The sequence below is a fragment of the Micromonospora sp. NPDC048868 genome, from assembly GCF_043198195.1.
GTDB classification, from domain to species: Bacteria; Actinomycetota; Actinomycetes; order Mycobacteriales; family Micromonosporaceae; genus Micromonospora; species Micromonospora reichwaldensis.
Window position 1 is genome coordinate 177116 of the sequence record NZ_JBICUN010000005.1, and the last position, 56150, is coordinate 233265.

The following is a 56150-nucleotide window of genomic DNA, read 5'->3' on the forward strand; positions in this document are numbered from 1 at the left end:
GTCGGCGTGCTGACCGTGGCCGCGGAGACCACCCAGGTCACCCAGCAGTTGCAGAGCCTCAGCGACTTCGCCGCGGCGCTCGCCGGCACCCTCACCCTGGACGACGTGGCCCGGGTCGCGCTGCGCTACACGATCACGGCGTTCGACGCCGACCGGGTCTCGTTCGCCGTCGACGAGGGCGGCGGCGGCTGGCGGATGGTCCGGCGCATCCGCGGCGAGCTGATGGACGAGGCCGACGAGCGCCTCCCCCCGCTGTGGCGGCGCGTCCCGCCGGACGGGCTGGGGCCGGGGGTGACCGTCGCCCGCAGCGGCGTGCCGTACTTCGCCGACGACGGCCAGCCGCTGCGGGACATCGCGGTGGACCGGCACGACCAGAAGGTCCGCTCGCTCGCGGCGGTGCCGCTGCGGGCCTCGGTGGTGCGCGGCGGGCTGACGGTCGGCTACCAGGTCCCGCACGTCTGGTCGGCCGCCCGGCGCGCGCTGCTGGCCGCCTCGGCCGAGCTGGTCGGCCAGGCCGCCGAGCGGGCCCGCCGGTTCGAGACCCAGCACGGCACGGCCCAGCTGCTGCAACGCAGCATGCTGCCGGAGCACCTGCCCGACCTGCCCCGGATGCGGATCGCCGCCCGCTACGACCCGGGCGTCGACGGCAACGCCGCCGGCGGGGACTTCTACGACGCCTTCCTGCTGCCCGACGGCGGCCTGGGGATCGTGCTCGGCGACGTCGCCGGCCACGACGTGCAGGCCGCGGCCCGGATGGGTCAGGTCCGCGCGGCGCTGCGGGCGCTGGCGCTGACCGACCCCCGCCCCGACGCCGTGCTGGCCGGGCTCGACCGGTTGGTGACCAGCCTGGGCGCCGAGGGCGACACGCACGAGCTGTTCGTGACGGTGGTCTTCGGGGTCGTCGACGCCGACCGGCAGCGGCTCACCCTGGCCAGCGCCGGTCACCCCGCCCCGCTGATCCGCCGGTGCGCCCCGGACGGCGACCCGGTCGCCGAATACCTCGACGTGCCCGCGGGCGCCCCGCTGGGCCTGGGCTGCCGGCCGCGCACCGTCACGGTGCCCTTCGCCCCCGGCGACACGTTGCTGCTGTTCAGCGACGGTGTGGTGGAGCGGCGCTGGCAGGACCTGACGACCGGCCTGGACGCCCTGGCCATCGCCGTGGCCGGCGCGGGCAGCGGCGACCCCCGCGCGTTGTGCGCGGTGGCCACCGCGGCGGTGCCCGGCGCCACCGAGGACGACGTCGCGGTGCTGGCGGTGGAGCACGCGCTGCGGCCGTCCCGGTCGACGAGCATGGAGGTGCCAGCCGAGCCGACCGCGCCGAGCCGGGTACGGCACTGGATGACCGCGCAGCTCACGGAGTGGCAGGTGCCCGAGTCGATCATCGGCGCGGCGGTGCTCTGCACCAGCGAGCTGACCACCAACGCCCTGCTGCACGCGGGCACGGCCGCCCGGGTGGAGATCGACCTCAGCCCGGAGCGGCTGCTGGTGTCGGTCGCCGACTCGGGCACCCGGGGCACGGTGACCCGCGCGCAGACCGACACGCTCAGCAGCCGGGGCCGGGGACTGGGGCTGATCGAGGAGCTGAGCGACGCGTGGGGGACGGACCCGACCGTACGCGGCTCGACGGTCTGGTTCGAGATCCTCATCCCGCCCGCGTGAACGGTGGCGTCAGCCCGGCCCGACGGGGTAGGAGGACCGTATGCCCGCCGACAAGCCCACCGGTGTCCTCTTCGACGTGGACGGCACCCTGGTCGACACCACCTACCTGCACACCGTGAGCTGGTGGGAGGCGCTGCGCCAGACCGACCGGCCCGTACCCATGGCGACGATCCACCGCGCCATCGGGATGGGCTCGGACAAACTGCTCGACCACCTGCTCGGTCCGGAGCGCGACCGGAGCGCGGACCAGAAGCTGCGCGCCGCCCACGACACCCTCTTCGCCGAGTACTGGGAGCGGCTGGTCCCGCTGCCCCGCGCCGCCGACCTGCTGCGCGCCTGCGCGGAGCGGGGACTGCGGGTGGTGCTGGCGACCTCCGCCGCCGAGCACGAGGTGACCGCGCTGCGCCGGGCGCTGGCCGCCGACGACGTGATCCACACGATCACCAGCTCGGCGGACGCGCGGGAGAGCAAGCCGGCGCCGGACATCCTGGTCGCCGCGCTGGAGCAGTCCGGGCTCGCCGCCGAACGCGTGGTCTTCGTCGGTGACTCGGTGTGGGACGTCGCCGCCGCAGGCGAGCTGGACATCCCCTGCGTCGGTCTGACCTGCGGCGGCACCGGCCGGGGCGAGCTGGCCGGGGCCGGTGCGGTGGCCGTCTACGAGGACCCCGCCGCGCTGCTCGCCGCCCTCGACGACTCGCCGGTCGCCCGGGCGGGGTGACGCCGCCGACTCCGTCGCTCCGAAGAGGAATACGAGAAGTCCTCCGGGGGCAAGGACTTGCACCACCTGCCCGCACGCCGTGGGCGAGGCGGAGAGGTGGGGTCGTGGAGCCGGTAGACGTGGCGTTCGCGGTGGTCGGTCTGGGCGCGCTGCTGGCGGGGATCCTGCCCCGGGTGCTCGAGCACCGGCCGCTGTCCATGCCGATCGCGTTCCTGGGGCTGGGCATGCTGGTCTTCGCCCTCCCCGTCGGGCTGCCGAACCCCGACCCGCTCGCGTACCCGGACGTCGCCACCCACCTCACCGAGATCGGCGTCATCGTGGCGCTGATGGGCGCCGGGCTGAAGATCGACCGGCCGTTCAGTTGGCGCCGCTGGTCGTCGACGTGGCGGCTGCTGGCCATCGCCATGCCGCTGTGCATCGTGGCGGTGGCGGTGCTCGGCTGGTGGTGGGCCGGGCTGGTGCCGGCCGCCGCGCTGCTGCTGGGGGCGGCCCTCGCCCCGACCGATCCGGTGCTCGCCGCCGACGTGCAGGTCGGCGAGCCCACCGATGCCGAGGACTCCGAGGACGAGGTCCGCTTCGCCCTGACCTCCGAGGCCGGGCTGAACGACGGGCTGGCCTTCCCCTTCGTGTACGCGGCCATCGCCATCGCCACCACCAGCCTCGCGCCCGGCGACTGGCTGGGCCACTGGCTCGGCGTGGACGTGCTCTGGAAGGTGGCGGCCGGGGTGGCGGGCGGGTGGCTGGTCGGGTGGCTGCTCGGCAAGCTCTTCTTCCGGGCCCCGAGCAAGCTGCGGCTGGCCCGGCACTCGGAGGGCTTCCTCGCGCTGGCCGCGACCTTCCTGGCATACGGGCTGGTGGAGGTCGTCAGCGGGTACGGCTTCCTGGCGGTCTTCGTGGCCGCGCGGGCGATCCGGGCCGCGGAGCGCACCCACGAGTTCCACTCCGTGCTGCACGACTTCGCCGAGCAGGTGGAGCGGCTGCTCACCGTGCTGTTGCTGCTGCTCTTCGGCGGCGCCGTGGTGGGTGGCCTGCTGGGCCCGCTGACCTGGCCGGCCGCCGCGGTCGGACTGGCGCTGGTCTTCGTGGTCCGTCCGCTGCTCGGCTGGTTGTCGCTGCGGGGGGCGCCCGGCCGACCGGCCGAGCACTGGGTGATCGCCCTGTTCGGCATCCGGGGCGTCGGCTCGTTCTTCTACATCGCGTACGCGACCGCGAAGACCGACTTCCCCCAGGCGGACCTGATCTGGGCGACCGTCGGCCTCGTGGTGATCGTCTCGGTGGTGGTGCACGGCATCGCGGCGACCCCGGTGATGCAGTTGCTGGACCGGGCGGGGGAACGCACGTCGGACCCGTCCGAGCGCCGCCACGCCGGCGAGCCCGTCACCACCGGGGGTTGACCGCCCGCCCCGCCGGTGTGCGCAGGGGCTGCTTCCTCACGCTGCGCCCAGGCGGGTGACGAGGGCGCGGCCGAGGTCGCGACCGGAGAGCCAGGCGCTCTGCACCCGGGGTGCGCCGAAGGCGTCACCGGCCAGCCCGACGCCGTCGGCGTCGAGGTGGTACGTCCCGCCGGGGCCTTCGGTGGGCTTCGCGTACGTCCAGCGGTGCACGTGCACGTGCTCCGCCGCTTCGGGCAGCCCCAGCAGGTCCCGGACGGCCTCCTCGATCGCCGGACCGGCCCCGGAGGGCTGGGCGAGGTGGCCGGCGGCGAACTCGGGCGTGGTGTGGGCGACCAGCACCGGCGCGTCGTCGCCGCGGCGGTCGCCGTCGTCGCAGACGAGGTTCAGCAGCGGGTGGTCGTTGACGAAGGCGCCCCGGAAGGTGGCCCACCGGCGGGCCGGGAAACGCAGCACTGCGGCCAGGGACGGCGACCAGCGTTGGACCTGTGTGGCCCGGGTGGCGGCGGCGAGGGCCGGGTCGAGCAGCAGGGCCGCCTGCGGCCCCGGCATGGCGAGCGCGACCGCCTCGCAGGGCCGCCCGTCGACCACCGGTCCGGGCGCGACGCCGAGCACGAGCCGGTCCACGGTCACCGGCAGTTCCCGGGCCAGGTGCTCCACAAGCGTCCGCAGCCCTCGGGTCGCCGCCCAGCGCATCGGGCCGGGCGCCGCACGCCGGCCGTCGGCGCCGTACGCGACGAAGGTGTCGGTCCACTCGCGGGCCAGGCCGGCCGAGCGCCATCCCTCCACCACCTCGGCGAAGTCCGGATCGCTGACCGTGAAGTAGGCGGCGCCGGTGTCGGCCGGCCGGCCGTCGAAGCGGCGGCTGGCCATCCGGCCGCCGGCCACCCGGGCGCGCTCGCGGATCTCCACCGGGATGCCGGCGCGGGCCAGTTCCGTCGCGCACGCCACTCCGGCGATGCCCGCGCCGACCACCACCACACCCGCCCGCTGCGCCGCCGTCATCCGGTGATCGTATGCGCGCCCGCGTCGCCCGGACGGCCGGAGACACGCCCGGCGCGTCCGGGCGTACGACGCGCCGGAGATGCGGCATGGATCGCCGCCGCACGGGGTATTGGCACGTCTGTTCGAAGGAAGGTGGAGACCATGACGGACCGCAGCAGCAGCCAGGCCAACCCGCAGGGCGCCATCAAGGACCCGGACGAGTGGGTCACCGGCGAGGAGCCGCCGACCGCCGCCCAGGAGTCCTACCTGGCGACCCTGGCCCGGGAGGCCGGCGAGGAGCCGCCGGAGGGCTTGACGAAGGCCGAGGCCTCGAAGCGGATCGACCAGCTCCAGGAGGAGACCGGCCGCGGTCAGTGACCGGGCGGGCGGCGCGGTGGCAGGCGGTGCAGTTCGACCTCGTCGAGCCGTCCCGCCGCCACCCGCGCCGTCAGGTACGTGGCGTACGGCTGGGCCCGCCGGTCGGTGGGCGAGCCGGGGTTGAGCAGCCGCAGGCCACCCGGGGCGACCGTGTCCCAGGGGATGTGCGAGTGGCCGAAGACAAGCACGTCGGTGTCGGGGAAGCGGGCCGCGCAGCGGCTCTCCCGCCCGGCCTTCGGGCCGGTCTCGTGCACGACGGCGACCCGCAGCCCGTCGAGTTCCACCCGGGCGACCTCCGGTAGCCGGGCGCGCAGCGCCGGCCCGTCGTTGTTGCCGTACACCCCGACGAGGCGGCGGGCCCGGGCGGCGAGGGCGTCCAGCAGCGCCTCGTCGACCCAGTCCCCCGCGTGCAGCACCACGTCGGCGGCGTCGACCGCCGCCCAGAGCGGCTCCGGCAGGTCCCGGGCCCGCTTCGGCACGTGGGTGTCGGCGGTGATCACCAGGCGCATTCCGTCATTCTCCCCGCGGGACCGCGCGCCGCGGCCGGCGCGCCGGCCCGACGCCCCGGAATGTCGCGGCCTCTTCACATCGCGGCAATCAGCACGTAGTTTGACGTCGATGCATGGGAGCGCTTCCAGCGGTGCTCCTCGATGGAATGGGAGATCCCGTGAGAAGCAGACCCGCACTCGCCGCGCTGAGCGCCGCGGCGGCGCTCACCGTCGCCGCCACCGTCACCGTCGGCATCGTCCGCGCACCCGCCGCGGTCGCCGCCGACTCGGCGTTCTACGTCGACCCGGCGACGGCCGCGGCGGCCTGGGTCGCCGCCAACCCCGGCGACCCCCGGGCCGCCGTGATCTCCGGCCGGATCGCGAACGTTCCCCAGGGCCGGTGGTTCACCCGGACCAACACCTCGACCGTACGGTCCGAGATCGACGCCCTGGTCGGCGCGGCGGCGGCCGCCGGCAAGGTGCCGATCCTGGTCGTCTACAACATCCCGAACCGGGACTGCAGCGGCGCGAGCGGCGGCGGCGCGCCCGACCACGCCACGTACCGGCAGTGGGTCGACCAGGTCGCGGCCGGCCTGGCCGGGCGGCCGGCGACAATCGTCCTGGAACCCGACGTGCTGCCGCTGATGACCAGCTGCCAGAACGCGGCCCAGCAGGCCGAGACGAGGGCCTCCATGGCGTACGCCGGCAAGAAGCTCAAGGCGGGCTCGGCCGCCGCGAAGGTCTACTTCGACATCGGACATTCCGCGTGGCTCGCCCCCGGCGAGGCCGCCTCCCGGCTGCTCGGCGCGGACGTCGCCAACAGCGCGGACGGCATCTCGCTCAACGTCTCCAACTACCGGCGCACCGCCGACGAGGTCGCCTACGCCAAGGCCGTGATCGCGGCGACCGGGGTGTCCCGGCTCAAGGCGGTCGTCGACACCAGCCGCAACGGCAACGGGCCGGCCGGCTCCGAGTGGTGCGACCCGGCCGGGCGGGCCATCGGCACCCCGAGCACCACCGCCACCGGCGACTCCGCCATCGACGCGTACCTGTGGGTGAAGCTGCCCGGCGAGGCCGACGGCTGCATCGCGCCGGCCGGCCAGTTCGTGCCGCAGCGGGCGTACGACCTGGCCCTGGCCGCCGGACCGGCCCCCACCACCGCCCCGCCGACCACCGCCCCGCCCACGACGGCGCCCCCGACCACCGCCCCGCCCACGACGCCCCCGCCGAGCACTCCCCCGCCGACCGGCGGCTGCACGGTGTCGTACACCCCGAACTCGTGGTCCGGTGGCTTCACCGCCGAGCTGCGGGTGACCAACCACGGCGCCGCGCTCACCGGCTGGACCCTCACCTTCGCCCCCGGCGCCGGAGTCCGGCTGACCAACGGCTGGAACGGCGACTGGACCCAGTCGGGCGACCGGATCACCGTGCGCAACGCCGCCTGGAACGCCGGCCTGCCCACGGGCGGCACGGCCTCGCTCGGGTTCCAGGGCACCTGGCCGGGCGGCGCCCTGCCCACCCCGACCGGGTTCACCCTCAACGGCACCGCCTGCTCCTGACCGCCGTGCCCCGCCCGTCCCGCCCGTCCCGCACGGGGCGGGCGGGGCCCGGGGCCGTGCCGTGCGGCGCGGCCTAGAATCGGCGCGTGGGCGTGGCCGTGGCGGTGGAGGAGCGGCGGGCGCCGGTCGGGGCGCTGCTGCGGCAGTGGCGCAGGCGCCGCGGGCTCAGCCAGCTCGCCCTCGCGGTCGGGGCGGAGATCTCCACCCGGCACCTCAGCTTCGTGGAGACCGGGCGCTCCGCGCCCAGCCGGGAGATGGTCCTGCGGTTGGCCGAGCACCTCGACGTGCCGCTGCGCGACCGCAACCGGCTGCTGCTGGCCGCCGGGTACGCCCCCGTCTACTCCCAAGCCCCGCTGGACTCCCCCGAGCTGCGACGGGTCCTCGACGCGGTACGCCGGGTCCTGCGGGCGCACGAGCCGTACCCGGCCGTCGCGGTGGACCGGCGCTGGAACCTGGTCGCCGGCAACGCCACCCTGCCGCTGCTCACGGAGGGTGCCGCCGCGCACCTGCTCCGGCCAACGGCCAACGCGCTGCGGCTGACGCTGCACCCCGAGGGCATGGCGCCCCGGATCGCCAACCTCGGCGAGTGGCGTGCCCACCTGCTCGGGCGGCTGCGCCGGCACCTGGCGCTGACCGACGATCCCGAACTGGGCGCGCTGCACGACGAGCTGTGCGGCTACCCGGGCGGGCCGGCCGCCCCGGACGCGGGCCTGCCCCGCGCCGGGGACGTGGTCGTGCCCCTGCGACTGCGTCACCCGGGCGGCGAGCTGGCCTTCCTCAGCACCGTCTCGACCTTCGGCACCCCGCTGGACGTGACGGTCGAGGAGCTCTCCATCGAGTCCTTCTTCCCCGCCGACGAGGCCACCGCCGCGTACCTGCGTGCCGCCGCCCGCTGAGCGTTACCTCGCGACGGCGGCGGGAACGCGGGGGTCGACGAAGGAGGAACTCATGACCACACCGTCGAGTCCCACCTCGGCATGGCGGCCCGGGATGCCGGGCGGCGACACCCTCCCGTCCGGTCCGGCCGGCCGCCCGAGCGGCCCCGGCCACGACGGGCACGGCCCACAGACCGGTCCGCCCACCGTGACGATCGGGTCGTACCCGGACTATCCGTCCGCCCAGCGGGTCGTCGACTACCTGGCGGACAACCGGTTCCCGGTCGAACACAGCGCCATCGTCGGCACGAACCTCACACTGGTCGAGACCGTGCTGGGCCGGATGACGACGGGGCGGGCGGCCCTGGCGGGCGCCGGCACGGGCGCCTGGTTCGGGCTCTTCATCGGGCTGCTCTTCGGCATCTTCACCGCCGGCAACTGGGTCGCGGCGATCCTGGTCGGGCTCGTCGTCGGCGCGATCTGGGGAGCGGTGTTCGGCGCGGTCGCGCACGCGATGACCGGCGGGCGGCGCGACTTCACCTCGGCCAGCTCGCTGCGCGCCGGCCAGTACGCCGTGCTCGTCGACGCGCAGTTCGCCGAGCAGGCGCGTCAGCTGCTCGGCCGGATGCACATGGCGGCCTCACCGCCCGCCCGCTGAGGCCCTCGCCGGGGCGCCCGCCGGCCGCGACCGCCCCGGGCCCCTCGTCCGGCAGCCGGCGGCCCGCCCCGCGGACGCCGGCTGCCGGCTGGTCCGGGCCGCCGGCGCTTCCGGCCCGGTCCCGGAACACCCTTCAAAGCTGAACGGCACCTCCGCATCACGGGTGACCGCGCTCACGGGGAACTAGTTAAATTTTGAAAGAGTGCTACTGTCATGGGCGTGACCGAGAGCCTGGACAGTGCCCGACTCGCCGCCTGGCGCGCCTACATCGAGGCCAGCCAGCGGCTCTACACGCGGCTGGAGGACGACCTGCGCGCCGACAGCGCGCTCAGCTTCGCCGACTACCACGTGCTCGTCCTGCTCTCCGAGGCACCGGGCCAGCGGCTGCGGATGGGCGAGCTGGCGAGCCGACTGGTCTTCTCGCCCAGCCGGCTGACGTACCAGATCACCACCATGCAGCGGCGCGGCCTGGTCGCCCGGGAGTCCTGTCCCGACGACCGCCGCGGCAGCGAGGCCGTGCTCACCGCCGCCGGGCTGCTGGCCCTGCGCGAGGCCGCCCCGCACCACCTGCGGTCGGTGCGCGCCCACCTGATGGACGACCTCGACGACGCCGAGGTCGCCTGCCTCACCCGGATCTTCGAGCGACTCGGCCGGCGCCTGCGCGCGGACCGCGACGCGTCGACCGCCCACCCGCACAGCTGAGGAGCCCCCGATGCCCGCCATCACCGTCGACAACGTGCTCGTCCTGCCCCGCCTGCCCAGGCTCGACGAGTCCACCGCGTTCCGCCCGGTCCGCCGGCTGACCACCGCGCCCAGCGGCTACGAGGGCGAGGGCTTCCCAGTCCGCCGGGCGTTCGCCGGCGTGCCGGTGAGCGAGCTGGACCCGTTCATCCACCTGGACCAGATGGGCGAGGTGGACTACGCCCCGGGCGAGCCGAAGGGCACGGCCTGGCATCCGCACCGCGGCTTCGAGACGGTGACCTACATGATCGACGGGATCATGGACCACCAGGACTCGCAGGGCGGCGGCGGCACGATCACCAACGGCGACACCCAGTGGATGACGGCCGCGAGCGGCCTGCTGCACATCGAGGCGCCGCCGGAGCACCTCGTCATGAGTGGCGGCCTGTTCCACGGCACCCAGCTCTGGGTCAACCTGCCCCGGGCCGCGAAGATGAACCCGCCCCGCTACCAGGACATCCGGGGTCGGGAGGCGGCCCTGCTGACCACGCCGGACGGCGGCGCGCTGATCCGGGTGATCGCCGGCGAGATCGCCGGGCACCGGGGGCCGGGCTCCACCCACACCCCGATCACCATCACGCACGTGACCGTGCAGCCGGGCGCCCGCGTCGACCTGCCGTGGCGGCCGGACTTCAACGCCCTGGTCTACGTGCTGGGCGGGCGGGGCACGGTGGGCACCGACGGGCGGCCGGTGCACACGGGGCAGCTCGCCGTGCACGGCCCCGGCGACGCGCTGACCTTCGCCGCGGACGCCGGCCAGGACGGCCACACCCCGACGCTGGACCTCTACATCATGGGCGGCGAGCCGATCCGGGAGCCCGTGGCGCACTACGGCCCGTTCGTCATGAACACCCGCGACGAGCTGCTCCAGGCGTTCGAGGACTTCAAGGCCGGCCGGCTCGGTGTCGTCCCCGCCGAGCGGCTGCCGCACACCGACGGCCAGGCCCCGAGGCCCTGATCCCACGCGCGGGCGGTGGGCGCCCCCCGGCACAGCCGGGTGGCGCCCACCGGCGCGTCGGGACGTCGGCGCCCACCGGCGCGGGACGTGGCGTCAGGAGACGGCGAAGATGCCCGCGACTCCCAGGATCACCATGAGCAACACCGTCACCAGCGCGCCCCGCTCGCTTTCGACCGCCTGCTCGCGGTACTCGGTCACGGGGTTCGTCGTCTCGCCGGGCATGGTGTTGCCTCCTCGGTGTTCGCGTCGTGATCGGGCGGGCTGTCGGGGGCCGTCCGACCGGTCACCGGAGTGCCGGCCGGGATGCGGACCCGCGACACGGGTCCTACCGTGAGGACGTTGTCGACCTCGGGGGGCTGGAACGGTGGCACCGCGCAACTGGTTCCTGAGCGCAGCCGAACGCGCCAACCCGGTCTCAGAGTTACCCGTCTGGAGCAGCGGAAACCTTGCCGAGCCGTTAATTCACGGTGCCGAGTACTTCGACCGGCTGGTCGACGAGGTGCAGGCGCTGGAGGCCGGCGACCACCTCTTCTTCACCGACTGGCGGGGCGACCCGGACCAACGGCTGCGCCCGGACGGGCCGACCGTGGCGCAGCTCTTCGCGCGTGCCGCGCAGCGGGGCGTGGTGGTCAAGGGCCTGATCTGGCGCTCCCACCTCGACCTCCTGGCCTACAGCGAGGCGGAGAACCGCAACCTGAGCGAGACGGTCTCCGCCGCCGGCGGCGAGGTGCTGCTCGACCAGCGGGTCCGCCGGGGCGGCTCGCACCACCAGAAGCTTGTGGTACTGCGGCACCTGCGCGCGCCGGAACGGGACGTCGCCTTCGCCGGCGGGATCGACCTGTGCCACAGCCGCCGCGACGACGCCGCGCACCGGGGCGACCCGCAGGCGGTGCAGATGTCCGCCCGCTACGGCGACCACCCGCCCTGGCACGACGTGCAGCTCGCGGTGCGGGGGCCGGTGGTGGGCGCGCTGGACACCACCTTCCGGGAGCGCTGGACCGACCCGATGCCGCTGGACTCGGAGAACCCCCTCGCCTACCTGCGCGACCGGCTGCGCGGCGCGGACCTGCGGCCCGACCCGCTGCCGCCGCAGCCGGCCGACCCGCCGCCCTGCGGCCCGCACGACGTCCAGGTGCTGCGCACCTACCCGGCGGTCCGGCCCCGCTACTCCTTCGCCCCCGACGGCGAGCGCACGGTGGCCCGCGGCTACACCAAGGCGGTCCGGCGGGCCCGGCGGCTGATCTACCTGGAGGACCAGTACCTGTGGTCCAGCGAGGTGGCCGACCTGTTCGCCCGGGCGCTGCGGGAGAATCCCGACCTGCACCTGGTCGCCGTGGTCCCCCGCTTCCCGGACGTGGACGGCCGGCTGGCGCTGCCGCCCAACACGGTGGGCCGCGAGCAGGCGCTGTCGCTCTGCGAGCGGGCGGCCCCCGACCGGGTGCACGTGCTCGACGTGGAGAACCACGCCGGCACCCCGGTCTACGTGCACGCCAAGGTGTGCGTGGTCGACGACGTGTGGGCCAGCGTGGGCAGCGACAACTTCAACCGCCGGTCCTGGACGCACGACAGCGAGCTGTCCTGCGCGGTGCTGGACGGCACCCTGGACGACCGGGCGCCGACCGACCCGGCCGGCCTCGGCGACGGCGCCCGGGTCTTCGCCCGGGACCTGCGGCTGCGGCTGTGGCGCGAGCACCTGGACCGCGACCCCGACGGCGGCGAGGACGCCGACCTGATCGACCCGGCCGACGCCGTGGCGGCGATCAGCGCCGCCGCCGACGCGCTGCAACGGTGGTACGACGACGGGCAGGTTGGTCCCCGGCCGCCGGGCCGGCTGCTGCCGCACCGGGCGGAACGGCTGCCCTGGTACACCCGGGCTTGGGCGCTGCCGGCGTACCGGCTGGTCTACGACCCGGACGGCCGGCCGCTGCGGGCCCGTCGGGCGGGCACGTGGTGAGCGCTCGGGCCTGACCGTCAGGCGGGTACGAACAGGGCGTCGGCCCGGCTGCGGGCGGGCTCGGCCTCGACGGGGCCGGCGTCGGCGGTGTGCACCGTCAGCCCGCCGGGATAGGCGAACGAGGCGCGCGGGGAGTAGAAGCCGAAGCCGATCGTCAGCGGGTTCTCCGGGCGGAGCGCGTAGATCGGGTGGGCCGGCTCCAGGAACTCCACCGACTCGATCACGAACGGGTCGACCGGTTCGGCGACGTACGGGTAGACGGCGCTGAGCAGCTGCCCGTCGCGCGCCGTGAAGTAGCGGTGGTGACCGCTGCTGATCGCCCGGCCCGTCTCGCCCACCTGGCAGCGGGCCCGGATCACCGGTACGCCGTCGATCTCCGTCTCGGCGACGATCTCCCCGTCGTGGTGCTCGATGCGGGTCCGGCCCACGACGGCGGGCGCCCCCCGCGCGGCGGCGTAGGCGCGGACCCGTGCGCTACAGGTCACGTAGTCCGTCCACCAGCCGCCGGGGTTCGTCCCGCCCGGCGCGTCCACCCCGGCCAGCGCCACCCCGAGGTAGGTCAGCGAGTACGCGCCGAAGCCGGAGGTCTGGCTCTCGTCGTCGACCACGTACTGGTTCATGAAGACCAGGCGGTCGGCCGACGGGCGCAGCCCGGCCGGGACCAGCGCCGCGACCGCGTCCGGGTCCGCCGGCAGCCAGCCGAAGAAGAGCGTGCGGCTGTTGACGACGAGATGGGGGGCGGCGGGGTCGAGCACGGCACCTCCGGAGCGGGGCGGGTACCCGCACGCTACGGCCCGTCCCGCGGACGGGACAACGACGGAAAGCCGACATTCGGCGCTGGTCATCCGGGGGACCGTGGCCGCTCGGCCTGCCGGTCCGGGCCGCCCGGATGCAGCGACGTCGATGTCCGGCGGGACCGGCTGGCCGTACGCCCGAGGTAAGCCGACTCACAATCCGAGGCCGCTTTGCCCGATTAGCGCTGTCCGTGCCGGAAAATTACTTAAGTACATCGTACTTTCGGCTAGATTTCGTCATACCGATCGGGCTAAGGTGACTCCCGAACGGACATCTGAAGTTAAACCTAAGCGTCACGTCTTTCATCCGCGGACGAGGTGCAGGGAGGACCACCCATGACCGCGCCAACGATCAGCGAGCCGGCGACCACGACAGCGCCGAGCACCGCCCAGAAGCTCGACCCGCGTGCGCTCACCGACAGCGCCGCGGACCTGCTCAACGCGATGGCCGCGCTGCCGGCCGGCCACCCGTCCCGCGCCGCCCTGCGCGACAGGGCGATCGAGGCCTGGCTGCCGCTCGCCAACCACCTCGCCCACCGCTACAGCGGCCGGGGCGAGCCCACCGACGACCTGGCCCAGACCGCCGCGGTCGGCCTGATCAAGGCGATCGACAAGTTCGACCCGTCCCGCGGCGTCGACTTCGCCGGCTACGCGATCCCCACCATCATCGGTGAGCTCAAGCGGCACTTCCGCGACCGCACCTGGGACATCCGGGTCCCCCGCCGGCTCCAGGAGCTGCGGCTGGCCATCTCCGACGCCAACAGCTCGCTGTTGCAGACCCTGGGCCGTTCGCCCACGGTCGCCGACATCGCCGCCCACCTCAAGCTCACCGAGGAAGAGGTCCTGGAGGGCCTGGAGGGCGCCCGCGCCTACAACGCGGTCTCGCTCTCCACCCCGACCGGCGACGGCGACCGCGCGACCGAGCTGGGCGACATGCTCGGCGGCGTGGACGGCGAGTTCGAGCTGGCCGAGCTGCGGGTCGCCCTCGGCCCGGCGCTGGCCACGCTCGACGAGCGGGAGCAGAAGATCCTCACGCTGCGGTTCTACGGCAACCTGACGCAGTCGCAGATCGCCGAGCAGATCGGCGTCTCGCAGATGCACGTGTCCCGGCTGCTGGCCCGCGCGCTGACCAAGCTGCGGGGGCAGCTCGACGGCACGTACTAGGGGTGGTGGGCGATGGCCGGGCCGGCGGGCCCGGCCATCGTCGTGTCCGGGGCGGGCTCCCGCCACATCGGCCAGAACGGCGTGCCGTCGGGCAGGTGGAAGGGCTCGGCGACCTGGTAGCCGTGCCGCGCGTACAGGTCGCGACCGGTCTCGCTGGCCGCCTCCAGGTAACCGGGCACCCCCTCGGCGTCGAGGACGGCGTGGTGGTGCCGCAGCAGCGCGCTGCCCAGCCCCTGCCCCTGCCGGTCCGGTGCGACGGCGAGGAACGCCAGGTGGTGGTGGTCGGGGTGCGGGTGGTGGGCCTCGAAGAGCTTGTCCAGGTGGGCGAACCGGTCGGTCCACTCCCCGCAGGCCGCGGCCAGCCGGGCGTCGTAGTCCGCCGGCGGCGGGGGCGGGTCGCCCACCGAGGGGAACCAGACCGCGACCCCCGCCCGGTCCGCGGTCGCGTGGACGAGGCCGTACCGCATCGCGTGGTCCACCAGGATCGCGAAGTTGCCGGCCAGCACGGACTGCCGTCGCCCGGCGTCGGGCACCAGCCACCGGGGCGCGTCGAGGGCCATGAACGCCTCGGCGATCCGACCGGCCACCAGCGACGTCTCCCGCGGCCCGAGCCGCTCGATGCGCACCTCGCTCACCGCCGCGCCGCCGTCCCGCTCGGGACGGGCCCGTCGAGGTGCCCGGCCGGCGGCGCCGTCACCGCCACGCTCTCCGCGCCCAGACCGATCCGGGCGTACGTGTCGGGGCGGTTGCCGCGCAGCACCAGCGCCCACAGCAGGCCGAGCAGTGCGGCGACCGGGTAGACCGCCGGGACCGCCCAGCGCAGGGGCGAGTCCGGGGCCACCCCGAGCAGGTCGGCGAAGTTGACCACCGCGAGCAGGACGATCACGGCCAGGGCCACGGCGGCGAGTCCGGGGGCGACCGCGCGCCGCCACAGCGTCTCGTCGACTCCGTCGCGGGCGAAGAAGGCGATCACCGCGACCGAGGTGGTGGCGATCAGCAGCAGCACCCCGAAGCCCCCGGCGGTGCCGACCCAGTAGAACAGCTGCACCACCGGGTCCCAGCCGTTGAGCGCGTAGAGCAGGATCACCACGAGGCCGAGCGCGCTCTGCGCGAGGGAGGCGGCCCGGGGCGAGCCGGTGCGCGGCGAGGTCTGCCCGAACACGGCCGGCAGCACCCGCTCCCGGCCGAGCGCGAACGTGTACCGGGCGGTGGTGTTGTGGAAGGAGATCATCGCGGCGAGCACCGAGGTCAGGAAGAGCGCCTGGCCGATGGTGACGGCGGTGCCCCCGAGGTGCGCCTCGGCCAGGTTGAAGATGAGTCCGATGCTCTGCTCGCCCGCCTCGGCGGCGATCCGGTCCGGCCCGACGGCGACGGTCATGCTCCACGACGACAGCGCGTAGATCCCCGCGATGATGGCGATGGAGAGATAGGTGGCCAACCGCACCGTCCGCCGCGGGTCCCTGCTCTCCTCGCTGAACACCACGGCGGACTCGAAGCCCACGAAGCCCAGGATGGCCAGCACCAGCACCGCGCCGGCGCCGGGCACGACGAGGTTCTCCGGTGACAGCGCGGCGAAGCTGACGTCCCCGCCGGCCGGGTGGGTCAGCTGCCCGAGGTCGAAGACCACGATCACCACCATCTCGGCGACCAGCAGCGCCGCCAGCACCAGGCCGTTGAGGTCGATGCGGAGCAGCCCGAGCACGCCGACCGTCGCCCAGGCGACCAGCGCCACCACCCACCACGCCGGGGCCACCCCGAACAGGCGGCCCAGCACCGGTTCCGCGGCGGCGCCGATGGTGCCGTAGAGCCCCACCTGGAGGGCGTTGTACGCGATCAGCGCCACCCAGGCGGCGCCGACGCCGGCAGGGCGGCCCAGCCCACGGGCGACGTAGGCGTAGAACGCGCCGGCGTTGGCCATCCGCCGGGCCATCGCCACGTACCCGATGGAGAAGAGGGCGAGCACCGCGGCCACCGTCAGGAAGGCCAGCGGGATGCCGAGCACCCCGACGACCCCGTAGCCGGTGGTGACGACGCCGGCCACGACGGTCAGCGGGGCGGCGGCGGAGAGGACGAAGAAGATCACCGACGGCACCCCGAGCCGGCCACGGGCCAATGCCTCGGAGACGTTGCTCGGTCGGTCGAGCGTTGGTGTCGACATACGCGGACTCCGGTTCGAGGGGAGGGAGGGTGGAGGGCGTCAGCCGACGCCGCGCAGCACGGCGGCGCCGACGGCGGCCTCGGTGTGCGCCACGAGTTCCCGCAGCGGCGGGGGCAGCGCCGGGATGAGCACGCCCAGCCGGTGGTGCGCCCGGGGGCCGGCGCTCCACAGCACCTCGCGGCTCAGGCCGGCGGCGACGACCAGACCCAGCAGCGTCCCGTCGGGCACGCTCGGCGGTTCCGGCCGGTCGAGCAGGGCGCGCAGCCGGGTGGCCGGCCAGGCCACCGCGTTGAGGTCGATCGGCAGGTAGCTGACGGTGGTGCGCAGCAGCCGCCGGGTCTCCTGCCGGCGCAGCACCCCCGCTCTGACCAGCCGCTCACCCACCGAGGTGGTGGCGGTCTGCGCCAGGAAGCTCAGCCAGGTACGCACCGGGTGCTGCTGCGTCTCACCGACCAGCTGGTCCAGCACGGTGTGCGCCAGCGCGTCCGCCGGCGGGCGACGGTCGAGCACCGTGACGAGCCCGGCGGAGACGGTGGCGTGTCCACGCAGGACCAGTTCGCCGAGCAGCCCTGCGGCGAGGCCGAGGCCCGTCGCCGTCGGGTTCAGCTTCGCCTTGCCCCGGCTGTCGTTGTGGGTGATCAGGAAGAACTCGTCGGCGATGTGCAACCGGTCCTCCCGCACGGGTTGTCCACAGTGTTCGCAACCGGGCAAGGATGCACCGGCCGTGACTGCAACGCAACTCCCGTTTATGGAAGTTGCACTCCGTGCTGGCCCCACCTGCGGATCTTGCCGTGACAGACTCGGAGGGTGACCGCGAGCCCCACCGTCCGCCGCCGCCGCATCGCCCGGGAACTCCGTCAGCTGCGCGAGCGCGCGGGCATGACCCTGGACGTCGCCGCCCGGCAACTCGACATGTCCAAGAGCAACCTGTCCCGCATCGAGAACGCCCAGATCGGCATCAAGCCGCGCGACGTCCGGGCCGCGCTGGCGCTGTACGAGGTGACCGGGGCCGACGCCGAGGCGCTCATCGAGATCGCCCGCGGGGCGCAGCAGCGCGGCTGGTGGCAGAAGTACAGCGACGTCCTGCCGGAGTGGTTCGAGTTCTACGTCGGGCTGGAGGCGGAGGCGGCGAGCCTGCGCACGTACGAGGTCGAGGCGGTGCCCGGGCTGTTGCAGACCGAGGCGTACGCGCGGGAGGTCTTCCGGCGTACCGCGGGCGAGGACGGGATCGAGCGCAAGGTCGCCGCGCGGCTGCATCGGCAGAACGTGCTGCACCGCGACAATCCGGTCGAGCTGTCCGTGGTGCTCAACGAGGCGGTGCTCTGCCGCCCGGTCGGCGGCAACGCCGTGATGGCCGACCAGATGGCCCACCTCGCGAAGGTCTCTCAACTACCGAACGTGACCCTCCAGGTACTTCCGTTCTCCGCCGGCGGACACCCGGCGATGAACGCGCCGTACGTCGTGCTGACGTTCGCCGACACCGCCGACGCGGCCGTGGTTTACCTGGAAAACCTCACGATGGGGCTGGCTCTGGAGGAGGCCGGGCAGGTGCGCGGGTATAGCCTTGTGCACGAGGAGATGTGCCGGATGGCACTCGGCCCGGAGGCGTCCCTGACCCGCCTGACGGAAGCTTCTCGTCACTTTGCGTGACCGTTGACGCGGCGCGCCGGCACAGACGGGGGTACCGCGATGAGCGCGCTCGACCTGACCCGCGCCCAGTGGCGCACCAGCAGCCGCAGCGTGGGCAACGGCAACTGCGTGGAGGTCGCCGCCGCCGGGGACCGGATCGCCGTCCGGGACAGCAAGGACCGGCCCGGCCCCGTGCTCGCCTTCCCGGCGTCGGCCTGGCGCGCCTTCGTCACCGGCGTCGACGGGGTACGCCCCGGCTGAGCCGTTTCCCGGGCGGTGCGAGACTGGGCCGTGCTCTCGGACGTGCCCCTCGACCTGCCCGTACGCCCCGTGCTGCCGGAGCTGGTCGCGGCGCTGCGCGGCGCCGGCGCCGGCGCCGGGGTGCTGGTCGCCCCGCCCGGCACCGGCAAGACGACCCTCGCCCCGCTAGCCGTGGCCGACGAGGTCCCCGGTCGCGTGCTGGTCGCCCAGCCGCGCCGGGTGGCGGCCCGCGCGGCGGCGCGCCGGATGGCCGCGCTGCTCGGTGAGCCGCTCGGCGAGCGGATCGGGTACGCGGTGCGCGGCGAGCGCCGCAGCGGACCGCGGACCCGCGTCGAGGTGGTCACCACCGGGCTGCTGGTGCGGCGGCTGCACCGCGATCCCGAGCTGGCCGGCACCGGCGCCGTGCTGCTCGACGAGTGCCACGAGCGGCAGCTCGACGCCGACCTGGCGCTCGCGTTCGCGGTGGAGGCCCGGGCCGCGCTGCGCCCCGACCTCTGGCTGCTGGCGATGTCGGCCACCCCCGAGGCAGACCGCTTCGCCGCGCTGCTCGGCGGCGACGGCGCTCCCGCGCCGATCGTCCGGGCGTCCTCGGCCCTGCACCCGGTGACCCGGATCTGGGCGCCGCCACCCCGGCCGGTGGCCGCGCCGGGGGCCGGCCCGGTCGACCGGGGCCTGCTCGACCACGTCGCGGCGACGGTGCGCCGGGCGCTGCGCGAGTGCGACGGTGACGTGCTGGTCTTCCTGCCCGGAGCCGGCGAGATCGGTGCCGTCGCGGGCCGGCTGGCCGACCTGCGCGACGCGGTCGCCGTCCTGCCGCTGCACGGCCGGCAGCGCGGCGCCGACCAGGACGCGGCGCTGCGCCCGGCCGACCGGCGGCGGGTGGTGCTGGCGACGGCGGTGGCGGAGAGCAGCCTGACCGTGCCGGGCGTCCGGGTGGTGGTGGACGCCGGGCTGTCCCGAGTCGCCCGGATGGACCTGGCCCGGGGTCTGGGCGCCCTGGTCACCGTCGGCGTGTCCCGGGCGGCGGCCACCCAGCGGGCCGGCCGCGCGGGCCGGGAGGCGCCCGGGCACGTCTACCGCTGCTGGTCGGCGGCGACCCACGAGCGGCTGGCCGCGCAGCCGGAGCCGGAGATCGCGACCGCCGACCTGACCGGCTTCGCCCTGGAGCTGGCCGCCTGGGGTGCACCGGACGGCGCCGGGCTGGCCCTGCCCGACCCGCCCCCGGCGGCGTCGATGACGGTGGCCCGCGACACCCTCGCCACCCTCGGCGCGCTCGACGCCGACGGGCGGATCACCGACCGGGGCCGGGCGATCGCCGCGGTCGGGGCACACCCCCGGCTGGCCCGGGCGCTGCTCGACGGGGCCGCCCGGGTGGGGGCGGACCGGGCGGCGGAGGTCGTGGCGCTGCTCGCCGAGGACACCGCCGCCGGGCCGGGCGACGACCTGACCGCCGCGTGGCGCCGGTTGCGCGCGGGCGCGGACCCGGGCGCCACCGCCCGCTGGCGTTCGGAGGTACGCCGACTGCGCGCCGCCCTGCCCGACGTGCGGTCGGGACGGCCTGACCGGGGCCGCCCGCCCCGTGCTTCCGACGCACCGGCGGGAGGCACCGGCCGGGCGAGGTCGGCCGGCGACCCCGCGCGGGCCGGCGACGCGGGCCGGTTGACCGACGACCTGGCCGCCGGGCTGCTGGTCGGGCTGGCCCACCCGGAGCGGCTGGCCCGGGTGCGGCGGCCGGGCGGCTCGGCGTACCTGATGAGCGGCGGGACCGCGGCGGAGCTGGCGCCCGGGTCGGGGCTGGCCGGCGCCGACTGGCTGGCGGTCGCGGTGGCGGACCGCTCCCCCGGCGCGCCGACCGCCCGGGTGCGGCTGGCCACCCCGCTCGACGAGGCGACCGCCCGGGAGGCGGGCGGGCCGCTGCTGCGCACCGAGCGGGAGGTCGGCTGGGCCGGCGAGGACGTGGTGGCCCGGGAGGTGCTGCGGCTGGGCGCGATCGAGCTGGTCGAGCGACCGATCACCCGGCCCGACCCGGCGGAGGTGGCGCAGGCCCTGCTGACCGGCCTGCGTCGTACCGGCCTCGGCCTGCTGACCTGGACCCCGGCGGCGCGCGCGCTGCGCGAGCGGCTGGCGTTCTGCCGGCAGTCGCTCGGCGGCGACTGGCCCGACGTGGGCGACGAGGCGCTGCTCGCCGACGCGCCCGCCTGGTTGGGCCCGGAGCTGGCCCGCGCCCGCCGCCGCGCCGACCTGGCCCGCCTCGACGTGGCCGGGGCGCTGCGCCGGCTGCTGCCGTGGGCGCTGGCGGCGCGGCTGGACGAGGTGGCGCCCGAGCGGATCGCGGTGCCGAGCGGATCGCGGATCCGGCTCGACTACGCCGACCCGGCGGCGCCGGTGCTCGCGGTGAAGCTCCAGGAGACCTTCGGCTGGCGGGACGCGCCGCGCATCGCCGACGGCCGGGTGCCGGTGCTGCTGCACCTGCTCTCGCCGGCCGGGCGGCCGGTGGCGGTCACCGCCGACCTGGCCTCCTTCTGGCGCACCGGCTATCCGCAGGTACGCGGGGAGCTGCGCGGTCGCTACCCGCGCCACCCGTGGCCGGAGGACCCGACCACGGCCCCGCCCACCCGGCACACCACTCCGCGCCGGCGCTGAGCGGGCTCATATCGTCGCCTCCCTGCGGTCGGCGACGCCACGAGGCTCCAGAGCGCTGAACCGGCTGGTTCGCTCGCGACGCTCGCTCACTCCTGCACGACGTCGGCGACGACCACCGTGACGTTGTCCGGCCCGCCGGCGCGCAGCGCCAGGTCGATCAGCCGGCGGGCGCAGTCCGCGCGGTCGGGGTGCTCGGCGAGCACCTCGGCGAGGGTGTCCGGGCGGACGACGTTGGACAGCCCGTCGCTGCACAGCAGCCAGCGGTCCCCCGCCCACGGCACCATCGTCGCGTACGCCGGGGAGACCTCCTCGCCCTGCAACGCCTGGGTGACAACGGCCCGGCGGGGGTGGCTGCTGGCCTGGTCGGCGGTGATCACCCCCTGGTCGACGAGCATCTGCACGAACGTGTCGTCCCGGGTGATCTGCTTGAGCACACCTTCGCGGAACAGGTAGGCGCGGGAGTCGCCGACGTGGGCGAGGGCCAGGCAGCTGCCCGTCCGGGCGAAGAGCAGGGCGGTCAGCGTGGTGCCCATGCCCTGCCGCTCCTGATCCTCGGCGACCGCCTGGTGGATCCGCTCGGTGGCGAGCTGGATGCCGCTCTGCAGTGCGGCCACCAGCGCGTGCTCCGGGGTCTCCACGTCCAGCGGAGCGAACGCGTCGATGGCGATCGCGCTGGCCAGGTCGCCGGCCGCCATCCCGCCCATGCCGTCGGCGACGGCGACGAGCCAGGTGCCGGCGTGCAGGGCGTCCTGGTTTCCGCTGCGGATCAGCCCACGGTCGCTCGTTCCCACGGAGCGCAGCTTCAGGGTCATGGGTGGCAGCCTGCCAGGCGGAGGGCTCAGTTGTCTCTAGGAGATCAGGACCTCGGCGAGTCGCGCGGCGAATCTCACTGTCCCGGGGGCCCGTCGGGCGGGTCCACGCCATCCAGCCGGATCGATTGACAGGGTGCCGGAGGCACTGGAACCATCGACAGGACCTGGGAGCGCTCCCAGGTCGTCCACCGCCATCCCCCGTCCCCGCAGTCGTCCGGAAGGAACACCCGTGACGCCATCCCGACGTCGCCTCGCGCTGCTCGCGACCGCGACCGCCCTCGCCCTGACCGGAGCCACCGCCGGCACGGCCCACGCCGAACCGCCCCCCGACGCCCCCGAGCAGATCGACAACGGCGACTTCAGCGCCGGCGTGTCCCCCTGGTTCTCCTACGGCACCGGTCCGCTCGCGGTCACCGACGGCCGGCTCTGCGCCACCGTGCCCGGCGGCCTGGCCAACCCGTGGGACGCCGGCATCGGCCAGGACGGCGTGCCGCTGGTCGCCGGGGCCGAGTACACGCTCGGCTTCGACGTCTCCGCCACCCCCGGCGCCGCCGTCAAGGCCGTCCTGCAACTGGGCACCGCCCCCTACACCACGTACGCCAGCGTCGACGCCACCGCCGGCGGCACCGCCCAGCGGTTCGAGAAGACGTTCACGGTTCCCGAGGCGAACCCGGCCGCCCAACTGATCTTCCAGGTCGGCGGTGCCGCGGCCGAGCAGACCGTCTGCCTGGACGACGTCTCGCTGCGCGGCGGCGACCCGCCCGCGCCGTACGTGCCCGACACCGGGCCACGGGTGCGGGTCAACCAGGTCGGCTACCTGCCCGGCGGGCCGAAGAACGCCACAGTGGTCACGTCGGCGACCGACGCCCTGCCCTGGCAGCTCCGCTCGGCCGCCGGCGCGGTCCTGGCGAGTGGCAGCACCACCCCGCGCGGCGTGGACGCCGCCTCCGGGCAGAACGTGCAGACGCTCGACTTCTCGTCGTACCGGACCCCGGGGGCGGGGCTGACCCTGACCGTCGACGGCGAGACCAGCCACCCCTTCGACATCTCCGGCACCCTCTACGACCGGCTGCGCGCCGACTCCCTCCAGTTCTTCTACGCCCAGCGCAGCGGCATCGCCATCGACGGCGACCTGATCGGCGCGGAGTACGCCCGCCCGGCCGGGCACCTCGACGTGGCGCCCAACAAGGGCGACACCAACGTGCCCTGTCAGCCGGGCGTCTGCGACTACTCGCTGGACGTGCGCGGCGGCTGGTACGACGCCGGCGACCACGGCAAGTACGTGGTCAACGGCGGCATCGCCACCTACCAGCTGCTGAACACCTTCGAGCGGACCCGCACGGCCGCCACCGCCGGGCACGGCGCGGCCCTCGGCGACAGCACGCTGCGGGTGCCCGAGCGCGGCAACGGCGTGCCGGACGTGCTCGACGAGGCGCGCTGGGAGCTGGAGTTCCTGCTGCGCATGCAGGTGCCGGCCGGCAAGCCGCTCGCCGGGATGGCCCACCACAAGATCCACGACCGGAACTGGACCGGGCTGCCGCTCGCCCCGCACGACGACCCCGAGCAGCGCGAGCTGCACCCGCCGTCGACCGCCGCCACCCTCAACCTGGCCGCCGTCGCCGCCCAGTGCGCGCGGCTCTTCGCCCCCTACGACGCGGCCTTCGCCAAGCGCTGCGGCACGGCGGCGAAGACGGCCTACGCCGCCGCCAAGGCCAACCCGACGCGGTACGCCAGCCCCGCCGACAGCACCGGCGGCGGCGCGTACGACGACACGAACGTCACCGACGAGTTCTACTGGGCCGCCGCCGAGCTCTTCCTGACCACCGGCGAGCAGCCGTACCTGGCGGACCTGAGCGCGTCGCCGCACCACACCGGCAACGTGTTCGACCCGCGCGGCTTCGGCTGGCAGGGCGTCGCCGCGCTGGGCCGGCTCGACCTGGCCACCGTGCCGAACGGGCTGCCGGCCGCCGACCTGGCCCGCGTGCGCGCCTCGGTGACCGCCGCCGCCGACGCCCACCTGGCCGAGGCGGCCCGGCAGGCGTACGGGCTGCCGATGCCCGGCGACCCGGACAGCTACTTCTGGGGCGGCAACAGCAACATCATCAACAACGCGGTCGTGCTGGCCACCGCCTTCGACCTGACCCGCGACGCGAAGTACCGCGACGGCGCGGTGCAGGCGATGGACTACGTCCTCGGCCGCAACGCGCTGAACATCTCGTACGTGACCGGGTGGGGCGAGCACGCGGCGGAGAACCAGCACAGCCGGATCTTCGGCCACCAGCTCGACCCGGACCTGCCGAAGCCGCCCGCCGGCTCGCTGGCCGGCGGCCCGAACGCCGCCCTCCAGGACCCGTTCGCCGCCAAGCTGCTCGCCGGCTGCAAGCCGATGTTCTGCTACGTCGACGACATCAACTCGTACGCGACCAACGAGGTGGCGATCAACTGGAACTCGGCGCTGGCCTGGATCGCCTCGTTCCTGGCCGACCAGGGTGACTCGAAGGCGGTGCCGGCGCCCACCTGCTCCGCCACGTACACCAACTACGGCACCTGGGAGGGCGGCACCGGGTTCACCGCCCAGGTGACCATCCGCAACACCGGCACCAGCGCGATCGACGGCTGGGCGGCCCGCTTCGCCTTCACCGGCGACCAGAAGGTACGCGAGGCCTGGCTGGCGAAGGCGACCCAGGCGGGGGCCACGGTCACCGCGAAGAACGAGTCGTACAACGCCAGGATCGCCCCGGGCGGCACCGTCACCTTCGGCTTCAACGCGGTGACCGGCGGCGGCGCCAACCCGGCACCCGGCCTGATCACCGTCAACGGCGCGGCCTGCGCGCTCTCCTGACCGACCCGTGGTCCGGTGCGCCCCGGGCGATCCGTCGCCTCGACCGCACCGGCCCGGATCGTCCCAGGTGACGAGCGCGCCGCCCGCGTAACGGCCTCCCCCGGGTCCCCGGGGGAGGCCACCACCGGGTCCGGCCGTCGATTCTCGTGGACGGCGTCGCGGGGCGTACGACAGGGTGTCCGACATGGACGACGCGGAGCGGCGGGTCTGGTCGCGACTGCCGGACGACACCCGGAGTGCCCTGGCCGACCTGAGCCCGGCGGACCTGCGCACGCTGCTGCTGGCGGTGGCCCGGGACCGGGCGGCGGCGGTACGCCCCGCGGACCTGGTCCGCCGCTGGCGCACGGACCGCTTCACCCGGCCGGCGGCGGCCGACCCCCGCGCGCTGGCCGCCGTCGAGGCCCGCCTGTGGGAACTGCTCCCGGCGGAGTTCGCCGGCGTCGACCTCTCCCCCGTCGCGCCGCTCGGCACCTGCTCGGTCGTCACGCCGATGAGCCAGAACCGCATCGTCACCACCTTCCGCGCCACCGAGGTGCTCAGCGATCCCACCAACGCGCTCGCGATCGAGGCCGCGGTGCGTCGCCGGGAACAGCCGGCCGGCGGCACCGTGCACCTGGCCGCCTGCCACCGGGTGCTGCGGGCGCAGGACTTCGGGCCGACCTGGGCGGCGCACTTCCGGCTCTTCACGCTGGTCTCCAGCGCCCGCGACACCGGCTCGGGGCGCACCGAGGCACGGCTGCTCACCCAGCACCTGGCGTACTGGCGCGCGGTGCTCGCCACCCTGCTGCCGCCGTCGGCGGCGGCCCGGGTGCACCTGACCGTGCTGGACAGCCCCGTCGTCGCGGAACGGATCGCCGACACCGTCCGGCCGGCGCTGGGCCCGTCGGGCGTACCGCTTGTGGACGAGCCGGAGCGCCGGCGCGGCCGGGGCTACTACGTCGACGCGGCGCTGCGGATCACCGCCGGCGAGGTCGAACTCGGCGACGGCGGCTTCACCGACTGGACCGCCAGGATGACCAGCGACGCCAAGGAACGCTGCCTGACCTCCTGCCTGGCGACGGAGCAAACCGCCGCGCTCGCCGAGGGCCGGGGCCCGGCGGCGCCCTGACCACGATCAGGCCGCATCGATGCCTGGCGGAGCCCGCCTACCATCATTGCCATGGATGCGACGGGGTGGATCCTGGCCGGGATCGCGGTGACGGCCGTCGCCGTCACCCTGGTCGTGCTGGCGCTGCGGAGGCGGCGGGCGTCGCCTCCCGGCGGGCGGGACGCGGCGTTGACGGCGGCGCGCAAGGCGATCCGGCAGTCCCGCCGGGACGGCCGGCGCCGTGGGCGGGGCAGCCTCCGCGGCGAAGGGTACGGCGGGGATCCCAGCACGATGGGCACCGCCAGCTCCGGCGACTCGGGCGGGACGCCCTGACCTCCCGGCGTAGCTGCCGCCCGGAGCGGTGCATCGTCTACGACATCAGCTCGACAGCACGAGCGCGGGGAGACCGCCGCCCCGGCCGGGCGCACCGAGGCGCCTGGTTGTAGCAGCATGTCCGTCATGACCGACCAGCGAAACCCCAATCTGCGTCCCGGCGGGCCCGATGACGCGCCCGCCGTGCTGCGGCTGTTCGACGACGCCATCGCCTGGCTGGCGGCGCGGGGCCGCACCGGCCAGTGGGGCACCGAAGCGGCCTCGACCGACCGGCAGCGGATCGCGCAGGCCGAGGCCTGGACGAGCAGCGGCGGGCTGTGGCTGGCGACGCTCGCCGACCGGCCGGTCGGCGCCCTGGTGGTCGGGACGGCGACCGAGTACGTGCCACCCGCCACCGAACCCGAGCTGTACGTGAACCTGCTGGTCACCGACCGCGCGCACGCCGGGTCCGGCATCGGCGGCCGGCTGCTGGCGCACGCCGCGGAGCTGGCCCGGGAGCGCGGGCTCGGCCTGCTGCGGGTGGACTGCTACGCGGGCGACGACGGCGCGCTGGTCCGCTGGTACGAGCGGCAGGGCTTCACCGCCACCGACCCGTTCACGGTCGAGCGCCCGGGCCGCGACCCGTGGCCCGGGCAGGTCCTCGTCCGCCGCCTGCCCTGAGCCACTCGCCCGTCGACACGGCACGCCCCGACAGCGGCGCGGGCCCCGACCGCTCAGCCGGCGCTGCGCAGCTTCGGCAGCACCTCGGCGCCGAACGCGTCGATGAAGTCCCGCTGCTCCTGCCCGACGTGGTGCAGGGCGATCTGGTCGAAGCCCAGCTCCAGGTACTCCTCCAGCCAGCCGACGTGCCGGCCGAGGTCGGCGGAGACGTTCACGACGTCGTGGACCTTCTCCATCGGCACGTCCCGCGAGACCACATCGAAGTGCTCCGGGGTCTCCAGGTCCCAGCAGACCGGCGGGGCGAAGACGTTGCTGCGCCACTGGTCGTACGCGAGCCGCTCGGCCTCGGCCTGCTCCGGCGCCCAGCTCACGTGCACCTGGAGGTGCAGCGGCCCGCGCCCGCCGGCGTCCCGGTACGCGTCGATCATCTGTCGCAGGTGCGCGGTCGGGGCGTTCACGGTGATCAGCCCGTCCGCCCACTCCGCGCACCAACGGGCGGTGGCCACGCTGACCGCCGCCCCGATCAACGCCGGCGGCTGCTCCGGCCGGGTCCACAGCTTCGCCCGGTCCACCCGGACCAGGCCGTCGTGGCTGACCTCCTCGCCGGCCAGCAGCGCGCGGATCACGTCCACGCACTCGCGCAGCCGGGCGGTGCGGACGTCCTTGCGCGGCCAGTCGTCGCCGGTGATGTGCTCGTTGCTCGCCTCGCCGGTGCCGAGGGCGGCCCAGAACCGGCCCGGGTACATCGCCCCCAGCGTGCCGATCGCCTGGGCGATGATCGCCGGGTGGTAGCGCTGCCCGGGGGCGTTGACCACCCCGAACGGCAGGTCGGTGGCCTGGAGCGCGGCGCCGAGCCAGGACCAGGCGAAGCCGGACTGGCCCTGCCGCTCGCTCCAGGGCGCGAAGTGGTCCGAGGACATGGCGGCGTCGAAGCCGGCCCGCTCGGCGTGGATCACCGCCTCCAGCAGGGCGCGGGGATGGATCTGCTCGTGGGACGCGTGGAAGCCGAACACCGTCATGGCGTCACTCCGTACCCACGACGGCGTCCGGCTACGCCGACCAAGCCGGGCGGGGCTACTCCGCGTGCGCCCCGGCGCCGGCCGAGGCGGCCCCCTCGCCCACCCAGACCGTCTTGGTGTTGCAGAACTCCCGCATGCCGAGCGCGGAGAGCTCCCGGCCGTAGCCGGAGTTCTTCACCCCGCCGAAGGGCAGTTCCGGGTAGGAAGTGGTCATCCCGTTGACGAAGACGTTCCCGGCGTCGAGGTCGGTGGCGAAGCGCTCCTGCTCCTCCGGGTCCCGGGTCCAGGCGTTGGACCCCAGGCCGAAGGAGGTGCCGTTCGCCACCTCGACCGCCTCGTCATACGACGACACCCGGTAGAGGCCCGCCACGGGCCCGAAGACCTCCTCGGACCACATCCGCATCTCCGGCCGCAGGTCGGTGACCACGGTCGGCGGGTAGAACCAGCCGGGGCCGGCGGGCGGCTCGCCGCCGCAGAGCACGGTGGCGTCCTTGTCGACGGCGTCCCGCACCTGGGCGTGGATCTCGTCTCGCCCGCCCTCGCTGGCCAGCGGGCCGACGTCGGTGTCGGGGTCCATCGGGTCGCCGACCCGCAGGGCCGACATGTTCGCGGCGAACTTCTCGGCGAAGGCGTCGAAGACGTCGGCGTGCACGATGAACCGCTTGGCGGCGATGCAGGACTGGCCGTTGTTCTGGCAGCGGGCGGTGGTGGCGACCTCGGCGGCCCGGTCCAGGTCCGCCGACGGCATCACCACGAACGGGTCGCTGCCGCCGAGCTCCAGCACGGTCTTCTTCAGCTCCCGGCCGGCGATCTGGGCGATCGAGCGGCCGGCGCCCTCGCTGCCCGTCAGCGTCGCCGCGCGCACCCGTGGGTCGCTGAGCACCCGGTCGACCTCGGCCGAGCCGACCAGCAGGGTGGTGAACGCCCCCTCGGGGAAGCCCGCGCGGCGGAACAGGTCCTCCAGCAGCAGCGCGGTCTGCGGCACGTTGGAGGCGTGCTTGAGCAGCCCGGTGTTGCCGGCCATCAGGGCGGGTGCGGCGAACCGCAGCACCTGCCACAGCGGGAAGTTCCACGGCATCACCGCGAGCACCGGCCCGATCGGCTGGTAGCGGACGAAGGCCCGGGTGGCCTTGACCGCTCCCGCGTCGGCGGGCTCGTCGGCGAGGAACTCGGCCGCCTTCGCCGCGTAGAAGCGGCAGGCGGCGGCGCACTTGGTGACCTCCGCCCGGGCCGAGGCGTACGTCTTGCCCATCTCGGTGGTCATCAGCCGGGCGGTCTCGTCGCGCTCGGCCTCCAGCAGGTCGGCCGCCGCGTTCAGCCAGCGCCCGCGCTGGTCGACGGTGGTGTCGCGCAGCTGGCGGTACGCCAGGTCGGCCCGCTCGATCGCGGCGTCGATCTGCTCCGGCGACATCGGGTCGTAGGTCTTGAGCGTCTGTCCCGTGGCGGGATTGGTGGTCGCGATGGGCATCTCGTCCTCCTGTCACTCGAAGAGTGAGTGGCGGGCTCCCGGTTCCTCCCGGCGGCGGGCGGCGCGGCGCCGCTGGATGATGATCAGGTCGACCACGGCGACCACCGCGAAGACCACGCAGAGGACCCCGAGCCACACCAGGTCGGCGTTGAACGCCAGCACCGCGAAGACGGTCATGGTGACCAGACCGAACCCGGCGAGCAGGAGCCGCATGTTGAGCGCGCTGTAGGCGTGGCCGACCGTGCCACGGGCGCGCCGGGGCTGCGATCTCGTCATCTCACCGACCTACCCCCGATCGACCCGCTTAACCCGCCCCGGCGGTGGGCCCCGGGGCTCCCCCTCCTCCCCCGCGCGGGTTGGCCGGCCGCCACCCCGCCGGTCGCCCGCGCGGCCCCCGCCAATCGACCGCCCCGCCGATCGATCGCGCCGGCCCCGCCGGTAGACGCGCCGGGCCGCCGGTCGACGCGCCGGTCCCGCCGGTAGACGCGCCGGCCCGCCGGTACCGCCGCGTCGGCCCTCGCGGTGGGCCGCGTCACCCCGCTGGTGGGGTGCGTTACACCGGTGGCCCGTGAGCCTGTCGAACCGGCTCCGAGCGGAGAGGATGGCCGGTATGACGATGACCCACGCGCTGCCGGTGACCGTCGCCGTCGCCCGGCGCACCGACCCCGCCCGGACCAGCGAGATGGTGGCCTGGATGCGGGCCGGCACGGCGCTGGCCGAGGCGTTCCCGGGGTTCCTCGGGTCCGGCTGGGTACGCAGCGCGCCCGGCTCCGGGGAGTGGCACATCATCTACCGCTTCGCCGACCACGACACGCTGCGCCGCTGGGAGGAGTCCCCGCAGCGGCACTGGTGGCTCTCCTCGGCGCAGGGCATCGTCGAGCACACGCGGGTCGAGCGGCGTACCGGCGTCGAGGGCTGGTTCGACCCGCCGCCGGAGCACGTGGCGCAGACCGTGCCGGTCAGCGCCGAGCCGACGGTGCCGCCGCCCTCACCACCGCGCTGGAAGCAGGCGGTGACGATCTGGCTGGCGTTCTTCCCGCTCAGCCTGACCGCGACGCTGCTCACCAGCCGCTTCCTCCCGGACGTGCCGCTGGCCGCCCGGGTGCTGATGATGACCCTCACGCTGACCCCGCTGATGACCTACCTGGTGCTGCCCCGGATCACCCGGACCCTGCACTGGTGGCTGCACGGCCAGCCCGCGCCCTGGCGCGCCGACCCCCGCCTGGCGCGCTGACCCCCGCCCCCGACCCGGGCCTCCGTCTGGCGCGCTGGCCCCTCCCGCCACGCTGGCCCCTCCCGCCGCGCTGGCCCCCGCCCGACGTATCGATCCGCTAGCATGCGAGGCCGCGCCGGAACAGCTCTCTGCCGCATTGTCGACAGCGACGGGTGGCCCCACCGGGGCCGCGCTTAGAGTTACCGCGCTGTCGCTCTCCGCTGCGGGACTGGGGATGGTATGCCTCGACGCTGGGTCACCGTGGCCGCCTGTCTGCTGGCGCTGGTTGCGCTCGCCTGCGAGGGCGGCGGGGAGCCCGGCTCCCGCCCGCCACGGGAGACGCCGTCGCCCGGCTCGCCCGGTGGCATCGCGGCCCTCGGCGACTCGATCAGCACCGGCTTCGGCTCCTGCCTGGTGCTCGTCTCGTGCGAGCGCAACTCCTGGTCCACCGGCGACGGGCTGCGCGTCGACAGCCTGTACCGGCGGCTGCTCGACCGGAACCCGGCGATCCGGGGCAGGGCCCACAACCACGCCAGCCCCGGGGCCCGCGCGGCGTCGCTGGAGGGGCAGGCCCAGCGGGCGGTACGCGACCGCGTCGACCACGTCACCGTGCTGATCGGCGCCAACGACGTGTGCCGGGGCGGCATCGAGGCGATGACCCCGGTGAAGCAGTTCCGCGCCGAGGTGGACCGCGGCCTGCGGGTGCTGCGGCAGGGGCGGCCGAAGGCCCGGGTGCTGGTGGTGAGCGTGCCCAACCTGCACCGGCTCTGGGAGGTCGGGCACACCGACGCGCGGGCGGTGCGGGCCTGGAAGCGGGGCGTCTGCCCGGCGCTGCTGGCGAACCCCACCTCTACGGACCCGCTCGACCGGGCCCGCCGGACGGCCGTGCGGGAGCGGATCGCCGACTACAACGCCCAACTCGCCGCCGCCTGCAAGGCGTACGGCTCGCGCTGCCGGCACGACGGCGGGGCGGTGCACCGGGTGCGGTTCGACCTGGAGCTGGTCAACCCGCTGGACTGGTTCCACCCCAACGCCGCGGGGCAGGACCGGCTGGCCGGCGTGGCGTGGCGCGCCTCGGGCCTCGGCTCCTGACCCTGCCGGCCGACGCACGCCCAATCGGGCGGGCGGACGGGCGGCAGGATGGCGGGTGAGGGCCGGCGTCAGGGCCGGCGGGGTTCGGGGACGGTCGGTCCGCCGTGCTGGCGGTAGAGGGCGTGGGAGCGCGCGGCGAGATCCTTGGTGGCCGACGAGTTGGCCCAGGTGCCGAGCACGATCGCCGCGCCGGGCACCACCTTGGCGAAGACCCGCTTCGCCGCGCGCACCCCGGCCATCTGGGCCAGTCGCACGCCCAGGCGCAGCATGACCTTGCCGAGCGGGTTCTGCCCCCCGCTGCCGAAGAGGGCCCCGGCACGCTCCCGGCCGGCGGCCACCCCGAGCGCGAGCCGGGCGCTCTCGGCGACCTTGTGCACCTTCTGCAGCACCAGCAGGTCGGTCGCCCGGTCGCCGTGCAGCGGGTCGACGCCGTACGCGGCGGCGACGTGCAGCACCATCCGGGCCTGCGTCCAGGCCAGGATCCCCACGTCGATCACGGCGCCGGGCAGCCCGGCGGCGCCCGAGACCGCCCCGGAGAGCCGGGCGTGGTTGACGAACTTGCGTACCGCCTGCTCCGCCAGGGCCTCGGCGGAGACGCCGGGCTGCTCGGCCCGGGCCCGCGCGGCCCACTGCGCCGCCTCCGGCCCCAGCCGGCGTACGGCCTCCAAGGCTAGGTGCTCCGGGGCGTACTGCGGGTCCTCCCGCATCCGGTCCCAGAGCTTCAGCGGTGGCGCCTCGGTGGCCTCCTGCGTCGGTGCCGGAACCACGGCCGGCGGCTGAGGTCCTCCGGCGACGTGCTGGTCGTCGGCGGGCGCGGGATCGGTCACAGGGTCTCCCGGGGGTCGGAGAGGTCGGCGGTGACGGGTCAGCGGCGGTTCTGGAGCTTGGCCGCGAGACCCCGGAGCTTCTGCTGGGTGGCGGGCTTGGCCAGCTCGCGACGGCCACGGTCGACCATCTGCTGACCCTTGGGCGAACGCAGGAAGGTGCTGATCCGCTGCATCAGTGACATGTCGTCCTCCAGTCGGTGGTGCCTGTTCCATGTGTACCTCGGAGCGACAACACATGTACCCCGGATGCGCGAACCGCAACCGTCCACTGTGGTTGGTGAAAGCCTACTGCCCGGCCTCCAGGCACGCCGCGACGACCTTGGTGGCGCGCCACTCGTGCTTGGCGTAGTGCTCCGGGTAGGCGGAGATCTGCACCGCCTGGGCGGCGTCGGTGAGCCGCATCTGCTGCCAGCCCGGCACCCGCGCCAGCGCCGAGAGGAACTGCCGGGTGGCGAACTCCGGGTCCATCAGCTCACCGACCTCGCCCCAGCCGCTGCTGGAGCGCTGCTGGAACAGCCCGACCGAGTCGTGGTCCCACCCGATGCCCTGGTGCGGGTACTCGCGGGACTCGGGGAGCACCCCGCTGGCGACGTTGTAGAGGTTGCTCTCCTGCATCGCGGTGGCGACCGCGATCACCAGCGCGCGCCGGGGCATCCCCATCTCGCGCCCGGTCCGCACGATCTCCTCGGCGTTCTCCATCTGGGCGTCGTCGAGCCCGACGACCGGGGCGGGGTCGACCGGCTTGCGGGTGGTCTTCTCCGGTGCCGGGGTGGTGGTGTCCGGGTCGGCGGCGCGGGTCGGGGTCGGGCTGGCGGAGGTGGCGACGCGTTCCACCTTGCGGGAGGCCGGGTCCGGCTCGGCGCGCTCGGCGAGCGCGGAGGGGGCGGCGGCGGGGGCCGGGTCGGCGGAGTCGCCCCCCGCGCCCTGGGCGACGGCGGTCAGGCCGAGGCAGCACAGCACGCCGGCGGCGAGAGCGATGCGGGCCCGGGCGGGCCCGCGCGTCAGCAGGTGGGCGTACGCCCCGGCGGCGCGGAGGGCGGCTGGCCGAACGTACGAGGGGGTATCGTTCGAACGGCCAACCGGGTCACCGGGGGCGATCTGGTCGTCGAGGGTGCGGTCGTCACGCATCAGCCGAGGCTAGGCAGGCCCACCCGCCGATCACCCCGGGTGATCTCGTGGCTTTCCTCACGATTTGGGCTGGGTCGGGTGGACGCCCCTGCCGCCCCGGGCAGCCCGGGGGACGGACCTCGCGGACCGGTCAGACCTCCGGCTCACCCCGGCCCGCCCCTGCACGCCCGGAACACGGACAAACCCCCGCCGCCCCGCCCATGATCCCCAAACTCGCCCGTTCGACCGATAGCCTGGTCGTCCTGACGGTCAGCGTTCCTCGTCCGCCGGTGGGCTTGCGGGCATACGCCCGATTACCGGACAGGTGACGACCCGCGGCGGGGCGCGGCGAGGAATGCACGAGGATGGCGGGTACGTTCCCCGAACCGGGTGCCCTCGCGCGGCGACCCGTACGCACGACCAGGGAGGTCCGCACCGGTGCTCGACCCACACGAGCTCTACGAGCTCACCGACGATCTGCCCGACCTAGGTCAGCCGGTCCTGATCCAGACCCTCACCGGCTTCGTCGACGCCGGCAGCGCCACCCGACTGGCCAGGGAGCAGCTGCTCACCTCCCTGGACGCCCGCCCGATCGCCCGGTTCGACGTCGACCAGCTCTTCGACTACCGCTCGCGCCGCCCGGTGATGACCTTCGTCGAGGACCACTGGGAGTCGTACGACGCCCCGGAGCTGGAGCTGCACCTGCTCCGCGACGACGACGAGACGCCCTTCCTGCTGCTCACCGGCCCGGAGCCGGACCTGCAGTGGGAGCGCTTCGTGGCCGCGGTGGCCGGCATCTCCGCGCGGCTGGACGTCCGGCTCACCGTCGGGCTCAACTCGATCCCGATGGCCGTGCCGCACACCCGGCCCGCCGGGGTGACCGCACACGCCACCCGCCGCGAGCTGATCGCCGGCTACGAGCCGTGGTTGCAGCGGGTGCAGGTGCCGGGCAGCGTCGGGCACCTGCTGGAGTACCGCCTCGGCGAGCTGGGCCGTGACGCCCTCGGCTTCGCCGCCCACGTGCCGCACTACGTGGCGCAGACGGAGTACCCGGCCGCCGCCGAGGTGCTGCTCGCCTCCGTGTCCCGCAGCACCGGGCTGCTGCTGCCCCGCGACGGGCTGCGCTCGGCGGCCGAGGTGGTCCGCGTGGAGATCGACCGACAGGTCGCCCAGACCGACGACGCCGCCCAGCTGGTGCAGGCCCTCGAGGAGCAGTACGACGCGTTCGCGCGCGGCCGGGGCGAGAGGAACCTGCTGGCCGCCGAGGCCGGGCCGCTGCCCACCGCCGACGAGCTCGGCGCCGAACTGGAGCGGTTCCTGGCCGAGCAGACCCGCCCGGGCGACACCCCGGGCAGCTGAACCGGCGACACGCGCGGGGATGGGGCAGGCTGGTCACATGCGCCTGGCGACCTGGAACGTGAACTCGGTGAAGGCCCGCCTGCCCCGGCTGCTGGACTGGTTGGCGGGCACGGGGCCCGACGTCGTCTGCCTCCAGGAGACGAAGTGCCCGGACGGCGCCTTCCCGGTGGCCGAGGTGGGCGAGCTGGGCTACATGGTGGCCAGCCACAGCGACGGCCGGTGGAACGGGGTGGCGATCCTGTCCCGGGTCGGCCTCGCGGACGTCACGGTGGGGTTCCCCGGCGAGCCGGGCTTCCCCGATCCCGAGGCCCGGGCCATCTCGGCGACCTGCGACGGGGTCCGGGTCTGGTCGGTGTACGTGCCGAACGGCCGGGCCCCGGACGACCCGCACTACGCGTACAAGCTCGCCTGGTTCGCGGCGCTGCGGGACGCGGTCGAGGCGGAGCTGACCGGCGGCCTGCCGCTCGCGGTCTGCGGCGACTTCAACGTGGCGCCCACCGACGCCGACGTCTGGGACCCGGCGCTGTTCACCCACTCCACGCACGTCACCCCGGCGGAGCGGGCGGCCCTCGCGGCGCTGCGCGACCTCGGGCTCGCCGACGTGGTGCCCACGCCGATGAAGGGCCTGCACCCGTTCACCTACTGGGACTACCGGGCCGGCATGTTCCACCAGAACAAGGGCATGCGGATCGACCTCGTGTACGCCTCGGCGCCGTTCGCCCGGGCGGTCCGCTCCGCGTACGTGGACCGGGAGGCGCGCAAGGGCAAGGGGCCCTCCGACCACGCGCCGATCGTGGTCGACGCCGACCTGGTTCCGGCCGTCGAGTCGTTCTGAGCCCCGACCTCGTCGCTAGGGTAAAGCCATGGCAGTCGTGAAGATCAACGCGATCGACGTCCCTCCCGGCGCGGGCGAGGAACTGGAGAAGCGGTTCGCCGCCCGGGCCGGGGCCGTGGAGAACTCCCCCGGCTTCCTCGGCTTCGAACTGCTGCGCCCGGTTGCCGGGGAGAACCGCTACTTCGTCTACACCCGCTGGGAGACCGAGGAGGCCTATCAGGCGTGGGCCGCCGGCCCGTCGCGCGCCGCCCACGCCGGGACGGGCGAGAAGCGGCCCCCGGTCGCCTCCGGCGCGAGCCTCCTGGAGTTCGAGGTCGTCCAGCAGGTCCCACCCCGCCCCTGACCCTCCCCCACCTCCCCGCCCACCCTCTCCGGAGGCGTCGATCATGAGGTTGGCGGCGAAGTGGATCTCCCTGACCGCCGCCAACCTCATGATCACCGGGAACGGGCGGGGCCGGGGGCCCGCGGGGCCGGGGGGCGGGGTGGGGGCCGGGGTGGGGTTAGGGGTTGCGGGAGGAGAGCAGGGTGGCGAAGGCGATGATGTTGTCGGCGTAGCCCGTCCGGCCGCCGAGCCAGTCGCCGCCGCAGGTGATCAGGCGCAGGCCCGCGGGGCCCTCGTCGCCGTAGACCCGCTCCGCCGGCAGCCGCTCCTTGGGGAAGTGCTCCACGGAGTCGACCCGGAACACCACTACCGATTCGTCCGCCCGGGCCACCTCGACGGTGTCGCCCGGGCGCAGCTTGTGCAGGTCGTAGAAGACCGACGGGCCGCGCTTGGTGTCCACGTGCCCGACGATGACCGACGGGCCCGGCTCGCCCGGGGTGGGGCCCCGGTCGTACCAGCCGGTCTCGTCGGCCCGCTCCAGCGGCGGGACGGCGATGGAGCCGTCCCGGGCCTGGCCGACGGGAGCCACCGGGGCGGACACCTTGATCGCGGGAATCGACAGGCGCACCGGCCGGCTGGCCGCCAGCGCGCCGTTCTCGCTGCGGGCCGGCCGGTCCTGTCCCCCGCCGGCGGCCCAGTCGAACGGCCCGGCGGTGCGCCCCAGGCCCGCGCCGGTGGCGAAGACCCCGGCCAGCACCAGCACCACGGCCAGCGGCACCGACCAGGGGCGGCGTCCGGGCGGCCGTGGGCTGCGGGCCGCCGCGGCGGCCGACTGCGGGGCGGGTGCGGGGACCATGATCGGACTCAGCGTCGGGCGGCACCCGGACGGCGGGCCGCCCGGACCGCGAGCACGATGCCGGTCACGGTCAGGGCGAGGCCACCCGGAAGCAGCAGCCCGCCGGTGAAGCCACCGCCGCCACCACCACCGAACCCGGTCGCCGGGCCACGACTGGGCTTCACGGCCTTGACGACCTGGAGCATGGTCGAGGCGGTCTCGCCGTCGCGGCACTCCAGCTTGATCCGGTAGTTGCCGGGCCGGGTGCGCTCCCGCACCATCGGCGCGGCGGTCAACGTGCCGCCCTGCGGCTGCACCTGCACCCGGCCGAAGGCGTCCGAGACCACGGTGGCGGGGACCGAGTTGTCCTGGCAACTGGCCCGGATCCCCACCAGGAAGCCGGGCTCGACGGTGCTCGGGCTGACCTCGACGAAGACGCGCGGCCCCGGCGGCCCCGGCGGCCCCGGCGGCCCCGGCTGAGGCGCGCCGGCCCTGACCAGGAAAGCGCCGCCGGACCTGGACGCGACGCCGGACGGCGGGGACGACAGGGCGGCGAGGACGGTAGTGGACGACAGGGCGCCGCCGGGCGGCGGAGCGGTGGACGGCAGAGCGGCGTTGGGCGGCTGGGCGACACTGGGCACGGCGGTGGCCGGCTGGGCGGCCAGGGCCGGCGCGGACGCAAGCAGGGGACCGGCGACCACGGTCACGATCGCCAGCGCCACACCGCCGCGGTGCACCGACACGACGCCCCCTCCCGGCGCGTTGGGGCAGTGCCGGGCCGTACCAGACGCCCGGTCTGCCGTACGGGATGGATCCTCTCATCCCCGGGCGAACATCACATCCGATTCGGCGCAGTCGTCGCGTACCCTCGGGTCGTTGTGACCTTCACCGACTCCCCCGCCGCCGTCCCCGCGCCCGCCGCCGCCCGGACGATCCGGACCTTCCATCCGCGCCGCGGCCGGATGAGCAGCCGCCAGACGGACGCCCTCGACCGGCTCTGGCCGGTCTACGGCCTGGACGTGCCGGAGCGGCCCGGCACGCCGGTGGACCTGGCCGGCCTGTTCGGCCGACGGGCCCCGCTGGTGCTGGAGATCGGTTCCGGGATGGGCGACACCACGGCCGAGATGGCCGCCGCGGACCCCGGTCGAGACTATCTGGCGGTCGAGGTGCACACGCCCGGAATCGCCAACCTGCTGGACCTGGTGGACCGGCACGGCCTGCGCAACGTACGGGTGGCGCAGGGCGACGCCCTGGACCTGGTCGCGGGCCTGCCGGAGGCGTCGCTGGACGCGGTGCACGTCTTCTTCCCCGACCCCTGGCCCAAGTCCCGGCACCACAAGCGGCGGATCATCCAGCCGGCCCACGTGGCGCTGCTGCGCTCCCGGCTGGCGCCCGGCGGCACCCTGCACTGCGCGACCGACTGGGCCGAGTACGCCGAGGCGATGCGCCAGACCCTGGACGCCGACCCGGGGCTGGCGAATGCGCACGACGGCTTCGCGCCCCGCCCCGCCCACCGCCCGGTCACCAAGTTCGAGCGCCGGGCCCTGCGGGCGGGTCGCCCGATCTTCGACCTGATCCACCGCCGGCCGTGTTAGGAAGGGCCCCTGTCAACGGATTCCGTTGTACAGGGGGCCCTTCCTCACACCTCGGGCGCGCGGAGCCGGTTGGCGTTCGGGGGCATGGTCCAGGCACCATGGACGCGCTATGACGCTCACCGCCGCGCTGCCGACAAGCGCCGACCCCGACACCCTCTTCGACGCGTTCGCCGGCTGGGCGAAGGAGCGCGGCCTCGACCTCTACCCCCACCAGGAGGAGGCGGTCATCGAGATCGTCTCCGGCGCGAACGTGATCATGAATACGCCGACCGGCTCCGGCAAGAGCCTGGTCGCGATCGCGGCGCACTTCGCGGCCCTCGCCGACGACCGGACGACCTTCTACACCGCCCCGATCAAGGCGCTGGTGTCGGAGAAGTTCTTCGCCCTCTGCGAGGTCTTCGGCGCGGACAACGTGGGCATGCTGACCGGCGACGCCAGCGTGAACGCCGACGCGCCGATCATCTGCTGCACCGCCGAGATCCTCGCCAACCTGGCGCTGCGCGAGGGCGACCGGGCCGACGTCGGCCAGGTGGTCATGGACGAGTTCCACTTCTACGCCGAGCCGGACCGGGGCTGGGCGTGGCAGGTGCCGATCATCGAGCTGCCGCAGGCGCAGTTCGTCCTGATGTCCGCCACGCTGGGCGACACCACCCGCTTCGTCGACGACCTGACCCGGCGCACCGACCGGCCCACCGCCGTCGTCCGCTCGGCCGAGCGGCCGGTCCCGCTGATCTTCTCGTACGCGATGACGCCGCTGCACGAGACGCTCGAAGAGCTGCTGGAGACGAAGCAGGCACCCGTCTACGTCGTGCACTTCACCCAGGCCGCCGCCCTGGAACGCGCCCAGGCGCTGATGAGCGTCAACGTCTGCACCCGCGCCGAGAAGGACATGATCGCCACCGCGATCGGGAACTTCCGGTTCACCTCCGGGTTCGGCAAGACCCTGTCCCGGCTGGTCCGGCACGGCATCGGCGTGCACCACGCCGGGATGCTGCCCAAGTACCGCCGGCTCGTCGAGACCCTCGCCCAGGCCGGCCTGCTCAAGGTCATCTGCGGCACCGACACGCTCGGCGTCGGGATCAACGTGCCGATCCGCACCGTGCTCTTCACCGGCCTGTCCAAGTACGACGGGGTGCGCACCCGGCTGCTCAAGGCCCGCGAGTTCCACCAGATCGCCGGCCGCGCCGGGCGGGCCGGGTTCGACACCGTCGGCCGGGTCGTCGTGCAGGCCCCCGAGCACGTGATCGACAACGAGAAGGCGCTCGCCAAGGCCGGCGACGACCCGAAGAAGCGGCGCAAGGTGGTGCGCAAGAAGCCACCGGAGGGCTCGATCGGCTGGGGCAGGCCCACCTTCGACCGCCTGGTCGAGGCCGAGCCGGAGCCGCTCACCTCCAGCTTCCAGGTCAGCCACTCGATGCTGCTCAACGTCATCGGCCGTCCCGGCGACGCGTTCGCCGCGATGCGGCACCTGCTCACCGACAACCACGAGGACCGCGCCGCCCAGCGCCGGCACATCCGGCGGGCCATCGCCATCTACCGGGCGCTGCGCGCGGGCGGGGTCGTCGAGCAGCTCGACGAGCCCGACGAGACCGGCCGGCGGGTCCGCCTCACCGTCGACCTCCAGCTCGACTTCGCCCTCAACCAGCCGCTCTCGCCGCTGGCGCTGGCCACGATCGAACTGCTCGACGTCGAGTCCCCCGCGTACGCCCTCGACGTGCTCTCGGTGGTCGAGTCGATCCTGGACGACCCGCGCCAGGTGCTCTCCGCGCAGCAGTTCAAGGCGCGCGGCGAGGCGGTCGCCGCGATGAAGGCCGAGGGCATCGAGTACGAGGCCCGCCTCGAACTCCTCGACGGGGTGACCCACCCGAAGCCCCTGGCGGAGCTGCTGGACTCGGCGTACGAGATGTACCGGCAGGGGCACCCGTGGGTGGCCGACCACCAGCTCTCCCCCAAGTCCGTCGTCCGCGACATGTACGAGCGGGCGATGACCTTCACCGAGTACGTGCAGTTCTACGGGCTGACCCGGTCGGAGGGCCTGGTCCTGCGCTACCTCGCCGACGCGTACAAGACGCTGCGCCAGACGGTGCCCGAGGACGCCAAGACCGAGGAGCTGGTCGACCTCATCGAGTGGCTCGGCGAGCTGGTCCGCCAGGTCGACTCCAGCCTCATCGACGAGTGGGAGCGGCTGCGCAACCCCACCGACGCCGCCGAGGCGGCCGAGGCGCTGGACGACCGGGTCCCGGCGGTCACCCGCAATTCCCGGGCCTTCCGGGTGCTGGTGCGCAACGCCCTGTTCCGCCGGGTCGAGCTGGCCGCCCTGCGCCGCTGGTACGACCTCGGCGAGCTGGACGCCGCGTCGGGCTGGGACGCGGACGCCTGGGCCGACGCGCTGGAGCCGTACTTCGAGGCGTACGACTCGATCGGGGTGGGTCCGGACGCCCGCGGCCCGGCGCTGCTGATGATCGAGCAGGGCCGGGAGCGGTGGACGGTCCGGCAGATCCTCGACGACCCCGAGGACGACCACGACTGGGGGATCAGCGCCGAGATCGACCTCGCGGCCTCCGACGAGGCGGGCGCGGCGGTCGTCCGGATCACCTCGGTCGGCCAGCTCTAGCCACCGCCACGACCGCGGGGGCCGGCTCCGGCCGGCCCCGCCGCGGTGCTCCGCTGACGCCGCGCGTCCCGGCTCCCGCCGCCTGCCGGGACGCGCGGCGGGCGCGTCGTCAGGAGGTGGTGAGGACGACGAGCTGCCGGGTCGCCCGGGTCATCGCGACGTAGCGGTCGACCGCGCCGGCGACGCCGGTGCCGAACGCCTCCGGGTCGACGAGGACGACCAGGTCGAACTCGAGCCCCTTCGCCAGCTCCGGGGTCAGCGACCGGACGCGGGACGTCGCCCGGAACGTGGGGTCGCCGATGACGCAGGCGGTCCCCTCGGCGTGGGCGGCGAGCCAGGTGTCGAGGATCGGGTCCCGATCGGCGGCCGATCCGCGTACGACGGGAGCGCCGCCGCCCCGGATGGAGGTCGGCACGTTGGCGTCGGGGAGCACGGCCCGGATGACGGGCTCGGCCTCCGCCATGACCTCCTCCGGCGTCCGGTAGTTGACGGTCAGGGAGGTCACGGTGATCCGGTCGAGCCCGACGCGCTCCAGCCGTTCCCGCCACGACTCGGTGAACCCGCGCCGGGCCTGGGCGCGGTCCCCGACGATGGTGAAGCTCCCCGACGGGCAGCGCAGCAGGAGCATCTGCCACTCGGCGTCGGTCAGCTCCTGAGCCTCGTCCACCACGATGTGGGCGAACGGTCCGGCGAGCAGGTCCGGCTCCACCTGGGGCAGAGCGGTCTCGTCGACCAGGGCGTCCTGGAGGTCCAGCTGGCGCAGGCTCGACAGCACGCCCTCGCCGTCGTCGTAGGCGTCGGCCTCGATCAGGTCGTCGACGACGGCGGCCATGCGCGCGCGTTCGACGGCGACGACGGCCTCCTGCCGGCGCCTGCGCCCGGACGCCTCCGCGTCGCCGAGCCGCTGCCGTGCCGCGTCCAGCAGCGGCAGGTCGGACACCGTCCAGGCCCCGGCGTCGCGGCGCTGGAGGGCGCGGACCTCGTCGGGGCTGAGCCAGGGAGCGCACCGGCGCAGGTAGGCGGGCACCGACCACAGGTCGCCGACGAGGTCGGTCGCCTCGATCAGCGGCCAGGCCCGGTTGAACGCCGTACGCAGCTCCCGGTTGCGCAGCAGCGAGGCGCGGACCACGTCGTCGGGCTCGTCGCCGTCGTACTTCTCCACCAGGATGGTGAGCAGCTCCTCCCAGACCTCGTCGCGCGCCTCGTTGTGGGGCGTACCGGGCCCCGGCGCCTCGAACGCCTCGGCCCAGTCGGCGGCGCGCAGCCGGATGTCGGCCTCGTCCGTGCTGACCGTCATCGGTGCGGTCGGCGGCTCCTCGTAGAACCTGACGGCCGACTCGATCGCCTTCACCATCTCCGCCGACGACTTCAGGCGGGCCACCTCCGGGTCGGTCTCGACGCCCGCCGAGGCCCCCTCGGGTACGAGGTCGCGCAGGGTGCAGGTCTGCACCTCCTCCTCCCCCAGGCTGGGCAGCACGTCGGAGACGTACGCCAGGTAGGGCTGGTGCGGCCCGACGAACAGCACGCCGCCCCGGCGGTGACCGAGGCGCGGGTCGGCGTAGAGCAGGTACGCGGTGCGGTGCAGCGCGACGACGGTCTTGCCGGTGCCGGGACCCCCGTCCACGACGAGCGCCCCGCTCGACCCCGCGCGGATGATGGCGTCCTGGTCGGCCTGGATCGTGCCGAGCACGTCGCGCATCCGCGGCGACCGGCTGGCGCCCAGGCTGGCGATGAAGGCGGACTGGTCGTCGAGCGCGGCGGCGTGCCCCTCGAGGGCGTCCGGGGTGAACACCTCGTCCCAGTAGTCGGTGATCCGGCCGCGCGTCCAGCGGTACCTGCGGCGGCTCGCCAGGCCCATCGGGTTGGCGTGGGTCGCCGCGAAGAACGGCTCGGCCGCGGGGGAACGCCAGTCGAGCAGCAGCCGCCCGCCCGCGCCGTCGGTGAGGCCGCGCCGACCGACGTACACGGGCGTGGGATCGTCGGCGCCGACCATGCGGCCGAGGCACAGGTCCACGCCGAAGCGGCGCAGTGTGCGCAGGCGGGCGGCCAGCCGGCGGACCTCCATGTCCCGGTCCACCGCCTGCCGGCCCTTGCCACCGGGGGCCCGGCGCTCGGCGTCGAGGCGGTCGGACAACTCGGTGCCCGTCCGCTCGATGCTCCCCGCGACGGCCGCGAAGTGCCGCTCGTCGGCGGCGATCAGCGTCGGATCGGCCTTGGCGGCGAGGTGGTCGGGAAGGTCGAACACGCTTGTCGTCAGGCGATCCACGTCAGCAACTCCACTCTCGTTCCGGCTCCCGGCCCGCGATGCCGTGCGCCGCACGCGCGCACCGGGCGTCCGGCCATCGGCGCGACGTTTTCATTCGGCCGTACGTCGACGGCGACCCACGCTTTCGCTGGTCCCGTTTCCGCAGCTCGCGGCCTCGGCCGGGTGATTCTGCGGCACGGACCGGGTCTTGCCGCAAGCCCCCGGGTGCGATATACATTGAGAAGGGAAAGGGGTGGCCACACTCCCTTTCCCTTTGTTTTTTCCGGGGCGCGGAAAACCTTTCGGATTCGGCGCCGCACAAGATGGGCACCGCACAAGGCGGCAGCGGGGCGCGCCTCGGCGCGGGGCCGTCGGCATGGATCTCCCGCGCGCGCGGCGGGGGCCTTCCCGGGCCGCCCGCCCTCGGGCGGCAGCTACGCGCTGGGTACGCGGACCACGTCGTCGAAGAGTTCCTGCAGTCGGTCCCGGCAGCGCAGCAGAAGGCCGGTGATCTCGTCGAACGTCACCGCGTCCACCCGGCCGGGCTCCGACCACAGCGCCCGAACGGCTCTCTGGCTCTGCGTCAGATACAGCTCCGCGGAGTGCTCACCGTATCCGAGCGCCGGTCCACGGCACCCCACCTCCCCGCGTGTCCCGCGCTCCCCGCGCCTCGATGGCCGGTGCCGGTCGGCCATCGGCGGACCGGGGCGAGAGAGTCCCCGCGAACCCTGGGAGATGTCACACCCGTCGATTAGAATGTGTGTACTAATCGAGGTCCTGACCTGGGAGGACGCCCGTGACCACGCCCGCCTCCGCCCCACCCACCCCCTACGCCACCCTGCTCGGTTTCACCCGCTACGTCGACCGCACCGGCCCGACCAAGGCCACCTTCGTCGGGGGCCTGCGCAAGCAGCGGGCCAGCCGCTCCGGCTTCAACCCGCACGGCCAGTTCGTCAAGGCGCTCAAGGCCGACATCGCCTTCCACACCGGCGGCACCCACCTCGACCAGGTGGTCGACGTGGTCAAGCCCCGCTGGCGACCGCTCTACCAGGCCCTCGTCCCCGGCGCGACGACCTGGCTGCGCTCCCTCGGCGAGCCGAGGGAGGTCGACCTCGCCCAGACCCGCGACGCGCTCGCGATGCTGGGCGACCTGCCCGTCAAGGTCAACCCCCAGTTCGGCGTACGGCACGCCGACGGTCGCGTCGAGGCCGTCCGACTGCACTTCGACGAGGCGCCGCCCAGCGAGGAGGCGACACTCGCCACCCTGCACCTGATGGCCCGGCACATGGACGCGGTGCTCCCGCACGCCGAGCCGGTCCTGGTCGACGTCCGCCGCGGCGAGGCCCACCGCATGCCCGCCGACGCCCGCCCGGAGCAGATCGAGCGCTGGCTGGCCGGCGAGGCGGCGGCCTTCCGTGCCATCTGGGCCACCGCCGCCTGATCCCTTCCCACCACCCACCCACCCACCCGATCCCGATCGCCCGGTCCGGCCGACGTGGCCGGGCCGGGCGCCGACCGGGTGCCCGCGACACGCGCCGGCCGGGCCGCGCGGGCTGGCGGGTCGGAGGACGTGCGGCGGCGCCCCGGGCGGGTCGGCGGATCCGCCCGGAAGCCCACATCCCGGGCGGCGGATCGACACGGCGGCCACCATCGTGAATCATCTATCTTCATGACCACCGGGTCCACGGACGCCCGTCCGTCCGCCGAAACCGCCGACCACGACCAGGTCCCCGACCCCGGGGACCCCGGCCGACGGAACCGGTGGGGCTGGCTGCGCCACGAGTGGACGCTGGCGGTGCTCGGCGGGCTGCTGCTGGCGGTGGTGCTGACCTGGCCGACGATGCGGCATCCGGCGAGCACCATCCCCGGCGACATCGGCGACCCCACGTTGCAGGCGTGGCAGATGGCCTGGGCCGGGCACGCCGTGCTCAACAACCCGGCCGGTCTCTGGCACTCGAACACGTTCTTCCCCGAGACCTACACGTACGTCTACAGCGACACCCTGCTCGGCTACGCCCCGTTCGGGATGCTCGGCTCGGGCTTCGAGGCCGCCCTGGTCCGCTACAACGTGATGTACGTGCTGGTGCACGCGTTGGCCTTCATCGGGGCGTACGCGCTGGCCCGGCAGCTCGGGGCGGGCCGGCTGGGCGGGGCGGTCGCCGGGATCGCGTGGGCGTACGCGCCCTGGCGGCTGGCGCACTCCGGCCACCTGAACATCCTGTCCAGCGGCGGGATCGCGTTGTGCCTGGCGATGCTGGCGCGCGGCCACGGCTGGTCGCTGCGGCACGGCTACCGGCCGGAACGGCGGCGACCGGGCTGGGCCTTCGCGGGGTGGCTCGTCGCCGCCTGGCAGATCAGCCTGGGCTTCGGCATCGGGCTGCCGCTTGTCTACTTCCTGCTGGCCGCGGTGCTGGTCGGGGCCGGCGGCTACGGCTGGTCGTGGTGGCGGCGCGGGCGACGACCCGCGTTCGGCCGGCGGCTGCTGGTCGCCGACGTGGCCGGTGGCGCCGTCTTCGGCGCGGTGACGCTCCTGCTGGGCCTGGTCTACCTGAAGGTCGTCGACCTCAACCCGCAGGCCGAACGGTCGTTGGCCTGGACGGAGATGTTCTCGCCGCCGCTGATCGGCTTCGTCACCGCCCCGGCGGACTCGTGGTGGTGGGGCGAGCGGCACGCGGCGGCGCGGGAACAACTGTCCTGGCCGCCGGAGATGGCGCTGCTGCCCGGGATGGTCCTGCTCGCGTTGGCCGCGGCGGGGCTGTTCGTCTCGGTCTATCCGGCCCGGCACCGGGTCGCGTTGGCGCTCGGCGTGCTCGGCACGGTGCTCCTGGGGCTGGGCGTCACCCTCGGCGGCGACGGTGATCCGGGCTACCTGACGTTGTCGAAGCACCTGCCGGGCTGGGACGCGCTGCGGACGCCGGGCCGGATGATGCACTGGACGAGCCTGCTGCTGGCGGTGCTGGCGGCGGGCACGGTGACGGTGTTCGCCACGGCGGTGCGGCGGTGGTCGTCCCGGGGCTGGGCCAGGCTCCTGGCACCGGTGCTCCTGCTGGTGCCGCTGGCCCTGGTCGGGCTGGAGGGGATCAACCGGACGCCGCATCCGGTGGTGCCGACGCCGCCGGCCGCGATGCGTACGGCGGCGGAGCCGATGCTGGTGCTGCCCGCCGGCGGCGCGGTCGACCTGATCTTCATGTTGTGGACGACGGACGGGTTCCCCCGGGTCACGAACGGGCTGGGCGGGTTCGAGCCGGTCACCCAGGCGCAGACCCGGGTCGCGACGGCCACCTTCCCCGATGCGGGCAGCGTGGCGTACCTGCGGGGCATCGGGGTGCGGTCCGTGGTGGCCCTGCCGGGCTGGACCGCCGGGACGCCCTGGGAGGGCATCGCGGACCGGCCGGTCGACGGGCTCGGCATCACCCGGGAGGAGATCGACGGTGTGCTGGTCTACCGCTTCTGAGCGGGGCGGCGCGGGGCGGGCGTCCTCGGGCGCCGGCCGGGCGGGGTGACGCAGGTGCGCCTGTCGCTGGTGGTGCCCTGTTTCAACGAGGAGGCCTCGGTGGAGCGCCTGCACTCGGCGGTGACCGCCGCGGTCGCGGAGCTGACCGACGTCGACATCGAGGTGGTCTACGTCGACGACGGCAGCTCCGACGGCACCCTCGTGGCGCTGCGTCGGCTCGCCGCCGCCGATCCCGCCGTGCGTTACACGTCGCTGAGCCGCAACTTCGGCAAGGAGGCGGCGATGCTCGCCGGGCTGGAGCGGGCCACCGGGGACGCGGTGGTCATCATGGACGCCGACCTCCAGCACCCGCCCCGGCTGCTGCCCGACATGGTGGCGTTGTACCGGCAGGGTTTCGACCAGGTCATCGCGCGCCGGGACCGGCGTGGCGACCGCCTCGTCCGGATGCTGGCCTCGCGGTCCTTCTACCGGGTGGTCAACTGGTGGATCGACGTGCGGCTGCTGGACGGGGCGGGTGACTTCCGGCTGCTGTCCCGGCTTGCGGTGGACGCGGTGCTGGCGATGCCGGAGTACAACCGCTTCTCCAAGGGGCTGTTCTCCTGGATCGGCTTCCGGACGGTGGTGGTCGCGCACCGCAACGAGACCCGGCAGGCGGGCCGGAGCAGGTGGACGTTCGGCAAGCTGTTCAACTACGCGTTCGACGGGCTGCTGTCGTTCAACAACCGGCCGCTGCGGCTGGCGATCTACGGCGGCCTGTTCCTCACCCTGATCGCGGTGGTCTACATGGCCTGGGTGGTCGCCGACGCCGTCAGCAAGGGAATCGACGTTCCCGGCTACACCACCATCATCGTCAGCGTGATCGGTCTCGGCGGCATCCAGATGACGATCCTGGGCGTGATCGGGGAGTACATCGGACGGATCTACTACGAGACCAAGCGTCGGCCGCACTACCTGGTCCAGGAGACCGAGGACCTCCTCACGCAGGACGGGGAGACGCCCCGGGTGCCGGACCAGCCGGCGGTGCACCCGGCCGAGCGGGTCCGGCAGGGCGGGCCGGCCCGCGAGGACCTCTCCCGGTACCGCTCGCTGCGGCGCGCCGCCGGCGAGTCCGTGACGGGTGACGCGCGGCAGCCGTAGCGGCTGCCGCGCGCGACACGGGTCAGGCGGTGAGGTACTTGGCCAGGTCGTCGAGGATCTTGTTGGCGGCGCCGATGCCGATGCCGGTCATCCAGATCTCGTCGGAGACGACGTGCGACTTGCCGGCCTTGACCGCCGACAGCCCCTTCCAGAGCGTCCCGCCGGTGACCTTGGCCTGCTCGGCGGCGGCCTTCTCGCCGTACGCGGTGACGAAGATGACGTCGCCGTCGACCTCGCCGATCCGCTCCGGGCTGACCCGGTCCATCCGCCGGTCCTCCTTGCCGGTGAGCTGCTGGCGCTCGGGGCGGCCCAGCCCGGTGTCGCCGATGACGATGCCGGAGAACGAGTCCGGCCCGTACACCCGGATCTCGGTCGGCATGAAGCGGACGATGGAGACCTTGCGCTCGGCGGCGTCGCCGAGCTTGCCGCCGAACTCCCTGGCCCGCGTCTCGTACCCGGCCAGCAGGTCCTTGGCCTGCTGCTCCTTGCCGAGCGCCGCGCCGTCGAAGAGGAAGTTCTCCTTCCAGGTGATGCCGACCTTCTCGGTGAAGACAGTCGGCGCGATGGCGGCCAGCTCGTCGTAGAACTTCTCCTGGCGGAACTTGCTGCCCAGGATCAGGTCCGGCTTGAGGGCGTTGATGGCCTCCAGGTCGGGCTCGGTGAGCACCCCGACCTCCTTGATGCCGGCGAGCTTCTCCTCGCCGAAGTAGGTCGGCCAGCTCCGCGCCTCGCCGGCGGTGGCGGCGCCGACCGGTGTGACACCGAGTGTCAGGGCTGTGTCGATCTTGTCTGTGTCGAGCACGACGACGCGCTTGGGCTCCACCGGCACCTTGGTGGTGCCCATGGCGTGGACGATCTCCCGGGTCTGTCCGGTGGTGGTGTCGGCGACCGGGTCGCTCTCACCGCAGGCGGTGAGACCGACGCCGAGGGCCAGCGCCGCGGTGAGGGCGGCGGCGAGACGACGCATCAGATTCCTTTCGAAGGGTGCGAGCCGGTCAGCGGCGTCGCCGCGTTCCCGGCGGGCAGGCGGGTCAGGGAGGGACTGGTGAGCGCGGGCACCACCAGGGGCGCCCCGGTCACCGGGCAGGGCACGACCACGCAGTCGAGGCCGAAGACGTCCCGGACCAGGTCGGCGGTGAGGATCTCCCGGGGCGGCCCGGCGGCCACCACCGCACCGGAGCGCATGGCGATCAGGTGGTCGGCGTACCGGGCGGCCTGGTTGAGGTCGTGCAGCACGGCGACGACCGTCCGGCCCCGCTCGACGCGCAGCCGGTGCAGCAGGTCCAGCACCTCCACCTGGTGGGCGAGGTCGAGGAAGGTGGTGGGCTCGTCCAGCAGCAGCGCCTCGGTGTCCTGGGCGAGGGTCATGGCGATCCAGACACGCTGCCGCTGGCCCCCGGAGAGGGTGTCGACCGGCCGGTCCGCCAGCGCCGTCACGTCGGCGAGCGCCATGGCCCGGTCGACGGCGGCCCCGTCGGACTCCGACCACTGCCGCCACCACCGCTGGTACGGCTGCCGGCCCCGGCCGACCAGGTCGGCGACGGTCACCCCCTCGGGCACCAGCGGACTCTGCGGCAGCACGCCGAGGCGGCGGGCGACCTCGCGGGTCGGCAGGTCCCGGATGGCGGTGCCGTCCAGCAGCACGGCGCCGCGCCGGGGCGTGAGCAGGCGGGCCATGGTGCGCAGCAGGGTGGACTTGCCGCAGGCGTTCGGCCCGACGATCACCGTGAACGCGTCGCCGGGCAGCTCCAGGTCGAGCCCGTCCAGCACGGTCCGCTCGTCGTAGCCGGCGACCAGGTCGCGGGTGGAGAGCATCACGCCTCCTTGCCAGGGTGGGACATCACGAGGGCCGCCGCCGGCCGCGGAGCAGCAGGAAGATCAGGTACGGGCCACCGATGGCGGCGGTCAGCACCCCGGCGGGCAGCTGGGTGGGGGCGAACAGCCGCCGGCCACCCAGGTCGGCCAGCACCAGCAGCAAGGCGCCGAGCAACGCGGCGCAGAGCAGCGGCGGGCGCTCGGCGCGGACCAGCCGCCGGGCCAGCTGCGGGGCGACGAGAGCCACGAAGTCCACCGCGCCCACCTGCGCGGTGACCATCGCGGCGGCCAGCACCCCGGTGCCGGCGAGGCCGACCCGGCGGGCCACCGGGCGCAGGCCGATCCCCCGGGCGGTGTCGTCGTCCAGGGCGGTGCTGTTCAGCGCCCAGCCGGCCCAGGCCAGCACCGGCAGGAGCGCGGCCAGGGTGAGGGCGATCCACAGGCTCTCGTTCCAGCCCTTGCCGGCGAGCGTGCCGATCAGCCAGATCTGCGCGCGCAGCCCGTCGATCGGGTCGGCGGTGAGCAGGACGACCTCGGTCAGGGCCCGCAGCGCGAAGGCGACCGCCACGCCGGCGAGCACGAACCGCTGGGCGGCCAGCCCGTGCCGGGCGCCGAGGAGGAACAGCAGCGTGGCGGCGGCCAGCCCGCCGAGCAGCGCCGCCGGGGCCACGAGCACCGCCGCGGCGCCAGTCGTCAGGGCCACCGTCGCGGCGAGGCCGGCGCCCTGGGTGATGCCGACGACGTCGGGGCTGGCGAGCGGGTTGCGGGCCACGCTCTGGATCAGCGTGCCGGCCACCCCGAAGGCCGCGCCGGCCACCGCGGCCAGCACCAGCCGGGGCAGTCGCAGGTCGAGGACCACCAGGTCGTACGGGGTGCCGGCGCCGGAGAGGGCGCGCAGCACGTCGGCCGGGGCGACGTACGGGGTGCCCAGGGAGAGGCTGAGCACCCCTGCGGCGAGCAGCAGCACGACCAGCGCGGCGGCGACCAGCACGGAGCGGCGGCGGACCTGCACGCTCACCGGGCCGATCCGCACGAGCGACCGCCCCGGCAGCGCGGTGACGCCCACCCGGGGACGGCCCGCCGGCCGCCCGGCGGTGGGGGCGGTGGGGGCGCTCGGGGCGGCGGGGGCGCTCACGCCGTCACGACCTTCGCGCGGCGGACCAGGAAGGCCAGCAGCGGGGCGCCGATCAGCGCGGTGACGATGCCCGCGGGCACCTCCCCGGGCGGCGCGACGAGCCGCCCGACGACGTCGGCGCCGAGCAGCAGCGCGGGCCCGAGCAGCGCCGAGACCGCGAGGGTCCAGCGGTGGTCGGCGCCGACCAGGGCGCGGGCCAGGTGCGGCACCGCGAGCCCGACGAACGCGATCGGCCCGGCGGCGGCGACGGCCGCCCCGGTGAGCAGCACCGCGGCGACGCCGCCGCCGAGGCGGACGAGCCCGATCCGGTGCCCGAGGCCCCGGGCCACGTCGTCGCCGAGGGCGAGCGCGTCCAGGCCCCGGGCGACGAGGGCGGCCAGGACCAGCCCGGCGAGCACGAACGGCACCACCTGGGCGGCCACCGTGAGGTCCCGGCCGGTCAGCCCGCCGACCACCCAGAAGCGGTACTCCTCGAAGGTGCGGGCGTCCATGCTGAGCAGCGCGTACACCACGGAGGCAAGACTGGCGTCGAGGGCCGCGCCGACCAGCGCGAGGGTGACCGGGCTGGCGCCCTCGCGGGCCTTGGCCGCGACGGCGAAGACGAGCACGCCGGCCCCGAGCGCACCGGCGATGCCGAACCAGACGTACCCGGCGAGCGTGCCCACGCCGAAGACGGAGATGGCCAGCACCACGCCGAACGAGGCGCCGGCGCTGATGCCGAGGATCCGCGGTTCGGCCAGCGGGTTGCGGGTGAGGGCCTGGAAGAGGACGCCGGCCACGGCGAGCGCCAGCCCGACGGCGAGGCCCAGCGCGGTGCGCGGCATCCGCAGTTCCCGCACGATGGTGGCGGCCTCACCACCGTCCGGGGCGACCAGCGCGCGCCACACCTCGTCGACGGCGAGCGCCCGGCTGCCGAGCGCGAAGCTCGCCAGCACGGCCAGCAGCAGCACCAGCGCGGCGGCGACAGTGACCGCGAGCCGGCGGCTCCCACGCGCCCGGGGCCGGGTGCCGGCAGGTGCCGGGCGGGTGGCGAGGGTGGTCACGAGGCTCCTGCACGTTCGGGCTTAGGGTCGCCTTACCGTAGCGGAACGCCCTGGCCGGGCCTAACTCGCCGTCGTCGATCCGGGCGGCGTTGAGCAGGGCGGACAGCGCCGGATCCGGTCGGGCGGCGGCCCCGGCCGCCCTAGGGTTGTCAGCATGCGATTCGACCAGCACACCGTGGTGCTCCTGAGCCGGCCGACGGACGCGCCGCAGCTACCGCTGGACGCGGCCGACCGGTTGCAGGACGCCCACCTGGCCCACCACGCGGGGCTGGTGGAACAGGGGCTCGTCCTGGCCGCGGGGCCCTTCGTCGACGCCGACGACGAGCGGCTGCGCGGGTTCGTCGTGCTCTCCATCTCCCCGCAGGAGGCCCGAGAGCTTTACCACAACGACCCGGCCGTGCGGGCCGGGCGACTGGGCGTGCAGGTGATGAGCTGGATGGTGCCGGAGGGCATCGTGCGGTTCGAGAGCGTGCCGCTGCCCCGGTCGATCCTGGCGGCCGCCGCCGGCGACTGACGGCCCGGGAGGTCAGTCGGCCGGTCGCGGCGCGGGAAGCGGGCCGGCGGGCCCGTCGAGCTGCTGGTCGGCCCAGACGTACGTCTCCGGCAGCAGTTCGGCGACGTGCACCACGCGCAGCGCGTCCATCGGCCCGACGATGACCCGGACGGTGGGGAAGTAGTCGCGCAGCACCTGCCGGCAGCGCCCGCAGGGCGGGATGACCCCGCGCCCCCGGTCGCCCACGGCGACGATCGTCTCCAGCTCGGTGACGCCCTGGGTGGCGGCGGCGCCGACCGCGACCACCTCCGCGCAGGGGCCACCGGTGAAGTGGTAGACGTTGACCCCGGTGAAGACCCGGCCGTCGGTGGTCCGCGCGGCGGCGGCGACCGTGTGGTTGTCGCTGCGGCAGCGCAGCTTGGCGACCGCCGTGGCGGCCTGCACCAGGGCCCGGTCGGTGTCCCGCATCGTCATCCCATCCCCCGTGGCCAAGGTCGGTCGGCGCCCCACTCTAGTCCGAGGCGGCACCGCCGCGCTCGCCCTGACGGCGCCGCCGACGGGCGTGCGCGCGGGCGGCCCGGGGCGGGGCGGCGGTAACCCGGGGGCGGTCCGGCCGTCGGCTGCCTATCCTTGGCGACGACATGCAGAATCCAGCCGCACCCGCCGCGACCGACCCCGTCCGCGAGCTGCACCGCCGCCTCCGTCCCCTGATGTTCCGCGACCAGCGCCGCCTGCAACGGCGCCTGGACGGGGTGCGCCGGCTGCGCGACCCGCAGCGCCGGGAGTCGGCGCTCGACGAGATCGCCGCCGACGTGGCGCGGGCCGAGGCGGTGCTGGCGGGCCGGCGGGCCGCCGTGCCGGTGGTCACCTACCCGGCCCAGCTGCCGGTCAGCGAGCGCAAGGACGACATCGCCGCCGCGATCCGCGACCACCAGGTGGTGATCGTGGCCGGCGAGACCGGCTCCGGCAAGACCACCCAGCTGCCGAAGATCTGCCTGGAGCTGGGGCGCGGGATCACCGGGCTGATCGGGCACACCCAGCCGCGCCGGCTGGCCGCGCGTACGGTGGCGGACCGGATCGCCGAGGAGCTCGGCACCGAGCTGGGCGACGTGGTCGGCTACAAGGTGCGCTTCAGCGACCAGGTGAGCGACCGCAGCCTGGTCAAGCTGATGACCGACGGCATCCTGCTCGCCGAGTTGCAGACCGACCGGATGCTGCGCCAGTACGACACGCTGATCATCGACGAGGCGCACGAGCGCAGTCTCAACATCGACTTCATCCTCGGCTACCTCCGGCAGCTCCTCCCCCGCCGCCCCGACCTCAAGGTGATCATCACCTCGGCGACCATCGAGACCGAGCGGTTCGCCCGGCACTTCGCCGGGCCGCCCACCGCCGACGAGCCCGAGGGCGTACCGGCGCCGGTGGTCGAGGTCTCCGGGCGCACGTACCCGGTCGAGGTGCGTTACCGGCCGCTGGTCGAGGTGGCCGAGGGCGAGGACGACGGGGAGGACGAGGAGAACGTCCGCGACCAGGTCCAGGCCATCGGCGACGCCGTCGAGGAACTGGCCGCCGAGGGCCCCGGCGACGTCCTGGTCTTCCTCAGCGGCGAGCGGGAGATCCGCGACACCGCGGACGCGCTGGGCAGGCTGGTGGAGAAGAAGCCGGCGCTGCGCGGCACGGAGATCCTGCCGCTGTACGCCCGGCTCTCCACCGCCGAGCAGCACCGGGTCTTCGCCCCGCACGCCGGGCGCCGGGTGGTGCTCGCCACCAACGTCGCGGAGACCTCGCTCACCGTGCCCGGCATCAAGTACGTGGTGGACCCGGGCACGGCCCGCATCTCCCGCTACAGCAGCCGGCTCAAGGTGCAGCGGCTGCCGATCGAGCCGGTCTCGCAGGCGTCGGCCAACCAGCGCAAGGGGCGCTGCGGGCGCACCTCGGACGGCATCTGCATCCGCCTCTACGACGAGCAGGACTTCCTGTCCCGCCCGGAGTTCACCGACCCGGAGATCCTGCGCACCAACCTCGCCTCGGTCATCCTCCAGATGACCTCCATCGGGCTCGGCGACATCGCCGCGTTCCCGTTCATCGACCCGCCGGACCGGCGCAACGTCGCCGACGGCGTCAACCTGCTGCACGAGCTCGGCGCGCTGGACCCGGCCGAGGCCGACCCGGCGAAGCGGCTCACCCCGCTGGGCCGGCGGCTGGCGCAGCTCCCCGTCGACCCGCGGCTGGCCCGGATGGTCGTCGAGGGCGAGCGCAACGGCTGCGCCACCGAGGTGATGGTGATCGCCGCCGCGCTGTCCATCCAGGACCCGCGCGAGCGGCCCGCCGACAAGCAGGCCCAGGCCGACCAGGCGCACGCCCGGTTCACCGACCGCGAGTCGGACTTCGTGTCGCTGCTCAACCTGTGGCGACACCTGCGCGAGCAGCAGCGCGAACTCTCCTCCAGCGCGTTCCGGCGGATGTGCAAGGCCGAATACCTCAACTACCTGCGCGTACGCGAGTGGCAGGACATCGTCAGCCAGTTGCGCCAGGTGCTGCGTACGCCCGAAGAGGGGCGACCGACGCGCGACGGCGGCGGGCGCCGGGGTGGCGCGGACCTGCCGGAGGAGATCGACACCCCGAAGGTGCACCAGTCCCTGCTGGCCGGCCTGCTGTCGCACGTCGGGCTCAAGGACGCGCAGAAGCACGAGTACCTGGGCGCCCGGGGCGCCAAGTTCGCGCTCTTCCCCGGCTCGGCGCTGTTCAAGAAGCCGCCGCGCTGGGTGATGGCGGCCGAGCTGGTGGAGACCTCCCGCCTCTGGGGTCGGGTCGCCGGCCGGGTCGAACCCGAGTGGGTCGAACCGCTGGCCCAGCACCTGGTCAAGCGCAGCTACAGCGAGCCGCACTGGGAGAAGAAGCAGGCGGCCGTGATGGCCTACGAGAAGGTGACCCTCTACGGCGTCCCGCTTGTCACCTCGCGCAAGGTCAACTTCGGCCGGATCGACCCGGCGCTGTCCCGGGAGCTGTTCATCCGGCACGCCCTCGTCGAGGGCGACTGGCAGACCCACCACCACTTCTGGGCCGACAACCAGCGGCTGCTGGCGGAGATCGAGGAGCTGGAGCACCGCGCCCGGCGCCGCGACATCCTCGTCGACGACCAGACCGTCTTCGACTTCTACGACGCGCGCGTCCCTGCCGACGTGGTCTCCGGGCGGCACTTCGACGCCTGGTGGAAGAAGACCCGCCGGGAGCAGCCCGACCTGCTCACCTTCACCCGGGAGCTGCTGGTCAACGCCGGCCGCACCGGCGTGGACGAGGCCGACTACCCCGACGAGTGGTCCGCCGACGGGGTGACCCTGCCGCTGACCTACCGGTTCGAGCCGGGCACCCCGACCGACGGCGTGACCGTCGACATCCCGCTGCCCCTGCTCAACCAGGTGCCGGCGGAGAGCTTCGACTGGCAGGTCCCCGGGCTACGCGAGGAACTCGTTGTCGCGCTGATCCGCTCGCTGCCCAAGGCGGTGCGCCGCAACTTCGTCCCGGTGCCGGACTACGCCCGCGCGGCGCTCGCCGCGATGCCCGCCGGCGAGGAGCCACTGCTGGACGCGCTGACCCGGCAGCTGCGCCGGATGACCGGCGTCACCGTGCCCCGCGACGCGTGGGAGCCGGAGAAGCTGCCGCCGCACCTGCGCGTCCGCTTCCGGGTGCTCGACGAGGAGAACAAGCCGGTCGCCGAGGGCAAGGACCTGCCGGCCCTGCAACGCCAGCTCAAGGCGGAGGTACGCCAGGTCGTGGCCGCCGCCGCACCCGACGT

At 74.5% G+C, this 56150-nt stretch carries 52 protein-coding genes (2 of these 52 running past the window's edge); 30 read left to right on the forward strand and 22 right to left on the reverse strand.

Annotated elements, in window-relative coordinates:
- From ACGFNF_RS10305 to ACGFNF_RS10315, 3 genes are all read left to right on the forward strand, one after another.
- Positions 1–1659: the 3' portion of a SpoIIE family protein phosphatase gene (locus tag ACGFNF_RS10305; protein WP_393167100.1), read on the forward strand. The gene continues 468 nt to the left of window position 1, outside the view; the window shows 1659 of its 2127 coding nt (coding positions 469–2127); its start codon lies beyond the left edge, outside the window; its stop codon occupies positions 1657–1659.
- A gap of 40 nt (positions 1660–1699) precedes the next feature.
- On the forward strand, positions 1700–2377 hold the full coding sequence (locus ACGFNF_RS10310; protein ID WP_393167102.1) for an HAD family hydrolase: 678 nt from the start codon (positions 1700–1702) through the stop codon (positions 2375–2377).
- A 104-nt stretch (positions 2378–2481) separates the two neighbouring features.
- Positions 2482–3771 (forward strand): cation:proton antiporter, encoded by a 1290-nt coding sequence (locus ACGFNF_RS10315; RefSeq protein ID WP_393167104.1) that lies wholly within the window; start codon positions 2482–2484, stop codon positions 3769–3771.
- Between the two features lie 36 nt (positions 3772–3807).
- Here ACGFNF_RS10315 and ACGFNF_RS10320 read toward each other — a convergent pair whose 3' ends face one another.
- Positions 3808–4749 (reverse strand): NAD(P)/FAD-dependent oxidoreductase, encoded by a 942-nt coding sequence (locus ACGFNF_RS10320; protein WP_393167338.1) that lies wholly within the window; start codon positions 4747–4749, stop codon positions 3808–3810.
- Between the two features lie 165 nt (positions 4750–4914).
- Here ACGFNF_RS10320 and ACGFNF_RS10325 point away from each other — a divergent pair, with 165 nt between their 5' ends.
- Positions 4915–5130: a DUF3072 domain-containing protein gene (locus ACGFNF_RS10325; protein WP_132235944.1), complete on the forward strand. Its 216-nt coding sequence runs from the start codon at positions 4915–4917 to the stop codon at positions 5128–5130.
- On the opposite strand, the gene ACGFNF_RS10330 is transcribed toward ACGFNF_RS10325, so the two are convergent.
- A complete protein-coding gene (locus tag ACGFNF_RS10330) occupies positions 5124–5639 on the reverse strand; it encodes a metallophosphoesterase family protein (protein WP_393167106.1) in 516 nt (171 codons plus the stop codon). The genes ACGFNF_RS10325 and ACGFNF_RS10330 overlap by 7 nt on opposite strands.
- 158 nt (positions 5640–5797) lie before the next feature.
- On the opposite strand from ACGFNF_RS10330, the gene ACGFNF_RS10335 reads away from it, so the two are divergent.
- The 5 genes from ACGFNF_RS10335 to ACGFNF_RS10355 all read left to right on the forward strand — a co-directional run bounded on the left by ACGFNF_RS10335 (position 5798) and on the right by ACGFNF_RS10355 (position 10409).
- Positions 5798–7177, forward strand: a complete 1380-nt coding sequence (locus ACGFNF_RS10335) for a glycoside hydrolase family 6 protein (protein WP_357578832.1) — start codon at positions 5798–5800, stop codon at positions 7175–7177.
- An 86-nt stretch (positions 7178–7263) separates the two neighbouring features.
- The gene (locus ACGFNF_RS10340) at positions 7264–8073 is read left to right on the forward strand and encodes a helix-turn-helix domain-containing protein (protein ID WP_393167108.1); all 810 of its coding nucleotides are present in this window, start codon (positions 7264–7266) and stop codon (positions 8071–8073) included.
- A 52-nt stretch (positions 8074–8125) separates the two neighbouring features.
- Positions 8126–8710 (forward strand): general stress protein, encoded by a 585-nt coding sequence (locus ACGFNF_RS10345; protein WP_357578830.1) that lies wholly within the window; start codon positions 8126–8128, stop codon positions 8708–8710.
- A 219-nt stretch (positions 8711–8929) separates the two neighbouring features.
- Positions 8930–9412, forward strand: a complete 483-nt coding sequence (locus ACGFNF_RS10350; protein ID WP_121395498.1) for a MarR family winged helix-turn-helix transcriptional regulator — start codon at positions 8930–8932, stop codon at positions 9410–9412.
- 10 nt (positions 9413–9422) lie between these two features.
- A complete protein-coding gene (locus ACGFNF_RS10355) occupies positions 9423–10409 on the forward strand; it encodes a pirin family protein (RefSeq protein ID WP_357578829.1) in 987 nt (328 codons plus the stop codon).
- Between the two features lie 93 nt (positions 10410–10502).
- Here ACGFNF_RS10355 and ACGFNF_RS10360 read toward each other — a convergent pair whose 3' ends face one another.
- Positions 10503–10631, reverse strand: a complete 129-nt coding sequence (locus ACGFNF_RS10360) for a hypothetical protein (RefSeq protein ID WP_255474758.1) — start codon at positions 10629–10631, stop codon at positions 10503–10505.
- Between the two features lie 142 nt (positions 10632–10773).
- Between ACGFNF_RS10360 and ACGFNF_RS10365 the strand changes: the two genes are divergently transcribed.
- Positions 10774–12363, forward strand: a complete 1590-nt coding sequence (locus ACGFNF_RS10365; protein ID WP_393167111.1) for a phospholipase D family protein — start codon at positions 10774–10776, stop codon at positions 12361–12363.
- 17 nt (positions 12364–12380) lie between these two features.
- Here the strand turns inward: ACGFNF_RS10365 and ACGFNF_RS10370 are convergent, their stop codons facing one another.
- Positions 12381–13118, reverse strand: a complete 738-nt coding sequence (locus tag ACGFNF_RS10370) for a hypothetical protein (RefSeq protein ID WP_393167113.1) — start codon at positions 13116–13118, stop codon at positions 12381–12383.
- A 375-nt stretch (positions 13119–13493) separates the two neighbouring features.
- Here ACGFNF_RS10370 and ACGFNF_RS10375 point away from each other — a divergent pair, with 375 nt between their 5' ends.
- Positions 13494–14321: a SigB/SigF/SigG family RNA polymerase sigma factor gene (locus ACGFNF_RS10375; RefSeq protein WP_357579948.1), complete on the forward strand. Its 828-nt coding sequence runs from the start codon at positions 13494–13496 to the stop codon at positions 14319–14321.
- Here ACGFNF_RS10375 and ACGFNF_RS10380 read toward each other — a convergent pair.
- Genes ACGFNF_RS10380 through ACGFNF_RS10390 form a run of 3 tightly spaced genes read right to left on the reverse strand, consistent with a single transcriptional unit; the run spans position 14318 to position 17160 of the window.
- Positions 14318–14956: a GNAT family N-acetyltransferase gene (locus tag ACGFNF_RS10380; protein ID WP_357579947.1), complete on the reverse strand. Its 639-nt coding sequence runs from the start codon at positions 14954–14956 to the stop codon at positions 14318–14320. The two genes, ACGFNF_RS10375 and ACGFNF_RS10380, sit on opposite strands and share 4 nt — an antisense overlap.
- Entirely contained in the window at positions 14953–16479 is a 1527-nt protein-coding gene (locus tag ACGFNF_RS10385; RefSeq protein ID WP_393167115.1) for an APC family permease, read from the reverse strand. Before ACGFNF_RS10385 ends, ACGFNF_RS10380 begins: the two co-directional genes overlap by 4 nt.
- A 39-nt stretch (positions 16480–16518) precedes the next feature.
- Entirely contained in the window at positions 16519–17160 is a 642-nt protein-coding gene (locus tag ACGFNF_RS10390; protein WP_357579945.1) for a GPP34 family phosphoprotein, read from the reverse strand.
- A 126-nt stretch (positions 17161–17286) separates the two neighbouring features.
- Between ACGFNF_RS10390 and ACGFNF_RS10395 the strand changes: the two genes are divergently transcribed.
- Genes ACGFNF_RS10395 through hrpB form a run of 3 tightly spaced genes read left to right on the forward strand, consistent with a single transcriptional unit; the run spans position 17287 to position 21012 of the window.
- Complete coding sequence (locus tag ACGFNF_RS10395; RefSeq protein ID WP_151456261.1) at positions 17287–18129, forward strand: helix-turn-helix transcriptional regulator; 843 nt, start codon at positions 17287–17289, stop codon at positions 18127–18129.
- A 39-nt stretch (positions 18130–18168) separates the two neighbouring features.
- A complete protein-coding gene (locus ACGFNF_RS10400; protein WP_132235920.1) occupies positions 18169–18369 on the forward strand; it encodes a DUF397 domain-containing protein in 201 nt (66 codons plus the stop codon).
- Between the two features lie 30 nt (positions 18370–18399).
- On the forward strand, positions 18400–21012 hold the full coding sequence (gene hrpB / locus ACGFNF_RS10405; RefSeq protein ID WP_357579944.1) for an ATP-dependent helicase HrpB: 2613 nt from the start codon (positions 18400–18402) through the stop codon (positions 21010–21012).
- An 86-nt stretch (positions 21013–21098) separates the two neighbouring features.
- Here the strand turns inward: hrpB and ACGFNF_RS10410 are convergent, their stop codons facing one another.
- Positions 21099–21824: a protein phosphatase 2C domain-containing protein gene (locus ACGFNF_RS10410; RefSeq protein WP_357579943.1), complete on the reverse strand. Its 726-nt coding sequence runs from the start codon at positions 21822–21824 to the stop codon at positions 21099–21101.
- Between the two features lie 229 nt (positions 21825–22053).
- Between ACGFNF_RS10410 and ACGFNF_RS10415 the strand changes: the two genes are divergently transcribed.
- From ACGFNF_RS10415 to ACGFNF_RS10430, 4 genes are all read left to right on the forward strand, one after another.
- Positions 22054–24666 (forward strand): glycoside hydrolase family 9 protein, encoded by a 2613-nt coding sequence (locus ACGFNF_RS10415; RefSeq protein ID WP_357579942.1) that lies wholly within the window; start codon positions 22054–22056, stop codon positions 24664–24666.
- 184 nt (positions 24667–24850) lie between these two features.
- On the forward strand, positions 24851–25774 hold the full coding sequence (locus ACGFNF_RS10420) for a hypothetical protein (protein ID WP_357579941.1): 924 nt from the start codon (positions 24851–24853) through the stop codon (positions 25772–25774).
- 51 nt (positions 25775–25825) lie between these two features.
- Positions 25826–26086, forward strand: coding sequence for a hypothetical protein (locus tag ACGFNF_RS10425; RefSeq protein ID WP_357579940.1), 261 nt, complete (start codon positions 25826–25828; stop codon positions 26084–26086).
- A 126-nt stretch (positions 26087–26212) separates the two neighbouring features.
- Positions 26213–26746 (forward strand): GNAT family N-acetyltransferase, encoded by a 534-nt coding sequence (locus ACGFNF_RS10430; protein ID WP_357579939.1) that lies wholly within the window; start codon positions 26213–26215, stop codon positions 26744–26746.
- Between the two features lie 53 nt (positions 26747–26799).
- On the opposite strand, the gene ACGFNF_RS10435 is transcribed toward ACGFNF_RS10430, so the two are convergent.
- From ACGFNF_RS10435 to ACGFNF_RS10445, 3 genes are read right to left on the reverse strand one after another with little or no spacing between them, the layout of a single operon-like run.
- Positions 26800–27765 carry a TIGR03885 family FMN-dependent LLM class oxidoreductase gene (locus ACGFNF_RS10435; protein ID WP_357579938.1) on the reverse strand — a complete coding sequence of 322 codons (966 nt, stop codon included), beginning with the start codon at positions 27763–27765 and terminating at the stop codon, positions 26800–26802.
- Between the two features lie 55 nt (positions 27766–27820).
- The gene (locus tag ACGFNF_RS10440) at positions 27821–29233 is read right to left on the reverse strand and encodes an NADP-dependent succinic semialdehyde dehydrogenase (protein ID WP_357579937.1); all 1413 of its coding nucleotides are present in this window, start codon (positions 29231–29233) and stop codon (positions 27821–27823) included.
- A 12-nt stretch (positions 29234–29245) separates the two neighbouring features.
- Positions 29246–29509, reverse strand: a complete 264-nt coding sequence (locus tag ACGFNF_RS10445; RefSeq protein ID WP_089001114.1) for a DUF6343 family protein — start codon at positions 29507–29509, stop codon at positions 29246–29248.
- Between the two features lie 334 nt (positions 29510–29843).
- Between ACGFNF_RS10445 and ACGFNF_RS10450 the strand changes: the two genes are divergently transcribed.
- Positions 29844–30467: an antibiotic biosynthesis monooxygenase gene (locus ACGFNF_RS10450; protein WP_311412887.1), complete on the forward strand. Its 624-nt coding sequence runs from the start codon at positions 29844–29846 to the stop codon at positions 30465–30467.
- A gap of 219 nt (positions 30468–30686) precedes the next feature.
- Positions 30687–31538 (forward strand): GDSL-type esterase/lipase family protein, encoded by an 852-nt coding sequence (locus tag ACGFNF_RS10455; protein ID WP_357579936.1) that lies wholly within the window; start codon positions 30687–30689, stop codon positions 31536–31538.
- A 68-nt stretch (positions 31539–31606) separates the two neighbouring features.
- On the opposite strand, the gene ACGFNF_RS10460 is transcribed toward ACGFNF_RS10455, so the two are convergent.
- From ACGFNF_RS10460 to ACGFNF_RS10470, 3 genes are all read right to left on the reverse strand, one after another.
- Positions 31607–32365 carry an EcsC family protein gene (locus ACGFNF_RS10460; RefSeq protein WP_393167120.1) on the reverse strand — a complete coding sequence of 253 codons (759 nt, stop codon included), beginning with the start codon at positions 32363–32365 and terminating at the stop codon, positions 31607–31609.
- Between the two features lie 38 nt (positions 32366–32403).
- Positions 32404–32547 carry a hypothetical protein gene (locus ACGFNF_RS10465; protein WP_357579935.1) on the reverse strand — a complete coding sequence of 48 codons (144 nt, stop codon included), beginning with the start codon at positions 32545–32547 and terminating at the stop codon, positions 32404–32406.
- Between the two features lie 103 nt (positions 32548–32650).
- Positions 32651–33493 carry a peptidase M23 gene (locus ACGFNF_RS10470; RefSeq protein WP_357579934.1) on the reverse strand — a complete coding sequence of 281 codons (843 nt, stop codon included), beginning with the start codon at positions 33491–33493 and terminating at the stop codon, positions 32651–32653.
- Positions 33494–33910: 417 nt separating this feature from the next.
- Between ACGFNF_RS10470 and ACGFNF_RS10475 the strand changes: the two genes are divergently transcribed.
- The 3 genes from ACGFNF_RS10475 to ACGFNF_RS10485 are packed head-to-tail and all read left to right on the forward strand — an operon-like array spanning position 33911 to position 36009.
- Positions 33911–34831 (forward strand): PAC2 family protein, encoded by a 921-nt coding sequence (locus ACGFNF_RS10475; protein WP_357579933.1) that lies wholly within the window; start codon positions 33911–33913, stop codon positions 34829–34831.
- 37 nt (positions 34832–34868) lie between these two features.
- Positions 34869–35666, forward strand: coding sequence for an exodeoxyribonuclease III (locus tag ACGFNF_RS10480; protein ID WP_393167123.1), 798 nt, complete (start codon positions 34869–34871; stop codon positions 35664–35666).
- Between the two features lie 28 nt (positions 35667–35694).
- Positions 35695–36009: an antibiotic biosynthesis monooxygenase gene (locus tag ACGFNF_RS10485; RefSeq protein WP_357579931.1), complete on the forward strand. Its 315-nt coding sequence runs from the start codon at positions 35695–35697 to the stop codon at positions 36007–36009.
- Positions 36010–36166: 157 nt separating this feature from the next.
- On the opposite strand, the gene ACGFNF_RS10490 is transcribed toward ACGFNF_RS10485, so the two are convergent.
- Positions 36167–36844 (reverse strand): class F sortase, encoded by a 678-nt coding sequence (locus ACGFNF_RS10490; protein ID WP_357579930.1) that lies wholly within the window; start codon positions 36842–36844, stop codon positions 36167–36169.
- 8 nt (positions 36845–36852) lie between these two features.
- Positions 36853–37560, reverse strand: a complete 708-nt coding sequence (locus tag ACGFNF_RS10495; RefSeq protein WP_393167340.1) for a hypothetical protein — start codon at positions 37558–37560, stop codon at positions 36853–36855.
- Between the two features lie 225 nt (positions 37561–37785).
- On the opposite strand from ACGFNF_RS10495, the gene trmB reads away from it, so the two are divergent.
- Positions 37786–38418, forward strand: a complete 633-nt coding sequence (gene trmB / locus ACGFNF_RS10500) for a tRNA (guanosine(46)-N7)-methyltransferase TrmB (protein WP_393167342.1) — start codon at positions 37786–37788, stop codon at positions 38416–38418.
- Positions 38419–38527: 109 nt separating this feature from the next.
- Positions 38528–41032: a DEAD/DEAH box helicase gene (locus ACGFNF_RS10505; RefSeq protein WP_393167125.1), complete on the forward strand. Its 2505-nt coding sequence runs from the start codon at positions 38528–38530 to the stop codon at positions 41030–41032.
- A gap of 109 nt (positions 41033–41141) precedes the next feature.
- Here ACGFNF_RS10505 and helR read toward each other — a convergent pair whose 3' ends face one another.
- Positions 41142–43289, reverse strand: coding sequence for an RNA polymerase recycling motor ATPase HelR (gene helR, locus ACGFNF_RS10510; RefSeq protein ID WP_393167344.1), 2148 nt, complete (start codon positions 43287–43289; stop codon positions 41142–41144).
- Positions 43290–44073: 784 nt separating this feature from the next.
- On the opposite strand from helR, the gene ACGFNF_RS10515 reads away from it, so the two are divergent.
- The 3 genes from ACGFNF_RS10515 (at position 44074) to ACGFNF_RS10525 (ending at position 47868) form a co-directional block, all read left to right on the forward strand.
- Positions 44074–44718, forward strand: a complete 645-nt coding sequence (locus ACGFNF_RS10515) for a hypothetical protein (protein ID WP_357579928.1) — start codon at positions 44074–44076, stop codon at positions 44716–44718.
- Between the two features lie 228 nt (positions 44719–44946).
- The gene (locus tag ACGFNF_RS10520; RefSeq protein ID WP_393167127.1) at positions 44947–46731 is read left to right on the forward strand and encodes a hypothetical protein; all 1785 of its coding nucleotides are present in this window, start codon (positions 44947–44949) and stop codon (positions 46729–46731) included.
- Between the two features lie 45 nt (positions 46732–46776).
- Positions 46777–47868, forward strand: coding sequence for a glycosyltransferase family 2 protein (locus ACGFNF_RS10525; RefSeq protein ID WP_357580997.1), 1092 nt, complete (start codon positions 46777–46779; stop codon positions 47866–47868).
- 22 nt (positions 47869–47890) lie between these two features.
- On the opposite strand, the gene ACGFNF_RS10530 is transcribed toward ACGFNF_RS10525, so the two are convergent.
- Genes ACGFNF_RS10530 through ACGFNF_RS10545 form a run of 4 tightly spaced genes read right to left on the reverse strand, consistent with a single transcriptional unit; the run spans position 47891 to position 51861 of the window.
- Positions 47891–48835, reverse strand: coding sequence for an iron-siderophore ABC transporter substrate-binding protein (locus ACGFNF_RS10530; protein ID WP_357580604.1), 945 nt, complete (start codon positions 48833–48835; stop codon positions 47891–47893).
- Entirely contained in the window at positions 48835–49683 is an 849-nt protein-coding gene (locus ACGFNF_RS10535; protein WP_121395555.1) for an ABC transporter ATP-binding protein, read from the reverse strand. The genes ACGFNF_RS10530 and ACGFNF_RS10535 overlap by 1 nt, the downstream gene beginning before the upstream one ends.
- 25 nt (positions 49684–49708) lie before the next feature.
- Complete coding sequence (locus ACGFNF_RS10540) at positions 49709–50818, reverse strand: FecCD family ABC transporter permease (RefSeq protein WP_393167130.1); 1110 nt, start codon at positions 50816–50818, stop codon at positions 49709–49711.
- Complete coding sequence (locus tag ACGFNF_RS10545) at positions 50815–51861, reverse strand: FecCD family ABC transporter permease (RefSeq protein WP_393167132.1); 1047 nt, start codon at positions 51859–51861, stop codon at positions 50815–50817. Before ACGFNF_RS10545 ends, ACGFNF_RS10540 begins: the two co-directional genes overlap by 4 nt.
- 154 nt (positions 51862–52015) lie before the next feature.
- Between ACGFNF_RS10545 and ACGFNF_RS10550 the strand changes: the two genes are divergently transcribed.
- Positions 52016–52375 carry a YciI family protein gene (locus ACGFNF_RS10550; RefSeq protein ID WP_311412870.1) on the forward strand — a complete coding sequence of 120 codons (360 nt, stop codon included), beginning with the start codon at positions 52016–52018 and terminating at the stop codon, positions 52373–52375.
- A gap of 12 nt (positions 52376–52387) precedes the next feature.
- Here the strand turns inward: ACGFNF_RS10550 and ACGFNF_RS10555 are convergent, their stop codons facing one another.
- Positions 52388–52828, reverse strand: a complete 441-nt coding sequence (locus tag ACGFNF_RS10555) for a cytidine deaminase (protein ID WP_132235868.1) — start codon at positions 52826–52828, stop codon at positions 52388–52390.
- A 167-nt stretch (positions 52829–52995) separates the two neighbouring features.
- Between ACGFNF_RS10555 and hrpA the strand changes: the two genes are divergently transcribed.
- On the forward strand, positions 52996–56150 hold the 5' portion of the coding sequence (gene hrpA / locus ACGFNF_RS10560; RefSeq protein ID WP_393167134.1) for an ATP-dependent RNA helicase HrpA. It continues 871 nt past the right edge of the window; the window shows 3155 of its 4026 coding nt (coding positions 1–3155); it begins with the start codon at positions 52996–52998; its stop codon lies beyond the right edge, outside the window.

What these genes read in the sequence shown, in the direction of transcription:
- ACGFNF_RS10535 (WP_121395555.1), bottom strand. Translation starts at nt 49,683, where the DNA reads ATGCTCTCCACCCGCGACCTGGTCGCCGGCTACGACGAGCGGACCGTG.
- ACGFNF_RS10375 (WP_357579948.1), top strand. Translation starts at nt 13,494, where the DNA reads ATGACCGCGCCAACGATCAGCGAGCCGGCGACCACGACAGCGCCGAGC.
- ACGFNF_RS10470 (WP_357579934.1), bottom strand. Translation starts at nt 33,493, where the DNA reads ATGCGTGACGACCGCACCCTCGACGACCAGATCGCCCCCGGTGACCCG.
- ACGFNF_RS10435 (WP_357579938.1), bottom strand. Translation starts at nt 27,765, where the DNA reads ATGACGGTGTTCGGCTTCCACGCGTCCCACGAGCAGATCCATCCCCGC.
- ACGFNF_RS10450 (WP_311412887.1), top strand. Translation starts at nt 29,844, where the DNA reads ATGACGATGACCCACGCGCTGCCGGTGACCGTCGCCGTCGCCCGGCGC.
- ACGFNF_RS10400 (WP_132235920.1), top strand. Translation starts at nt 18,169, where the DNA reads ATGAGCGCGCTCGACCTGACCCGCGCCCAGTGGCGCACCAGCAGCCGC.
- ACGFNF_RS10550 (WP_311412870.1), top strand. Translation starts at nt 52,016, where the DNA reads ATGCGATTCGACCAGCACACCGTGGTGCTCCTGAGCCGGCCGACGGAC.
- ACGFNF_RS10330 (WP_393167106.1), bottom strand. Translation starts at nt 5,639, where the DNA reads ATGCGCCTGGTGATCACCGCCGACACCCACGTGCCGAAGCGGGCCCGG.
- ACGFNF_RS10355 (WP_357578829.1), top strand. Translation starts at nt 9,423, where the DNA reads ATGCCCGCCATCACCGTCGACAACGTGCTCGTCCTGCCCCGCCTGCCC.
- ACGFNF_RS10505 (WP_393167125.1), top strand. Translation starts at nt 38,528, where the DNA reads ATGACGCTCACCGCCGCGCTGCCGACAAGCGCCGACCCCGACACCCTC.
- ACGFNF_RS10455 (WP_357579936.1), top strand. Translation starts at nt 30,687, where the DNA reads ATGCCTCGACGCTGGGTCACCGTGGCCGCCTGTCTGCTGGCGCTGGTT.
- ACGFNF_RS10490 (WP_357579930.1), bottom strand. Translation starts at nt 36,844, where the DNA reads ATGGTCCCCGCACCCGCCCCGCAGTCGGCCGCCGCGGCGGCCCGCAGC.
- ACGFNF_RS10420 (WP_357579941.1), top strand. Translation starts at nt 24,851, where the DNA reads ATGGACGACGCGGAGCGGCGGGTCTGGTCGCGACTGCCGGACGACACC.
- trmB (WP_393167342.1), top strand. Translation starts at nt 37,786, where the DNA reads ATGAGCAGCCGCCAGACGGACGCCCTCGACCGGCTCTGGCCGGTCTAC.
- ACGFNF_RS10465 (WP_357579935.1), bottom strand. Translation starts at nt 32,547, where the DNA reads ATGTCACTGATGCAGCGGATCAGCACCTTCCTGCGTTCGCCCAAGGGT.
- ACGFNF_RS10520 (WP_393167127.1), top strand. Translation starts at nt 44,947, where the DNA reads ATGACCACCGGGTCCACGGACGCCCGTCCGTCCGCCGAAACCGCCGAC.
- ACGFNF_RS10345 (WP_357578830.1), top strand. Translation starts at nt 8,126, where the DNA reads ATGACCACACCGTCGAGTCCCACCTCGGCATGGCGGCCCGGGATGCCG.
- ACGFNF_RS10425 (WP_357579940.1), top strand. Translation starts at nt 25,826, where the DNA reads ATGGATGCGACGGGGTGGATCCTGGCCGGGATCGCGGTGACGGCCGTC.
- ACGFNF_RS10385 (WP_393167115.1), bottom strand. Translation starts at nt 16,479, where the DNA reads ATGTCGACACCAACGCTCGACCGACCGAGCAACGTCTCCGAGGCATTG.
- ACGFNF_RS10310 (WP_393167102.1), top strand. Translation starts at nt 1,700, where the DNA reads ATGCCCGCCGACAAGCCCACCGGTGTCCTCTTCGACGTGGACGGCACC.
- ACGFNF_RS10410 (WP_357579943.1), bottom strand. Translation starts at nt 21,824, where the DNA reads ATGACCCTGAAGCTGCGCTCCGTGGGAACGAGCGACCGTGGGCTGATC.
- ACGFNF_RS10530 (WP_357580604.1), bottom strand. Translation starts at nt 48,835, where the DNA reads ATGCGTCGTCTCGCCGCCGCCCTCACCGCGGCGCTGGCCCTCGGCGTC.
- ACGFNF_RS10360 (WP_255474758.1), bottom strand. Translation starts at nt 10,631, where the DNA reads ATGCCCGGCGAGACGACGAACCCCGTGACCGAGTACCGCGAGCAGGCG.
- ACGFNF_RS10445 (WP_089001114.1), bottom strand. Translation starts at nt 29,509, where the DNA reads ATGACGAGATCGCAGCCCCGGCGCGCCCGTGGCACGGTCGGCCACGCC.
- ACGFNF_RS10430 (WP_357579939.1), top strand. Translation starts at nt 26,213, where the DNA reads ATGACCGACCAGCGAAACCCCAATCTGCGTCCCGGCGGGCCCGATGAC.
- ACGFNF_RS10485 (WP_357579931.1), top strand. Translation starts at nt 35,695, where the DNA reads ATGGCAGTCGTGAAGATCAACGCGATCGACGTCCCTCCCGGCGCGGGC.
- ACGFNF_RS10480 (WP_393167123.1), top strand. Translation starts at nt 34,869, where the DNA reads ATGCGCCTGGCGACCTGGAACGTGAACTCGGTGAAGGCCCGCCTGCCC.
- ACGFNF_RS10555 (WP_132235868.1), bottom strand. Translation starts at nt 52,828, where the DNA reads ATGACGATGCGGGACACCGACCGGGCCCTGGTGCAGGCCGCCACGGCG.
- ACGFNF_RS10325 (WP_132235944.1), top strand. Translation starts at nt 4,915, where the DNA reads ATGACGGACCGCAGCAGCAGCCAGGCCAACCCGCAGGGCGCCATCAAG.
- ACGFNF_RS10440 (WP_357579937.1), bottom strand. Translation starts at nt 29,233, where the DNA reads ATGCCCATCGCGACCACCAATCCCGCCACGGGACAGACGCTCAAGACC.